Below are 46,752 nucleotides of genomic sequence, written 5' to 3'. Positions count from 1 at the left end.
TTCCGTTTCCACAGACAGGTTATCTGTTTTCAGACTTATTGTATTACTGTTTTTCATAGTTTTTCTCCTTTACGCCCTACACTAAACTATATGGGGTAAAGTGTCCAACTATTATTGACACAGAGGGATACAGGTTCTTCCTTTTCTTCCATGTGCGATAATAGATAGATCAGACCAACGGAAGTTTTACCGGCACCAGTACTGACCTTGAGGATATGGTCTCGCACTATTCGACATTCTGTAAGTGCGCAAAGAGCTTGCTCTTGAGCAGGGCGTAATTCGATGTGAGAAGTGTGACGATCCAGCGAGTTGAATAAGTCCAATAAATTTGTAACATCAATGGTACGCTTCTTTTTTACTAAGTTCTTGAAATTCACCATAATTTTGACTCAAATCGTAGAGTAATAGGGGTCACCCATTAGAAAGCTTTTAAAATGACAAATGATTTCAAAATGACGTGTATTAGTTTACTTTAGAATGCTGCTCCAGCCGATCACCCAGTTTATCTGTAGCAACGTCCATATCATATTGCGACTGCAGGCCAAGCCAAAACTCAGCCGAAGTGCCAAAAAACGGGCTAAACGAATTGTAGTGTCTGCTGTAATCCGGCATTTTTCTAATTCTTTTTTCATGCGTTTACTCTTTCGCTTTGAGAGCCTTCCCGCAAGTAAGGAATCAATTCTGCTTTTTGACTCCAGAGTTTTACCCTTGAGACTTGATTGAGAATGTATATGTCAGGTTCTTCCCATTGAAAATCGACGTCATTTAATAGGCTTACTTTTTTGAGTTCGCTATCAAAATCAACCCACATCCTAACGGTAGCATCTACCTTTGGTTTAATTCCTGAAATGCTTCTGGCAGATAAAGTATGAAGATATATTTTCCTGCCATTTAAAATTTCAAAATCTAACGTATACGATTTGCTTGATGTGCCTTTAATTTTAACTTTCGATTCATGTTTGAATTGATTTTCCACAAGGAAATCTTTTACTTCTTTAAAGAAAGTGCCAGGCTCGTAGGTTCTTGATGTATAAATCAAATCCGAAATTCCACGTATTGCAGTAATAATATCAAACATAGCCTCAGATACATCATCAATAGTAGCGGTCTTCGTTAATTTCCCGCCCGATATTTCAATATTTACCCTGCTTGCTATCGTATCGGCAATGAATTTTTTCTCAGGAGATGAGTTGACGTCCAATCCCTGAGAATGCAAATGCCTGAATACTTCCCCAAGGTCTGTGACTTTAATACGGCCACTTCCGAGATCTTCAATAAATACTTCAATGAGATCATTGTCGGGGTAAAGATAAGGAGTGATGACCCGTAGTCTTTTATCACCCGGAACGCAGTGAAACCCCTTTCTCAAACCTGATAGGTATTTATCAATAATTTCCCAACATTCCATCATTTTCATCTCTTAAAACATTGTTTTTTGTTTGGGTGGAAGAGGCAAAAAGTTCCCTGTATGGGTAATATTACATTCTTTACAAAATAATGTAAATACTTCTTTAATATCGCTAGATATTATGTCTTCTGGAGTATAGGCCCAAGAATCCCTGCACCTTTCCGTCCATCGATGCTTGTGAGTCTTTGAATTCCAAAAATTACCATCTTTATGCCTATTTCTATGACTGCCATTATAGTCGAGACCTGCGATTCTATAAGCATTATTCAAGATAAGAGAAAAGGAAAATAATGATCGCTCTTCATAATTACAGTTCAGATTTAGTTTCAAATTGGTTTTTATTTCATTTTCGACTTCTAATTCACATTTTGCCCAGTTTTGCATAGAGTCTATGCGCCATTTTACGTCCGCTTGTACTTTTTTAGGTACTTGAAGTAACCACTCAATTTCCGCATCGGTAAGTGGTGCTTTTGCCATTGGAATTTACCTAATGAATTCACATGTATACTTAACAATGAATCTAAAATATTACCTTAATTACATTTTTTACTTGAACTAATTTTTGCGGCTATTTATAAAATTCACGTTGTAGATATATAGAAGTAAATGTATTATGTCAACATAAAAATATGAAAGAATAAATTACTGAAAGTGGGTTACTCCATGGAATTACTGGATCAGGTTCGTGAGGTGATTCGAAAAAAGCATTATTCGATTCAAAAGGAAGCAAAGGGAAGGAAGCAAAGGGTCAAGGAAGCAAAGAAGGAAGCAAAGGGTCAAACCTTCAAAATTCATTTTAAAAGAAAATGCCCGCAGCGGCAGATAGCAAAGTGCTTGATTAGTGAGTTAATTTCTTCTGATTGTTTATTCCATTCCTCAAAATTCCTTGACTAATAAAATTGTAGGTATTACAATTTTCGTAAGGACAAATATTTTAGTAAGGAGAATGATAATTATGATACTGACATCAAAAATCACCTCGAAAGGTCAAATTACTTTACCAAAGGAAGTAAGGAAACTTTTAAATGTACAGGAAGGAAATGTTGTCCTCTTTGAAAAGGAAAACGATAAAATTGTAATCAAACCAGCCAGAACCCTTCGTGATTTTAAAGGTTTATTAAAAAATATAAATACGGAAGAGAACTACGACGAGATAAGAAAAAAAACTAAAAAGTATGTGGGAAAGAGGGTTACTCAGGGTGGAAAGCAGTAAAAAGGTTGTTATAGATACCAATTTGCTTGTTCGCTATCTGATCAACGATGATCAGAAAAAAGCGGAAGCTGTTGATAACCTTTTGGACAGGGCTGCTAAAGGTGATGTGAGGATTATTGTTCCGTCTGTGGTGATCGCTGAACTTGTGTGGGTGTTAGAGAGTTTTTATCAACTGAAGGCGGATGCTATCCTTGAACTTGTCGAGGCTATAACAAACACATCAGGACTTGATGTCACGGATAAATCAACGATAATTTCTGCTTTAAGACTTTACAAGAGTAAAAATATAGATTTTATAGATGCATGGATTATAGAATTTGCAAAAGAACGAGGTGTTAAGACCATATGCACCTTTGATAAAAAACACTTCAGGGATATAGAGGGAATCGAGGTAATTATTTTATAGGATTTCGAAGCCCATGCAAACCGCAGGAAAGCAAAGCGCTGAGCGGATTATGGGGGTCACACCTTGATTGGTGTTTTATAATAATTACAAATCAAGGTGTGTTCCCAATGTTCCCCAACTTGATCAGGTGCGTGAGATGGTTCGAAAAAAGCATTAATCGATTCGTGCTGAACAGGCATAGATAGACTGGATTAGAAGATATATTTATTTCATAAAAACGTCATCCAAAAGACATGTTCGGTTTTAAACGGCAACGGCGTGATCGTTTGCGCGCTATTCCATTACCCCAATCATGGCTCAAAATCATCGGGCGGAATGTACCCTTCTATCGTTGCTTGCCTGAAGCTGATCAGCGGGAGCTTCAAGGCCACGTTCAGGTCTTCCTTGACGAGAAGCATTTTGAAGGCTGCCGGGGTTTGCAGGTGACTGATGAGATCAGGGTTACCATTGCTGCGCAAGCGTGCCTGCTCCTGCTCCACCGTGACACAGACTACTACCCGACAATGAAATCAATATTGGTCTACCCCAGCATATATATAGCACATGTGCGCAAGTCGATGGGCAATGGAATTGTGATCGAGGGTGATTCGGTTCGGCTCGGCGAGTCGTGGCATCACGGAGCGGTTGTATTATCATGGGATGATGTGCTGCGCGGAGCATCCGATATCCATGACGGCCACAACGTTGTACTTCACGAGTTTGCCCATCAGCTGGACCAGGAGGGTGGCGAAGCCCACGGTTCACCTATTTTGCCGCGACGTTCGATGTATATTGCGTGGGCGCGTGTGCTTGGCACGGAGTATGTGCATTTACAACAAGATGCCGCACACGGTCGGCGGACTGTATTAGATAAGTATGGTGCCACAAATCCCGCGGAGTTTTTCGCTGTGGCGACGGAATGTTTCTTCGAGAAGGCTGTACAACTTAAGCGAAGGCACCCGGAGCTTTATGGGGAATTGAAGCTCTATTATCAGCAGGACCCTGCAGAACTTCCCCGTTGCTAACATTGGGGTCATTTAGGGTAGAGTAGGAAACTGGCGTAGTGGTTTAGATTTGGCCTATCTGTTTCCTGTCCCTTCTTACATACAGGCAATTCATTGCCTGCCTGCTATCAATAGCCCTCTTGATAGAGGGGAGTATAGCAATCGCAACTTTGCTATAGTCAAGCGCTAGTAGTTCATGCAAAGAATTGCTTAAAAACTTTCCAAAAAAGAAGTTTTTAGAGAGTAATACTATAAGATAAAAAAGCCATGAGATTTTTCCAATCTCATGGCTTTTTTGTTCCTATAGGGATTTGACCCCATGGGGATTTGAACCCCAGTTCACAGATCGAAAATCTGTTGTCCTAGACCAGGCTAGACGATGGGGCCATTTTATAGTCTAAAATGGTGAGGGCAGATGGATTCGAACCATCGACGCCCGCCTTAAAAGGGCGGTGCTCTACCTACTGAGCTATGCCCCCTATTATATTCACTTTTCTACTAATTGCACGTAAAAAGTTGTCTATAGAAAACTTTCTGTGGCCACAACTAAAACTCACTTTTAGATTTTTGATTGTGGAATGCAGATTTCGGATTTGTTATTGATTTTATTAATTAATCTACAATCTGCAATCCGAAATCAAAAATTAGAACACCCACAACATATATCTCGTAGTGCTATATCGTGTCAAATAAAGAACAATTACATTTTATACCTTGAGTATCTCTTCAATCTTTTTCTTGACCAAATCGTTAAGCTTGCCCTCAAATTCATGGATGATCTTTTGTATATCATCCTTGGCGCGCTTGGCATCATCTTCGGTCAGTATATCGTCTTTCTCTTCTTTGTCTACCTGTTTATTCGCCTCGTGCCGTATATTTCGCAAAGATATCTTTGCGGTTTCTCCGAATTCTTTTGCGTGTGTGGAAAGTTTCTTTCTCCGCTCCTCGTTGAGCGGCGGAATTACAATGCGCAGGGTTTTCCCCTCGACTGAAGGTGTTAAACCGAGATCGGATTGTAATATAGCCTTCTCAACACTTGAAATTATAGAAGTATCGTAGGGTTTAATCAGTATAGACTGTGCATCTGGAGTCGAAAGGACTGCAATCTGTTTTAAAGGTGATAAATCTCCATAGCACTCCACCTTTATATTTTCCACCAATCCCGTGCTTGCCCTGCCTGTTCTCAAACCCTTCAATTCCTCTTGCAAATGTGCAACGACCTTTTCCATCTTCGTTCTTGCATCTTTGCATATCGATTCTTTTGACATTGTCCGTTATTCCCCGATATATGTTCCAACAGGTTTCCCAGAAATCGCCTTTTCAATGTTTTTACGGTTATTTATGTTAAAAACAATAATCGGTAATTTATTTTCCATACTCAAGGAAATAGCTGTTAGATCCATCACCCCCAACCGTTTGCTCAGCACGTCCATATACGTTAGTTTTTTATATAATTTTGCAGATGCATTTTTCATAGGATCATCCGTATATACGCCATCGACCTGTGTTGCCTTTAGCATGATGTCTGCGTTAATTTCAATCGCGCGAAGGGCAGCCGCTGTATCCGTTGTAAAGTAAGGATTTCCTGTCCCCCCGGCAAAGATAACAACATTTTTTTCTTTTAAATATCGTAAGCAATTTCGCAATATAAAGGGTTCTGTTATATTTTTAATTTCGATAGCGCTAACAACATGCGCCTTAACAGACAATCCTTCTAACATGTCTTGCAGGAGCAATGCATTAATCACCGTCGCAATCATACCAACCTGATCGGCCTGTACACGCGACTTACCCGTATTGCCAAGTTTGGCGCCACGAAGAATATTGCCACCCCCAACAACAATCGCTAGTTCTACTCCCTCCTTGCAAATTTTTTGAATCTCTTTGGCTAAGGCAATAAACCGTTCCGACTCGAGGCCACGCCCTCCCTCATCACCAAAACCTTCGCCACTTACTTTCAACAATACTCGCTTATACTTTCTATTGCTTTTCATGGAGGTGGAGACAATACAACATTTTGCAGTCGGTTAACATTCTCCTACTTCGAATCGAATAAAGCGATTGACTTTAATATTTTCCCCTATTTTTGCAATATTTGCAACTAATAAATCCTGAATTGTCTGGGTATTATCCTTTATGAATGGTTGCTCCAGGAGGCATTTTTCTTTGTAAAAGCTATCTAGTTTTCCCGCGATAATCTTTTCTATGATATTTGCAGGTTTTCCTTTAGTCTCTTCCATAAATATCTTTTTCTGCTCTTCTACAATATGGCCGGGAACATCCTCTCTTCTTATTGCTATTGGTTTTGTGGCAGCCACCTGCATGCAGATATCCTTTAATAATTGCTGGAAAACCTCATTCTTTGCCACAAAATCAGTCTCACAATTCAGTTCAACCATTACCCCTAATTTCCCATTTGTATGAATATAGGTACCAATTCTGCCTTCAGCCGTTATTCGCTGCTCTTTTTTTGCTGCCTTAGCAATGCCCTTCTTTTTGATGATTTCCAGGGCTTTTTCGAAGTCACCTTTCACATCATCCAGGGCGTTTCTGCATTCCAATATTCCCGCCCCTGTTTGTTCTCTCAATTTCATGATACTCGCTGTATCAGCCATTAACACCCTCCGTACGATATACCGATAGAAAAACGTATTCTATACCAAAGATAACTTCATTTGTATGAAAACATCCAGAAACAGAGCCCTTGCGAAATGTTCTTCGAAGGCAGCATGCCAGGCATGCAATGTATTGGGCAAAAGTGTTGTCTTCTACAGAAATGGAAGGAACTTCTCTTACATCCTCAATATTCACATCAGACCTTTGACATGGTAGCCGCAAGTTCTTTTCCGGCTAAAATAGCATCCGCTGTTTTCGTTAAAAAAAGATCAATGGATCGTATGGCATCGTCGTTTCCCGGGACGCAAATATCTATCTTATCAGGGTCACAATCCGTATCTGCAAGGCATACCGTTGGAATTCCAAGTTTTTTTGCTTCACTTACGGCATTATGCTCGTGCCTTGGATCTACTATTACAAGCGCCCCCGGAAGCGTCGTCATCTTACGAATACCTTCAAGGTTTGCAAGTATCTTTTTTCGTTCACGATTGAGAGAAGAAATGACCTTTTTGCTGAACTGATTAATCTCTCCTGTTTTTTCCAGGTTTTCTAATTCTTCCAAACGTTCTAATCGTTTCCGTATGGTATCGAAATTTGTTAACGTGCCACCCAGCCATCGTTCACTCGCATAGTGCATTCCGCAACGCTGGGCCTCACGTACGGTTATATCCCGAGCCTGCCATTTGGTGCCTACAAATAATACATCTTTTTTTGTCCGGGCAAGATTAGTCAAAAACTTACATGCTATTACAAGGCCCTTTACCGTTTCACGCAAATTAATAATATGGATTAAATTTCTCTTGCCGAAGATAAAAGGCTTCATTTTGGGATTCCATTTACTTGTCCTATGACCGAAATGAAATCCTGCATCGACCAACTCCTGAATACTCACAGTAGACAAATAATCTCCTCTCCTTTTAAAATAAACGAAAATGGATAAATGTTTAGAAAGTTTAACATTATATTAATTGTTGATAAAATGTCAAGTTTATTTTACACACGCATCAGGTTAAGCAAAACACCTGCTAGCTTTTCTTTTTTGATCTTTTCCTGAACCGTCCAATTTTTAAGTATATGCCAATATTCGCTGTACTATCAAGATACGGAACGATTTTGCCCTCGGCAGAGGTAAGTAATGTCGTTACACCGGGACCGTGCCCTGCCGTTACACAATTGCTGTGTACAACAACCCCAATACTTACAGCTCCGGTTCTATATATCCTTCCATAGGTATGGTCTGCATCCATGATTGCCACGATGTCGCCAAAACGCAATGTTTGCAAATGATACTTCTCTGCATTTTGTCTGTCAAAAAGCTGTATATCGTAATCTCCACGGTAGCATTGCTGAGATCCCAAGCCTGAACCCATAATAGCCGCAGGAACAACATGTGTCACAGGAATATTTAAAACATCTTTCGTTTCGTCCTCGCGAATTGGTAATACCCTTAAAAGATCCGGGGATACGTTGATTGGTTTTATGTGTGGATACTTCGGAAAAGACAAACCCACACCAATACCCCGGATAAGTATTTTATCTCCGATGGCGAGCCTTTCTAATGTCTTATCATCAAAATCAACCAGCACATTTTCAATACCACCATGTTTTCCTGTTACAACACCAGTGCTACCTTTTGCATCACCTGTTATAACCCTGGCAATATTTCCAATGCAGGATAATAAATTTAATGCTCCGTTCTCGTCTCTGTCCTTGTTTTTAACAGACACACAGGGCTCTACATGGTCAGCCTCCCATTGGATGGCATTATCACCCACTTTAACGTTATAAGTAATTCCCCCGATGCCTGGTAATATTTTGGGCTTTCCATCAGGAGTTATGCTGTAAGGTGACGGTCCGCTTTGTGGACTTGAAACCTCACCGATAACCGACATTTCTACAAGATTTTTTTCGTTAGTTTCCATTGGCTTTACCTTAAAAAAAACACCCTCAGTTACACCTCAAATTTGCACTTTCGATTTTGCTCGGGATGACGTCATTCAGAAAGGAATAAGAAATCTAATTTATATGATTAAATTTTCAAATCAATCGGGTAGTGGTAAGGGGGACCTTGCCACTACATGGGAATAAGTTACCGAAGGCCTGGTTTAAATTTCGCAAAAACGGTCATACTTTACCATAGAAAGCATTCTGTTGGCAACAGAAAAAGGCGGAACATCAGGTAAAATCAAGTGGCAATTACAGGTATTTATTTTAATGAAAACGCCTTGAATTTTCGTGTGGTATCAGAGTTTTACATTGTAAAAAAACCATATTTTGTCTTTAATACTTAACGTCTTTTAAAATACTTCGGAAAGAAATCATCGTGGATACCGTTTTGTTTCCACAAGACTCTACGAAAATTTTATGAAGAAAGCATATCAAAGCAACCTCTATTTGCAGAGTATTACAATCTCTATAATCGTTGTACTAACGACAATCACTTATCTCAATTGCCTGCCGAACCAGTTTGTTTACGATGATACGTCTACCATCGTAGAGAACCGGCTCATCAAGAATTGGGGAAATTTTTATGACCTAATTACCCGCGACTATTTCAAATATTCAGGTGAACTTACCTACCGCCCCCTTGTTACACTCTCCTACTTCATCGATTATTTCTTTTGGCACCTGAACCCTATGGGATATCACGTGGTAAATGTAGTATTGCATACCCTGAATGTGATACTTATGTATTTTCTCGTGCTTCTCTTATTCCGCCATTATGACACACGCAAACCGCAATACCACTTCAACAAACTTCCCTCCCCTTCGCAAGGAGATAATACAGAGAAGGGGAAACTTGCCCATAAAACCCGGCTGCATATTGACCAAATTTCCAATACTTGCCTCGCATTGCTTACGTGCATGCTTTTTGCAGTACATCCCCTGGTAAGTGAGGTTGTCAATGTGATCAGTTATCGGGAAGACCTGATTGCAACGGCATTTTTGACAGCTTCATTTTTAGTCTATTTGCTTTATAAGGAGAGGGGAGGCACACAGGTATCCCTTTGTGATCCATTCCCCAAGAGAGATTCAGGGGGATTTTCATTACCCGGGCCTTCCTACACAAGCACCGTTTCCCTCTATGCGGGTGCCATGATAGCCTATTTCTTTGCCTTGCTTTCCAAGGAATCCGCTATTGTATTGCCGGCTTTGATTTTTTTCTTCGATCTGCTATGTAATGCAAACGCAGGGGCGAACGACCGTTCGCTCCCGTGTTTTGCTGTTTACAAAAACGTTTTAAAAATAATACGTTTTCCTTTTTTCCTGGGATATGTAGGAATAAGTATACTATACCTCATCGTCAGGTTCCTTGTTTTCCATAATCCCCAGGAAAAGATTGTCTATCCGGAAGGCAGCTTTTTTGTCAATATGCTTACCATGACAAAGGTCCTGGGGAGGTACATAGCTAACATTTTCCTGCCATTAAGCCTGAATGCAGACTACCATGTTCTGTATCTTAAAACGCCTTTGACATTATCCTTTGTTATTCCGCTTTTTGTACTCATCTCCTTTGTCATTATTGCGATTCGACTAAGAAAAAAAAGGTGTTTTTACCGTATAATGATACTTGCCACACTGTGGTTTTTTATCTCTGCCATTCCTGTCCTGAACATTATCCCACTTGCAAATATCATGGCAGACCGTTATCTCTATTTACCCATTTTCGGGTTCTGCCTATTTCTTTCAACTACATTGCTGCATCTAAAGTTGTCGATAATAAAGTACCCTGTAATCGTTTCTTTGATGATGTTCTATATTTTTATTACGGTTACCAGAAACAACGTTTGGCGGAATGAATTTACGCTCTGGTACAATTCTTCCCAAAGCCCATTGTGCAGTTTTACAACGTATAACAATCTGGGAACACAATACAACAAGAAGGGTTATCCGGACACAGCATTAATCTGCTATCAAAAAGCCATACAAAAGGCAACGGAGGTAGGTTTTACTCACTATGCAACAGTATACTACAACATGGGAAACGCATACGAAAAGAAAAATCTGCCTCAGCAGGCTGTCTCAGCCTATAAAAAGGCGATTCAGTTGAAACCAGATTACCAACAGGCACACAACAACCTGGGAAAGGTTTATTTTGTTTTGAATCGATATGATGATGCAATTGCCGAATATAACACTGCCATTGCCATCGATCCCAATTTCGCCTATGCATACAACAATCTTGGTGTCTTATATAATAACCTCGGCAGACAGGAAGATGCTGTGGTTGCATATAAAAAGGCCCTGGCATTAGACCCGCAATACAGCGATGCGTATTATAACCTGGGTAATGTTTACGAGGCAAGAAAACAATATGACCTTGCCTTAGAGGTGTATCAGATTGCACTGAAGATAGATCCAACACAAGTTTATGTCCATAATAACCTGGGTACTATTTATGACAAAAAAGGCCTTTTGGAAGATGCAATAGCAGAATATAAACATGCAATAAGGCTCGATTCAGCATACCCCTATTCGTATAACAATCTCGGCGCCTCACTGATAAAAAAAGGAGATAAGGAAGACGCCCTGGCTGCATTTCAAAAGGCTGTGGATTTACTCCCAGACCAACCCGATTTTCATTTTAATATTGGGTATACCCTTTTACAAAAAGGAGATTTGAAAAATGCCCTGAAGGAATTCAAAACAACTTTGAAATTAGCCCCGACCCATACAGAGGCCCTTTTTTGTTCAGGAATTATTTATTACAAGATGGGAGAAAAAGAAAAGGCCATAAAATCGTGGCAGGGGGTATTAAAACTAAATCCGAATCATGAAAAGGCAAAAAAATATTTAGATGATTTTCGGTAAGCCCTTCCACCCAAGCAAGACGGCGCAAAAAGCAGGTATGGTTTTCGGCGCGGGATCACTGTAATCCTTATCAAGCAGATAGAACACCGTCCCCTGCACCTCCATGGTTTTAAAGAATTCTTTTGCAATGATAGAAAGGTTTAACAATGCATAGGCAGACATGTCGTCCCTGTCTTCCATAGGATCATCCTCCCTGGAACGACTCCCGCTGACGAAGGTGCTCAGGTTGGTATTGATATACTTCCAGTAGTAGACGTTTACACCAAAATTGCCTGTGTGTTGAGCAACCCCGCCAAGATTATTTCCATCGGGACTGTAACAATGCCCGGCGCCTTGCTGATGGGAGTTTCGTGTCTTATAGCGATGGTTGCTTCTTCACCCAATCCAAACCAGATGGCCCCTGTAGTGAGTGCTTCTGCAACAGCAACCAATTCATTTTGCGAATATTCTTCTTCAGCATGAGAACGAACTTCCCCCCGAATACATTGTTTCCCCCATAACAGCCGAAGACGTATCGGTACCCTCAGAAAAAACTACTGTCAAATCGAAAGCAATGATGTTCAAACAAACACCCAAATACAGGAAAAAAACAAGAATGAGCCTTTACGCAGTTCCCTCATGGATTTTCCCCTATGCATCATAAAACATTATACACGTCAACCGGTTTATGAATCCCTTTCAGCTTCACCTGTTTAATTTCCTCTGTTTCTACCATATCCTTTATTTCCGACAGTGTACGTGCGGTGACCAGGATCTGGCCTGGCATGGCTTCCATTAGCAATCTGTAAGCAATGTTGACCTGATGCCCGATAACGGTATAGTTCATTTGGATTTCTGAGCCGATGTTTCCGACGGTAACATATCCGGTGTTTATACCGAAATAGATATCGATATTACACCCCATTTTGAGCCAGTGGTTGCGCAGACTGCGTACTTTTTCACGCATATCAATGGCCATCCGGACCGCCCTTTCGGCGTGGTTTTCATACATAATTGGGTCACCAAAAAATACAAGGATACCATCCCCAATGAATTTGTCAAGCGTACCGCCATATTGAAAGATAATCTTCGTCATTTCCGCGAAATATTCATTTAATAAGTTTATCGTGTCCTCTGGCTCCATACTCTCAGATGCCTCGGTAAAACCTCTCAGATCGGAAAAGCATATGGTCAACAATTTTCTGGCATTCATCAGGTACTTATCGCTGCCACTCGAGACAATGCTTTCGGCAATTTGCGGTGAGACGTACCTTTTTAACCGCGACGTCCTCTGGATTTCTTCAACCTGTCTTTTTACCTTGTCTTCTAACGACCGATTGAATTCCTCGATCAATGTATTTCGTTCCCGGAGGGTCTCATTCAGTTTGACGTTTTCCCGGATATTCCTGCAAGATTCCACTGCACCGGCAACGGTATCAAGCAGTTGTTCCGGGTCACTGCCTTTAACCACATACGCATGCGGTCGAAAATGCCTGCGAATGTCTATCCTTTTCTCTCTTTCATCATACCCTGTATGAAAGATGATAGGAACATAGGGATTTCTGGATTTGATAATTTCAAAGACCTCCAGTCCGGAAATATCTGGCATATTGATATCCAGTACGATTGCAAAAACGGCATCATGAAATTTGTCAATAGCCTCCTTCCCACCACTGCAGGCCAAGACCTCATATCCCTCTTCTTCCAGTACTGCGGCGGTGGTTTGAAGCATAGAAAGATCATCATCGACTAACATGATGCAGGTTTTATCAGATAATACATTTGTCATTTTTGTAAGGTGTTGATTGTTTGATTGCGGCTTCGCTGCGCTAGGTAGTTACAATAGGTAATTTGACAATAAAAACGGCGCCTTTCCCTTCCTTGCTTTTTACATCAATATATCCTCCATGTCTTTGTATGATGCTGGAGCTGACTGCCAATCCCAACCCAAGCCCTTTGGGCTTTGTGGTAAACAGCGGGTCAAATATCAGGTTTTTAATACTGTCGGGGACGCCACACCCCGTATCTGCAAAGGTGATGGCTAAAACAGAGTTGTCTTCTCTTTGAGCTCGAATCGTTAAGAGTCCACCCATTGGCATTGCGTCACAGGCATTTTGGATCAGATTGATAAATACTTGTTCGATCTGGCTTGCGTCGACAAGTACTAAAGGTACTGGGTCTTCCACCTGTACAACCCGTTTAATTTTTTCTGATATCTTGAGTCTTGAAAGAGAAGATTCAATGATAGAATGAATTTTTGTGGGAGATACGGTAGGTTTTGCCGCCCTTGAGAATCCCAGGAGATCATTAACGATCTTTATACTCCTTTCTGTTTCTCTCTCGATGATTTCCAGCAATTGATTTACCTTTTGAGTATCTGTTGGCACACCCGTACCTGGTATCTTCTTTTTTATAATGAAAAGGGAGTTTCTGATGGCACCCAGCGGATTCCGCAATTCATGTCCAACACCCGACGCCAATTTCCCGACGGCAGCTAATTTTTCCGAGCGTACCAAACGTTCCTGCGCCTCTTGTAGTTCTTTATTTGCATGACACAGGCTATGAACATGCTCGCGTAACTGGTTCATAATCTTTTCTTTTTCATCACAAAGCCCCCTGAGCGACCGGGTCATCTGGTTAAAGTTCGTGGATAATTGTCCAATCTCATCTTGTGAATGGATATCCACCGTGCGGGTGAAGTCCCCCTTGGCAATATCAAGGGTAATACTCGCCATGTGTCGTAATGGAGAAACAATGTATCTGGTGAGAAAGAACGTGACGCAGATCCCCCCGAAAACAATAAATACCCCCAGAGGAATAATGCTCTGCCAGATGATTTTCTGAATCCTTTCGACTAATTTACGATGAGATAAACCGATCTGCACGAAACCCAAAATCTGTTGCCCCTTCTCTTTAGTGACCCCTTCTTCACCTAAAATCTGTGCGGCAAATTCCTCCTCTGAAAAGGTTTGTTTCTCGAAGATAGGCGCTGCAAAATCGCAAAACACCTCCCCTGAATCCATTGTAATGCAACTGAAGAGCAGCGCTTCCGAAGTTTGGGAAGGTTCATCCACAATCCGAAGACCTCCTCTTGTCCACACAGTACGGGAAAATGTAGTAACTGGATTTTGATAATCTTTTCTGAAGGGAATTTTTTTCATATCAACGTTAACCCAGGGTGCCTTTTCTTCAAACATAACAGTCTGACTGTTTGATATGCGCAAATAACCAATTTCATCTTCACTGTCAAGTTCCCGAACCCTGTGGATGGGGGCATCCAGAAATGCAGGTTGTATCGAGCGCAAGGCATGTTTGACCTCGTTGTCTTGAACAAGCAACATAACAAGAGATGTGCCCAACCTCTTCAGCGCATCTTTTTGTTGTCTTTTTGCATGGCTGAGAAAGAACAGGCAACTGAGTGCTCCGATAATGATCACCAGCATACTTGTAAAAAGGATAAGTTTTATACGGATGCTAATCATGGGATCCGAAAAACAAGAAACTATTGTGGATATAAAACTACATCTGGAAAAGAACGTATGGTAGAGAGATTTATCCCAATGATCTCTGCCGTTTGGGTATTTAAAGTTAATTTTAATTTATCTGGCTGTTTGATGCCCAGCGAAGTTATCGCCGAATCGTTTAACAATCTTTGCGCCAATTGCGCTGCCTGCAGACCTGTGTATTTATAATTTGGCGAGACGGAAACAAGCGCTCCTGCTTTTACAATGGCGTCGGAAGTGCAAAATATAGGCAGGCGATGCTTCAGGGTTATTGTGGAGATCATACTGAGTGTGTTTTTTGTAATTACTGTACTGTCAGGTATCATCCACAAGACATCAATCTTATTGACAATATTTTTTAGCGCCGATGCGACCTCTTTTTCAGATAAGACCTCTGTCTTGACAAGATTGAATTCAAATTCTTTTGATGCAATATCTGCTTCCGTGATAATTTTCCCGGTTTTTGCCGGGTCGTAAATGACACCGACACTCTTCCTCGCACCAAGAAGTTCTTTCAGGATAGCAAATTGATCTGCCAGGGATGCCTCTGAAGAAATACCTGTAATATTAGCACCCTGTAAATTAAAGCGCTCGTGATTGATAACCATACAGAATATAATAGGAACATCAGGAAATTGCTCTTTTACGAGCGTTGCGGCAAGTACCCCTATAGCAAGGATGGCCCTGGGCTTGAGACCTTTATCCTTAATATTCTGAATAACCCCCTTACCCTCTTCTGTATCCCCATTGAGATCGTAAATCGCCTTTATGGAGATATTTTCCTTTTTACATCCTTCCTCGAAACCCTTAATCGCCTCGTTATAGGCTGAGATTTGCTGACTTCGGATGATAATGACTGAATTCTCTGCAGTAATTGCATGAGGAATGAGGAATGCGGTCTGGAAAAGAAATACAAAGACAAACCAAAATACCACGGTAAAATTTCGATACCTGTATGATTTTGGAGATTTTTGTTCCATACTACTATTTATCTTCTCCTTTTGTAAACTATATCGAATTGCCGCTGGGCCTGATCCGGAACTGTGGAAAAATGAAAAGATCGGATTGTTGCCAAACTGGATTACTTTTTTATCATCAGGGCAAACCTTTTATCCTTTCTAAGCAACACTCATTTCATAAAATCGTTTTTGCAGTAGGCACTTGTATCCTGGAGCAAAATGTATATCCTAAAAATATTCCTAAGCCATATCATCACAAAAACTTACAACAACAATATTCCTGACACTTGATTTTCGATAAGATTAATTATAGGTATAATAGCACATCTTTTGCTCACTTTCAAGCAAGCCCAAGACTCAATGTATAAATTGGAAAGCGTCTGAAGTCAAGAATTTATGGATACATCCATCTGCAATTTAATTTGTTAATTGACAACAAAAACACTTATGATATACTCCCACAAACTGGACAGTGTCTTCCAAAAATAATTTTGACATTTTTAGCAAAAATTCAAAGAAAAAGTAGCAAAGGCGTGGTCATCCCACCCTTGCGTTACAATGTGCATTTTTCACTTTCCATTTTACACTTCCTGCTCGTTCGGGTTATGATATGTTTGATACATCAGGTAGGTATAATTCTTATTTTCAGGAGATAAAACATGCGATTTAAGGGAAAAATTTATATTTGCCTGGCTTTTCTTGCCATTATTTATTTATCTGGTTGCTATACCCCACCTACTTTCAAACCAATAACGACAACAACCATGAAACCCCCAAAAAAGGAAGTACCCTATATTAATAGTCAGTTGGATCGCTATTTTGTACGCGACTGGAAATACATTGTTATCCATCACAGCGCCTCGGTGTCGGGCTGTGCCGCTGAATTTGACAAGTATCACAGGGAGAAAAGGGGCTGGGAAAATGGCTTGGGATACCATTTTGTAATAGGCAATGGAAATGGTTCCAGTGACGGAAAGATTGAGATCGGTAACAGATGGGTAACCCAGATAGATGGCGCACATGCAGGCGTACAGGAATACAATCATTACGGTATCGGGATATGCCTGGTCGGAAACTTCAACGAATCCTATCCAACGGGATCACAGATGGCCTCACTTTCGGCACTGGTAGCGTATCTCCAAGAGCGATGCCACATCCCTTCCGAAAACATTATCATGCATAGACATTTCAGGGAAACAGAGTGTCCCGGAAGAAATTTCCCCTATTATAAATTACTTGCAAAAACCACCCGATGGTAATTCCCTGCTTCACTCACAAAACTGTGATAAATGAATATCGCGGATTTACACGAAGGTTAACAATTTCTAATCCGGTCTTTTTGTTTCAATCCGTTTTATCCTTGTTTTACTAAATTTGGCGTAATAATTACATGATACCTATCCGCGATCGAAATCCTTCAGGAACCTTTCCACTTGTTACGATTAGTATTATTTTCACAAATGTTGTGGTCTTTCTCATTGAACTTTCAGCAGGCCCCAGGCTGGACTCACTCCTGTTCCAATTCGGTATTGTCCCCATCAAAGTATCCTATTCGGCTGAAATCCCGGATTCCACTTTTGTAAATACCTATTTCCCTTTCCTGAGTTACATGTTTTTTCACGGAGGGTTTGTTCACCTTATCGGAAATATGTGGTATTTATGGATCTTTGGGGACAACATTGAGGATACGCTCGGGCGCTTCAAATTCATCCTTTTTTATTTTCTTTGTGGGATTGGGTCTGCCATGGTACACGTTTATGCCAACAGTCAGTCAGGAATTCCATGCGTGGGGGCAAGCGGGGCAATCGCTGGTGTGCTTGGCGCTTATATGGTTACCTTTCCAAGGGCAAGGGTATTAGTGATTATACCCCTGTTTATCATCTGGGAGATGTTGGAGTTACCCGCCATCTTTGTATTGGGCTTTTGGTTCCTTATCCAGTTTTTTAGTGGCGCAGCTGCTATTTCCGCAGTCCAGGAGGGAGGTGGTGTGGCATGGTGGGCACATATCGGTGGGTTTGTTTTAGGCATAATTCTCATAAAAATATTTCCCAAATTACGTTATCGTCATGATAAAACCAGATAAATCCGGCTGTTCCTAATCCGTTTTGTTTTCATTCACTGCCAGCATTGTCCGGTTAAGTAATTGCGAATGAGAACCATTGTTGTTCTTTGAGATTATAGAGAGCAGTCTGCTGAGAGGTAGGAGTCGGTCAATCATTTTCGAGATTGCGGGCTTCATTTTGTATTTTGATACGCAACACTTTGACTCAGGTCTGGCCAGGCAAGAGTATTTGGGTAACAAAGGGACGTTCATCAGCCAATCCACCCGTCAAAACTATTTTCACTGATGGCAAAGCCAGGATGCACTTTGGCTTTTTTACAGTCATCGCGATAGTCTGCCCAGTACATGGAAAGAACCGCATCGATCAATGAACCGTCAATCGATACAAGATTTCCCGGTTCTGCGTGCTCCCTGGGCAGGATTTTGGCCGCATTAGCTTGAAGTTGTTGGAATATGTAGGTTAACCTGTTCTAGGCCGCGGGAATTTATGGCCTCGAAGAAGCTGCTCTTTTTATGCCGTCTGGTAGTGCTATCACTTCACGAGCGAAGTCGTCTTCTTCGGGAACTTGCAGGAGATGTCTCCCTGAGATATGCTCCTTAAGGTGATAAAAAACTAATAACTTAAGCTGATGTTCAAAATTCATTTGCAAGGGTTTATTTCCTCGTGCCTCAAGCGGAGGCATACAGATAAAAACATCTTCACCAGGTTGCAACAATTCGTGAAATGATGGTACATTTTGTTCTGTATCTTGAGGGTGAAAGCTGCGCGGTATTTCTTCACCTTGCTTTTCTTCAAAATTTCTCTTTGGATTCTTTTTTCACCTTTTGACATGGCACCCCTTTCTTTGTATAACCGTAAAGGCGAACAACTGTTCGTTCTTACGGAAACTACGTTTGTCCCTGTTTTCCCACATCGCAGGGATAATTTTTTACCTTTTTCACCTTCACTTTCACAGTATCTTTCAAACTGTCTGTCTCGAATTTGACCCTTGCATTACCGGTCTTCTTCATGATTGCAATGGTAAACACTGCCTGACCGCCATAAATTAAATGTAGAGGGCAATAAAAACAGGTATAATTTAAGAAAACCCCAAGATGTTAGCTATTATGTTACATATTTTGTTTTCATACAGAAACAAGATAATTTTCTGATTGTTTTATTCTTTAGTTTCACCATATAACTTTAATTCCTTTAGCGTGTATTTCTCTGTCGTTGCTAACAAGTGGACTACCTGTTACTATCGCCGTTGCGAGTATTAATCTGCCGTGTACTTCTAATCCTTGTATGGTCTCAGCTATTCAACCTTATATCAAAGGGGCATCGATTCCCACGTTTAGCGATGTGGTATGTAGAATTACCACACAAGCGATCCCAGAGATTGCTGAATCTTACCCATTTTTCACATAAAACTGACAATGAAGTATGACGTCTCAGGAATTAACAACCGCACAGAAATAATGAAGCAAAAGATCTATTGAAGGCAGGATCAATAAGAAGAGGCATTACCCGAAACAGAAATCGCCTGTTTCAGTTTAGATTATGGAGGTCTGAATATTTTGGGATTAAAGGACGTGTAATTTACTGACTTTGCGGAAGTGGTATCCATAAACTGCAAGGGTAATAGACAGTGGTAATAATTCGCGACGGTGAAAGTACGTCCATAACAAGAGTTTCCAAAATTGGACACGTTCATTGCCAAGGATGCCGAGATGGTAGATGGCACGAAATAACGCCAGGATATGATTGAATGTAAATCGAGCTTTGATCTTTGGCGCTTTATATTCCCGAAAGAAGGTTTTTATGCGCTGATAATAGTTTTCTGGGGAATAAATGTATTTCAATATATTTTTATATCCTTCCCGGAATGTATCAATGTCCATGGTAGGAATAATGTTTGTTGTACCGTCTACATTATCCCCCGACATCTGTCCAAGCAAACGTCCCTCTCGCTTTAGACGCTCATATAGCTTTGTCCCAGCCGGAGCCTGAAGCAGGCCAATCATCGCCGACACAATCCCACTCTTCTGAATAAAATCAATTTGTCGCTGGAAGATGGATGGCGTGTCATTGTCAAAGCCCACGATAAAGCCTGCTTGTACTTGCAATCCGGCCCGCTGAATACGCCGCACGTCTTCGATCAGATTACGGTTTTTGTTCTGTTTTTTGTTGCATTCAGCAAGGCTATCAGTATCCGGCGTCTCAATCCCCACAAAAACCGCGTCGAATCCTGCTTCAGACATCATTTGCATCAGGGATTCATCATCGGCCAGGTTGATGGAAACTTCGGTGTGAAACGGTATTGACACATGTTCTCTTTGCCATTTGATTAAAGCAGGCAGCAATTCGTTCTTGAGGTCTTTTTTGTTCCCGATGAGATTATCATCTACAAAGAATACGGGGCCGCGCCACCCCAAACGATAGAAACTGTCCAGCTCGGCAACAATTTGTTCGGCAGTTTTAGTCCGTGGATTTCGTCCAAACAATGAAGTCACATTGCAGAACTCGCAGTGGTATGGACAACCACGGGAGTACTGTATGCTCATCGAGGCGTATTGCCTCAGATCGGCTAATTCCCAAAGAGGTGCTGGAGTTTTTTGAATGTCTGCAAAATGAGATGTGCTATAGACGCGCCTTGCGCAATTATTCTTCAGGTCTTCCAAAAAAGATGGCAGGGTCATCTCTGCTTCATTGAGTACGAAATGATCGGCATCCTCAAATTGTTCATGCTCGCTCGTGAACAAAGGACCTCCGGCAACCACTTTGACATCAGCTCCCTTACAACGCCTGATAATATACCGGGCAGATGTTCTTTGTACAACCATACTGCTGATAAACGCATAATCCGCCCATGCCAGATCTTCATCCGTGAGCCTTGTCACATTGACGTCGACCAAGCGTTTTGACCACTCTGATGGTAGCATGGCGGCAACTGTCAGGAGTCCTAGTGGTGGAAAGGATGCCTTTTTGCGTATGAACTTAAGTGCGTGTTTGAAACTCCAAAATGTATCGGGGAACTCAGGGTATATCAATAGTATATTCATTATGCTTCCATATATTTTCGGTCAGGTATAAGAAGTAAGAAAAAATTTATTTGCTTAATTTACCAAAATTTGTATCCGCTAAACGGAAAATGTTAAAAAATATATATTATGCCGTTAACCATTCTTTTTTTTTATGAAAACTATAATTTTTAATTATAACATAAAAAGACGCGATATAAAATGGAAAAGATACGTTTGAGATTTTAGGCTATTCAATGTACGTTAATTTCCATATTTGCAATTATCATCGGAGGTTTTTTCTATCAAGTTCATTTTCCAAATGAGCAAAATAACGGCCAGCTACCTCATTGTTCGGAGCAAGCTCAAGAGCCCTTTGATACCAATACATAGCCGGTTTTTTTTTGCCAATTTGGCGATAGATATGGCCAAGGTTCAAACGAACCCGGACTTTTAGAAGGTCATTTCCTCTCGCTAAAAGATCTGCTTTTCGATAGTTTTCGATTACAAAATCGTAAAGATCTGCCCGATAATATTTCGCTAGCGGCCATATCGTATCCGCTGACTCTTTATAAAAAAGTGCAGATTTGGGGTTCCACTGTTTTCCCCAATTCAGAAGTTCGACAGCTTCATCAGCCTTTCCCTCACCATCAGGCATTCCATCTGGCTTTTTGGTCCAACACACCCATTTAGACCACAAAAGCCAGGCCACAGTCGTATACGTGTCAATATCCCTACGATCAATGTTGACGATTTGATAACCAAGACGAATAGCCTTATTGTAGCTTCCCTGTGGACTATCATACTGTTGGTTATCCAGATAAAACCCCATACACTCTCTCAATAGACCTGTATCATACTGATGATTTAGATCCTGAAGCACCCTTTCACCATATTCATAAATAACCATATCAGAATCTTTCTGCTCTTTCCCAATCGCAAAAGGAGAACCGGAGGTCAGAAAAACAATAAACAAGACACCTGCTATGGAAAATAGTAAACGCATGGGCAAAACTCCTTAAAAAAAAGCCTTACTGCCAGGATGTTTTGTAAACACATCTTCGGCAGTAAGGCTATCTTTTCTTTCCTTACTTCCCTGTAAGTTTAAGACCCTTTTACTTTGCGCCCCCTGATCACCCAGAGTTTGCCCTTATCGAAGTATACGTATAAATAGACACAAATGATATTTTTGTCAAGCAAAAAATACAATATTGTATGCAGGCCAAATAGAAAAACTGTTTTAATCTGTTATGAAAATTTCTTATAATGCACCGTCATGATGTTACGGTGTATCCCCCACCGAAACCCATGAACGCTATCATCCTACTTTGGTTTAAAATCGAACTTCTGTCCTCCCACCGTCGCCTCAAACATTAAACCAGTTTCGGACAAGGTGAAGATTGCCACACCATGATCATAATCAGCATCTGTTGAAACACCGGCTGTTGAAGCAATAGCAGAGGCCTGTGCACCGGGCTTGAAGTTTCCCTTTTTGAAATCATCAAGAGTTTCTTTGTCTTTAAAAAATACAATTTCACTATATTTTTGCCCGCCAAACTGGACACCGACAGTCACCTGTGTCATGCTTGCAGTACCGATAAATTCGCCCTTCTCGTACACTTCACCAGTACCATGGGCTGCCCCAATACCAAAGCCACCTTTTGTAATAGTGGGGAATACCGCGTAACCATAAGCTTTTTCAAAATAGATCGTCAAATGTGGGTAGTGAGATTTAAAATTCCTGATAACTTTTTCTGTCGGAGTATTCACCGACAATTGGCCTTTTACCGGTTCATCTTCTGCTGATGGTTTCCAGCCCGAGTAAACAGGTGTAACAAGCAGTAAAGTAATGCTCATAATAAAAAAAGTTATGATAATTTGTTTTTTCATAAATTGTATCTCCTGCTTTTATGATGATTGAATGATGTATTCCTTAAAACCCAAGGCATGTCGATTCCATTGTTGGACTGACATCTTTTGTCTCGTTCGCTCACTATCTGTCTTCTTCCTACTTTATTCCTTTTCTCCCTCCTGCAAAAGCCTTTTCAGCTTTTCAGGCATAGGGATTGGCTTACGGTTGGCATTGAGGCAGGCGAGCCTTGAAAAACCCTCAACGACGAGTTTGTTATCACCCTCGCAAATTACTTTATGGTTAAATTCTACTGTGGCATGCTTCAGTTCAGAAATCCAGGTCTGAATAATGAGAATATCATCATAGTGAGCGGGAGAACGAAACCGGCAGTGGGCCTCGGTAACGGGAAAGTAGATATGCTCTTTCTCCAATTCTGAATACGGCAATCCAAGATTTCGCAAATATTCCGTCCGGCCCATCTCAAAATAGATGAAAAAATTGCCGTAATAGACAATACCCATCTGGTCGGTTTCCTGATAACGAACGCGGATTTTAATTTCGTGAATTTTCATAGCGAGTTCTTGGATTACTTTGTATGAGACCTCTCACTTATTCATTTTCTCCTTGACTAAAACATGATAAAAACTAAACTGATTTTATGCGAAACTCTGCAAAATTCAAGTATTTATTATAATGTTTATAAAAGGATTGTGAGTAAACGATGAAATACAGGATCATTATCAGGCCTGATGCTGATAACAAATTATTTCAAATGGAATCGACAGTACCGCTGACATTAGCAGTTAACTTGAACAAAAGAGAACGATTTCATTGGCAACCTCGCTGTTGAGACAAGAACAATCGAACCATACGACTTGCTTACTGTTCAGCTCGTTATGACACCCGGCTATCAGACGGTTACGCTTAATGTGTACAAGGGAAGAAAACCGGACTTATCAGTGTGGAATGGGAATCACGTGTAGAGAGAAAAGGCACGATAGCAAATCGTGCCTTTTTGGAAAAATCACTGAAGTAGTAACGAAAAATATTTACAAAAATGGATTCATTCTTTTGCAAGAACGACAAATAAGGAATTTTATCCTATGTTATCCGATTACTTCCTGCATGCCGTGAGATAAGAATCGCTGTACACATGCTGATTCATGATGATCTCGGCAGTTATTGCAGCGTCCATTAAATCCTTGTCAAGCACATCCATCACTGCGGCATCCAATCCGTAAGAAATCCCCATCGTCAGGAATATCCTCGCTAAAAGCCTTTTTTCCTTCGTCCCCTGTGAAAAGTTGCTCAGCCCTACATTTCTGTGCGGTGGCGGATCGGAAATCATTTTAATCTGGTTGAAGATGTCAAACATAAGTGCCGGTTGCTTCTGGTCAACATTAATAGGAAAGAGCACAGGATCAATATATATCTTTGACAATTCAAACTCATGCTCAACTGCCTTTTCTACGATCTTCATGGCAATCTCCATACGTCTTTCAACATCCTGAGGAATACCACATTTGTCCATTGTCAGACATATCAATGAAGCATTGTATTGCTTGGCCAGGGACATAAATTTATCCAATTCTTCAGGATCGCCCTTGGAAGAATTAATCAAGACCTCGTTCTTTATCACCGATAAACCCGCCTTTACGACATCAAATTTCTGGCTATCAATGGCGATTGGGGTCTTTACCGTATCTTGAATTACCTCAACCAGCCATTTCATTGCCTCAGCGGGGTCAGCCGCTGCCGTCCCCACATTCACATCCAGAAAACTCGCTCCGGCCTCCGTCTGTTTTATCGCAAGCTCTCTTATAGCCTTCGGATCCTTATTCTTTATCGCTTCCCGTACGTCTTTAAACATACCGTTGATGCGTTCAGCTATGGAAATCATCGTATGTTTACCCTTTCTCTTTAAAAATATAAACGATCAATGCATTTTTTTACAGCTGCTACTGCCTTAGGATGGTTCATGCGAATAATATCTGCACCTGACTGCAAAAGGCAGACTGCCGTGATGACCTCCCATATCGGACCTCTTTCATCGCGTGGCCCCCACTGCGGAACCTCACTATCGTCTGATTTTGCCTCTTTGGATCTCCATGCCTCATGTCCAACATCGCAGATTACCGGCATAGACATCATCTTATCTCCGGTAAGTGCGGCTAACCGTTCACGTTCCTGGATAGAATAGGTATACTCCATACCGTAACCCAGCGCACCGGTTGACTGGAACATTACTATTCGATTCAGCGGAAAGTCCATTTCAGAAACAAGAATGTTAACCTGTTTTGCAATATTAATATCTACAGGTGCCAAAGTAATGAGACTGTGTCCATCCGCAAGACATGTGGCTGTAAGAGTCTTATAGTTATCCTGCGTAACAACCCCCATCAAACAATTTTCTCCTTTCGCTGCCTGGCTTACCTTGGGCATTACCTCATTATCTTTTTCATCATGTTCGCATCCCCAAATAAGTAAGGGTACACCCACTGCAGCGAGTATAGATTTTACGACCTTCACCGCATGCTCTGCACCTTTATCACCTTTATCGGGGTGAATTCCTTCCAGCTTCAGGCAAATCAAATCCGCCCCATACTGTTCTACACATTTTTTTGCCCATTGTGCAGGGTCGTTGAGAACATCTGCAAAAGGTTTGGCCAGGGTTTCAGGCCAGTCCTCCGGTGGTGTATCATAGACATCCATTGCAACTACGGGTTTATGGCCGGGGTTCCCCTCGAAGTCCATAAAAGGGACGTTTTTTGCGCCACCAATAGTAATTGTCTTCTGCCGGCTACCCCCCTTATCTTTTGTTGCGCCGAGGGTGATTTCATTAACACCGCCCGACCACTTGTCTGCCACATTTGGTATTTCCATTCATTTATCTCCTACTATCCATCAAAAAAACTGAACCACAGAGAACACAGAGAAAAACCTTTTAAAAATCCTTCGGATCCCTTTCGGGCAAAGCTTGAGCACTCATTTCTTTTTCTACTACTACAAACGGCCAGCCGCGCTTTTTTCGAGCATGCCTGCCGGCAAATGCTTTTGTAAGAACTTACCCAGTTTTTGATATAACTCATTTTCACGTGAAATTTCAAATACAGATGCCCCACATGCGGCGGTATCGTATATCTCCTGATCAAAGGGGAATATCGCAGATATCTCGATTCCCACACTATCTAACTTTTGTTGAAGATTCTCGTGGATACCGCTCCTGGGCACCCGGTTTAACACACAGAACTTTTGCTTAATCGTGACTGGGAGCGAATCGGCCAGCGCAAGGATACGCTGCAGGGTCAATGCTCCTACAATCGTAGGTTCACTAACAATCATCAAGAGATCCACATTATTGGTCGTTCTGCGGGAAAGGTGCTCCATCCCTGCCTCATTATCTGTAACAACAAACGGGTAGGTTGTTCCTACTTTATCCAGATATTTGCGAAGAAGATTATTTACATAGCAATAGCACTTCGGACCCTCTGGCCTGCCCATCGTTAAAAGATCGAATTTCTCTTTTTCAATGATTGATTCCTCGATGGCGTACTCAATGTATCTGTCTTTTGACATCCCGGAAAAGTCTACCTTTTTTTCAACAATATCTTCGCGTATATCAGCAATGGTACTTTGTACATGCAATCCAAGCAATGCACCTAAAGAGGCATTGGGATCGGCGTCTACCGCCGATACCGGTTTACCAATCTCTTCGGTAATATATCGGATAATAAGTGCAGAAAGGGTTGATTTTCCTGTTCCACCCTTTCCCGCTACTGCAATATTAAAAGCCATAAAAAATCCTTTGTTATGAAACCATCAACTCTTCTGCAACTGATGGAAATTTTTCAATAGCTGTATGAGGTAAAAAATTTGCCGATATGTATTCTTCCATATACTTATTGTTACTCATAAGGTCGAAATAGGTCATCTTTGATGCAATTGTCTGTGCCACTTCGTAGGCATCCTTGTAAAACATGGACATCTTTGCGCCAATTACAGAGGTATTCCCTACAAATTGTACCTTTGAAACAGAGATATCAGGGAGCATCCCAATCGTAATGGCGCTCCGTATATCCAGATAATTACCAAAACCGCCCGCCAGGTATACCTGTTCAATATCGTTGGCACTCATGCCCATGGATTCAATTAAGGTAGAAATTGCCGAGTATATGGCTGCCTTTGAACGGATTAGGTTTTGGATGTCAGCCTGTGTAATAACGATGTCCTTTTTTGTAGCAGTTTCATCCTTGTCCACCAGAATGAATTCATACCCGTCATCCGTTTTTCTTAAACGTTCTGTATCTATTCCTTTTTGAAAATTTCCCGTCCTGTCAATAACCCCGCTTCTGACCAGATTAGCCAGGCAATCCAATAATCCTGAACCACATATTCCGCTCGGGGGGGTATTTCCAATTGTTTTACAAATAACATCAAAATTTTTTGTGATAGTTACCTTTTCTATAGCGCCCTTTGCAGCACGCGTCCCGCAGGAAATGCCACTGCCCTCAAAAGCCGGGCCGGCTGATGCGGAACAACATACCATCCAATCCTTGTTGCCAAGCACAATCTCACCATTTGTGCCAATATCAATGAGAAGAGACAAAGCATCGACCTTGTCCAGTCGAATAGCTAATACGCCGGACGATATATCCCCTCCAACGTATGCCCCTACGCAGGGCAACGTATACAGAAAACCATTGCTATTAATCTTTATGCCTACATCATCAGCCTTGACTGGAGGCACAAAACTAGCGGAAGGAAGATACGGCTCTCTTCGGATATTTGTGGGATCGAGGCCAAGTAAAAAATGGGTCATCACGGTATTTCCTGCGCAAACAACAGCATTAATATCATGGATACTTAACTTGTTCCTTTTGACAAGAATCGAAATCAGATGATTTACATCTTCGACCAATACCTCTTGCATAATTTCCATCGCATTGTTTTGCACGGCATAGATAATCCGCTGAATATAGTCATCTCCGTATTTTATCTGGGAATTATACGTTGCTTCAACATCTATGGTCTCAGCATGAGAAAGGTTCAGAAGATGCGCAACTACGGTGGTCGTACCCACATCCACGGCAATCCCATAATTCTGCGCACTCACGTCCCCTGCCTGTACTTCCATAATCTCCACCGAAGATCCCCTGTATCCCAGTGTTGCTGTAACCTTCCAGTGAGCGTCTCTCAAAAGTGTGGGTAAGCGTTTTAAAACAGTTAACTTTGTTGTCAAAACTCCCCACGGAACATTAGCATGAACCATAACACCCTGGCAGAGTCGTTCATAATCAGCCATGCAATCGTCCAAACTCGGTGGTGATAATTCAAGGTATATTTTTCTTATTAATGATTTTTTTTCAAATTGTTCCACCCCTAAAGTCGCCGCAGCCAATGATCCCGAAAACTGCGGGTAATCACTAACAAGGATCTGACTCTTATCAAGCTTTGATTCCTCAGGGATCAAGACTTCCAGGTCTCCCATCACCTTCGTCCTGCAGGCAAGAACGTATCCTTGTTTAGCTTCCGCTTCAGAAATATGGGTAGTAGGCATACTATCCACTTTTCCCGAACTCAGGACAACCTTACATTTTCCGCAGGTACCGTCTCCACCACACAAAGCATTGATAAACAAATCGCCCTTGTATGATGCATCTAAAACGGTCTTTCCCTTTTCAATTTCAACGGTTACATCGCCGGGAAGAAAGCGTACTTTATAGTAAGAGTTTATAGACATGCGATTTTACGATTTTTTGAGCTTATTCATAATTCTTATTTTACTTATGGAAAATATCGCTTCGTTCTAAGCACGCCACACGGTTTTCAGATAAGAAGGAAGCCCGGACGCCTCTCTGGGGCCAACCAGTATCTCCCATCCAAGGGTCTCCTGCAGTTTTCCAGACATCACGGCTACAAGGCCGGGGATAATTAATTTTTTGTGCTTTACTTTCGTTTCCACTTGCGCATCAGCCATGGCCTTAGCTACAACTTTATCATTGAGTTTATCTCCGGAATATGCAGTCAATACTGAAGTTCCACCGGTATCCACTGACAATATAAATGCAGGAATACGACTCGCCTCAACTTCGCCTTGGACAGTATAATAGGTAAGCGAAAAGTTTGTTGTGAATAAGACCGGGGCATCCTCTTTAGCATCACCCACAGCATATAATTTCGGTTCAACCTGGATTGGTTTTTGCGGATCGGTAAAAATATTTGTCCTGGCAGTAAGCAACGGCATAATTGCCCAGGGGTCACACGCATTAACAGCGACTATGCCGGCATACTTAAGCAGGTATGTACTTGCCAGTGAAATTTCCTGGAATGGATCTTCTTCGCAAGCGAAGACGATCATGGGAAATCCCAGTGCACGGAAATTTTTCTTCAATGCTGCCCGCCTTACCTTGGTCAGTTTCTGAAGTACCTCTTTCGGGTTATTTCCGCTCACATCCAACACGATCTCTTCAACACCTGCCTTTTTTGCACGGTCGGCAAGGTCGGCAAGCTCCTCAAGCGTTTGAGCCGTCACGGTCATCGGACAGGCCTTTTCCTTTGCTAATGCGGCCATAGACTCACAGTTCCCGGCGTTTGCGCCATGGATTAAGGGTCTCTTTTCAGCACAGGCAGATAAGGCAGCCTTCATATTTTCAACTGACGCACTACTCAAAATAATGCTCAGATGAGAACCTGTGCTAACTTTTTTTGTCGCTTCAGCAAATTTCTCAGCATTATTGCTCTTATTGATAATTGCCACCAGATCAATCTCGATTTCTGTACCAACGCGTGCAAGCTTCAAGTTGTTAATCTTTTTCAATCGATCGCTAAAGTCAGCATCATTCAAATCGTCATTGATAGTAACGGCCACACCTGTAGGATGATAAAATTTCTCCTCATGTCTGAACAAGACATTTTCCTCACCAACCAGCACTTGTTTGGCACCCGTTCCGATAGTTACCAGTTTAATCGGAGGTTCGGCTGCTGCGCCCAAAACCCTCTTAGCTTCTTCGCTTACATCGGGACAATCAGACAGGTTTGCTTTTTTTTGTGCCAGTTGCATAGCAAATGCCAGGCATGTTGGCCTCCCGCATTTTTTACAATTTGTTTTGGGCAGTAGTTTGTAAATGTCTAATCCAGTTAGTGCCATTCTTTACTATCCTTTCACATAAATAAATTTGCACAACATCAAATGAATAACCACCCATTCACCCTCGTTCACAAAAAAAAATAAAATGGTGGTTATAAAACGCAAAAAACTCTCATTTGATATCAGGCAATTACCATAAAATTATACTTTAAGATCATCACTCGTTTGTATGATTTTACTGACTAATCCATACTTGAGCGCCTCTTCAGCTGACATCCAGAAATTTCTTTTGGTATCTGATTCTACTTTTTCTATTGTCTGCCCTGTTTCCACAGAAATTAATCGATTGATCTTTTCCCGGCATTTGAGTATTTCTCCGGCTTCAATTTGAATATCAGCGGCAGTCCCATGAATACCCGTTGAAGGTTGATGAATAAGAACGCGCGCATTGGGCAAGCTGAACCGATTTTCCTTTTTTGCACCAAGCAAAATAATTACAGCTGCGCTGGCCGCAACTCCCGCACAGATGGCTTTTATTTTTGGCTTTACAAATCGCATCATATCGTAGATCGCAAAACCGGCATCGGCGTCTCCTCCAGGGGAATTAATAAACATTTTAATATCCTCATTGTTTTCCCCTTCAAGAAGTATGAGTTGCGTCATGATCTGTTGTGCCATTTTTTTACTCACCTCATCCGAGATCATAACCGTACGGGTTTTCAATAACCGCGAAATCAGATCGCCTCCGTAACGCTTTTCCTTCTCTTCGCTAGCACCCTCATCCTGATTACTTACAACTTGTCCCTTTCTCAGGAAAGGGATTGGCATATCAACGATCATGAATGGACTCCAGAATAAAAAATATACGTGTAATAAATAAGTATTAAGTCGTCTTCGCAGGTTCAAGTTTGTAACTTGAACCTGAAATATTTATACCTTCAAAAGCTTCCCATGGCAGCATATGGGCTATTGTTCGGCCAAATTTAAGGGTTCAGGTTACAAACCTGAACCCGCTGGAGTATCTTTTTTGTTGGGTGCACTCCGCATCACCCAACCTACAGTCCCTATGGAACTCACAATATCTCTCGTTTAAAAATCAGAACATCGGCGCTAAGGCAAGCGCTGGGTGATTGACCTTCTGCATGTATGTCAAGACATCTTCCTCGGTCTGCGCAACCGTTTCATCAGCTATCTTGTTGAGAAAATCTTCAAGACCCAACTCTTCAGCTGTTTTGGAAAGAGTTTCTGCCAGCTCCTCCTTTAGTGCCTTGGGCATCCACACAACACGGGCAAGGCCACCATCTGCGGAAATAAATTTTCTGCTGCCTAAATAAAACTTGCTATGCCCCATAAACCCCGGTGTTTGCAATCCACCGCCAACCGTTCCGGCAAGCGTGGAAAACTTCATACCACAAGGTGTCATCTCAGTAAAGTCACGGTCTACCACCATTATCCCGTTGGTCATGGGCAACATGGCTGAAATGCACTCAAAGCAACCACAACTCGTCATAGGGTCTGTCATGATGCTGTACAAACTCACCTTCTCAAGGGATCTGTTTGAGCCGTTGTAAATGAATGAATTCGTACCTTCCCACTGTCCCAATCTCCCGTCAATCACCTTCCCACGTTCGATCGGCTGATTCGGACCTGTGGGATTAATTTCATACCCAGCCTTTCCATCCAGCCAGCTCACAGAACCACACAATCCTGACCGTTCCGGAGTTACAACACAAATATGTGTGGGCGCAAAACTTTGACAGAGCGTGCAACTATAAAACATGCCCACAGAGTCATCGGTCATACCTTTCAACCGCGCGTCACGCTCCGCATATGCGGCACGTATGTCCTTTAATAATCGTTCCACATCTTCTCTTTTTGTATATAAGGTCACCTGAACCTTATCAACGATAGCTCCAAAATCACTATGAAATTTGGCGTGTATAATGTTTCCTATGTGCTTAATCCTGAAACCAGCCTTGAAGGCCTCCTTGCTGATACGATGCCGGATAATATCCCTCTGTCCCATATGGAACAATCCCTGAGCCTCACCCAGGAAACGATGCATCTGCCGCTCAAAGATAGGTTCAAAGTCTGGCTGCATCTTTCGACCATATACTTCAACCATAATACCAAGAGACACACCAGGACCAGGCTTAATTTCGTCCAGATCAGGTCCTATAACCTGTATTTTACCATCTTCTACCTCATGGCTTTCCTTTGCACATACATATTCAAAGGCAGGTGTACCGGGACCGCCAACTTCAATTTGCATATCCTCTTTTCTTATGCGTTCACCCTCGAAAGCCGGACCGTACGCTACTGGAATTTCAATCTTGTGGATAGAAATCTTTAATCCGCGCACCTCGATGCATTTATCAACAATCTTATCAACAGGTACCCTTGAAACCACATGCTCATAAGTACAGACACCTGTGGGTAATATTTCAGGAATATCGATATTGGTTATCGTTGGAAATCCGTAGTTAATAGCGCCAGCGGCATTTGCATATTGCTCATCGGTAACTTCTGTACCCAATGCAAGGACAAATGCAAAGATACGATTCTTATTGTACAGGAGATTTCTCCTGAAATCACCCGCCGGAACATTTCCAAAGGAAAGGGCAGCCCTGTTTGCAAAACCAAGAGAATATACTGCTGCTGAGGTTTCTTTTCCAAAGGGTACCAATCGGGTATCCCATCCCATCTGGACACCTTTTTCAGCCAACTGTTCAGCAAAAGATACGCCCAGGTTATTGGATTGTATAAATACATAAAGATTCTTTTGCTGGAGTTCTCTGGCAATCTTGACGGCTGTGTCTGCATCAGGTGCACATCCAACAATAGCTGCAAAACCAGGAGCCGTACCATCCACGAATTCAATACCGCGTTCGCGCATGATAACATCATCGGCAGCCCCTAGCCATATCCCATCCACCGGGTGAGGTCCAATTAAATATTTACAGGCCTCGTACACCTCCTCGGCAAAAAGAGTAGCCATACCTGCATCCAGGGTGTGACCCAAATATGGAACCCAGTTATGTTCAGCAGGTAATGGAGGCAACATGCTTCGAGCCATGCCTAACACATGGACACAATCCTCCAAAGTTTTTACGGCAATACCCGTCATTGAATAAATGATTGGCAAATAATAGGCTGTATTGGGGAATTCTACTTTACAATCACGCCCTTTCTGCGCGATTGCTTCAGCAAGCTTTTGATCAGCCTTGTCTACAATTTGATACGCGCCGCGGATGGCGGCAGAACAGATGATCTTCGACATAAAAATACCCCTTTAAATCTTTTTATTAATGATGCCCCTCTGGAACAGGTTTACATTCCCTTTCCAGCGCCCTTCTTTCGGCCATATCAAAGAGCTTTCTTTCCTTTTTCACGTTTATACCAAGTGCGTCTCTCTTCTTTTCTATGTGATCCATCACCATCCTGGCTATTTTCTTGAAATCCTTTTCGAAATCCCACCTGGCACCAACTAACTCCTCCATCTCTTTTGTTAACAGTCTTTGCATATCGGGCGCCCCTGTCACCGGAGAATTCATACCAAAGATCGTGTAAACTCCCGATGCGACAAAATACTGACCAATGGCAATTGCCTTTTCACTCATCCATTCGAGACATACCCCTGCAACTGGCAAATCGCTAATATCATTTCCCAAACCGCCTTCCTTTGCCATCTCAGACACTGCTATAAGAATACGGCTGTTATCGACACAGGCACCGGAATGTAATACGGGCGGTATGCCCACTGCCTCACAAACCTCCCTGAGCCCCGCACCGCACGCATCCTTCATTTCAGGGATCATCACCCCCCCGTCAGCACATTGTCCCGCAGCACAACCTGTTGCCACGACCAATATATCATTAGCAATCAACTCCCTTACCAGATTTACATATGATAGTTCACCTGCTCCAACCCTTGGACTCGTACAGCCAGCGATCCCGGCCACCCCCCGAATCCTTCCATTTATGATATTATCATTTAAAGGCCGGTAACTCGCCCTGAATCTTCCACCTAGCATGTATTTAATAGTTTCGTGACTAAAACCGGCAACAAGGTTAGGTTCTGCACTGCTGGGAATAAATACCTTTTTAGGGTCGCGGTTTTTATAATTCTCGATTGCCATAAGCAGAATCTTCTTTGCTGCCTCGAGCGCATGGTCATCGGTAAATTCTACATGCTCGGCGCCAGATATTTTCGCCTTTGACAGTGTGGTAACTATCTTTGTGTGGAAGTGTTTTGCCGTCTCTACAATTGCTTGCATTACGCATTGTATATCCACAACCATTAATTCAACCGCGCCCGTGGAAATCGCAGGCTCCTGCATAGTCATATGCCCGGCCATAGGAATTCCATGTCTGACAAGGAGTTCATTTGCCGTACAGCACAGGCCCGCAATCACTATCCCCTTTGCCCCTGCTGCATGAATCGCCCTGGTAACCTCAGGGTCGCTGGAGGCCATAACCACCGCCTCTGCAAGCTGTGGTTCGTGTCCATGAACAATCACATTCACAGAATCTTTTTTGAGAACCCCCATACTTGACCTCCCCTGAACAGGTTTGGGAGTGCCAAACAAGATATCCTGTAATTCTGTCGCTATCATACTGCCACCCCAACCATCCGCCAACGCAACACGCATGGCCTGCTTCGTCAGGTTTCTATAGTCCTGATCGCCGCCTATCCCTGTCCTATGTAAACTCTCGCACACTTCCCTGTCTATAGCCCTTGACGCAATACCGACTTTTTCCCATATTTTTTGGCGGGCCTCAGGCGCCCTTTTCAGAAACAACAGAGTACCGTATGGTTTTCCGAACTCCATCAGCGCCATCTCACCCACTTCTTCGGCAATTTCATTAATCTTACGGTCCTTCGTCTTTATCCCAAACAACTCGGCGACCATCATAAGCTTATCGACATCCTTAATCCTGTATCCCGGCGCCTCGCCTCTTGCTGTGGCGACCAGGAGATGTGCTACCGCACGCCCATGGTCCGAATGGCAGGCAGTTCCCGCACCGCTCATTCTCAGGAAGTGTCTTGCAGCAAAGGTATTGGCATCGGCACCACAAACACCCCTCTTCGGCCCTTTGCCAAACGGGTCGATGTTACATGGCCCATAGTTACAATGACGGCAACATAACGCAAGACTACCAAATCCGCATTGTGGAAGCTGTGCCTGGTATCTGTCATACATAGTCTCCACTTTCATTTCTTTCATTCTATCAAGCATCACTTGATCGACTGTCTTTTGTTTTTCTTCCATAATTACAACCCTCCTTATACCATGCCCACGAATACCAGGCCGACTAACACAATTAATAATTTATGAAGCCAGACCGCATATCCACCACACTTGCATGTGGCAATATAGAACAACATATTACAAAAATAAATACATCGAAATCAAGGGAAAATACAAACTTTTACTTGCCTTTTGTACAATCTTCCAGGCTGTTCTTTATCTGCCTTACTTCCGACAGTAACTGGCTATTTTCTGCAAAGACCGATCTTCCCATAATGTCTGATTCAAGGATCTTGTCATTGTAGGAAATAAACCCTAAAACAGGAATACCCTGTAACCCATGCTCGATCAACGACCGGTGTCCATCAGATGCCACTTTGTTCCCTACGGCATAAACCGACTTCAGGCCTATATCGTCAGCGAGTTTTTTGACCTGAAAAGCTGTTTGGATACTCTTGGAACCAGGCTCTACGATTACAATCAGCGCATTTACCGACCGCACGGTAGCACGGCCAAGATGTTCAACGCCCGCCTCCATATCTACAATTACGACCTCATCCCTTTGTACAATAAGGTGGCTCAGCAATGCCCTCAAAAAAGCGCTTTCGGGACAAGCACACCCACCGCCACCTCGCTTTATAGCCCCCAGCACCATAAGCTTAACCCCTTCATGTTCCAAAGAAAGTTTTTCAGGCAAATCTGAAACCGTTGGATTTAATGAGAAAAACTTTCCATATTCATCAGAGGCTCCTGTGCGTTCCTTTATCAAATCTTTCATCTGGCTAATCGGGACTATCTCTGATAGATTTTTAATACCTAAAGTTGCCGCTAAATTCGAAACAGGATCCGCATCTATTGCTATGACCTTTTTCCCGCTTTCTGCAAAAACCTTTGCCAGCGTAGCGACAAACGTCGTCTTCCCAACGCCTCCCTTGCCAGAGACTGCAATCTTCATACATTATTACCCTCAAATCCAAATTGATTTATGTAATGATTACTATTTACGAATCATATTATATCAAGATTTCATATATTTTTACATGACAAAAATTTTTCATTTTTATTTATGCGGTTTGTAGAGCGAAGAGTCTCTTCGCTCTACATCGAAAAGTCGCTGATGGCCTGATTTCATGACAAGGAATGTTTAAAAAGGAAAGGCGATTGGCTGAAATGCGATTCAGGATCTACTTCTCGATTCCTTCGAGATTCAGAAGGAACATCTTCTTATCTACACATCTTTTATTAAAATTTGTCTGACACAGCAGGCGCTTCATATTCAACCTTAATATATGCTGTAGTTGGTGTTTGATCGTTCTCAATAATTCGTGCAGAAAGTTGATGATACCCTTCTCGGTCGGCACTAAACTCCAAATAGAGAGAATTGTTGTCTGAAGCGTTCCCATTCTCCAGGTATTGACCTTGATCTTTACTCTTTGCACCTTTCGTATTGGGTTTATCCACTCGAAGTTCGATATCCCTTTTCCCTTCAGTATAAACCCATATCTTGACCACTGAATTGGCAGCAACCCAGACAGAACCTCCCGTCCGATATTCGCCATACCTGATCTTGCCACCGTACCCAAGAGAGGACGTCCGTGAATCTCCAAGGTCATCAGCCAGCCGAAACTCCTGCGTCGTCCTCAGGGAATGAGGGGAAAATTCACCCTGCATTCCAGCAGGACCCCAGACTGAATAGCCCATCGGTGGCACAGAAACTTTGACCCATCCATTGTCATCTGTGGTAAGGTCATTGGTGTTAGAGCCACTGTAATCGTGGAGTTTAATATGAGTTCCAAAATCAGTCTGGACCCAGGCCTCTAACCATTGCGAGCCGTGATCATTCATCCCAATCAATGCCTTCCCGCTGCGTTCGATAATAAGGAGGTCTGGCGATCCCTGATAGCGGACTTTGTAAGCACCATCTTTAAAATTAAGCTTTTGATGAGCCCATATGAGATTTATAAGATAATTGCGAGCCGTCAGTGTCTTAGGATCGGCTTTAAAACGTTTATGACCGTAGTTTACAAAAAGATCCTCATAGTAAACCACGGGACTCCCGTCCACAGCAAAAACGGCAGCATAGACAACGTCGGTCCTTTCATTATCCGGATCAATGGTAGGGGCAAGTTCGTCTCCATTCTTGCGCCAATCGTCCGATCGGTCGTCATGTTTATCGGAGCCGGGATTGGAATCCCAGAAATAACCCCGCCACGTATCATGGTTATTTACGAAAGGGACTGTCTTTATTCGATTTTTTTGCTGGTAATTAGGCAGGCTGCCCATATCGAAAAAACCACTGGCTTCAACGATATTTGCAAAGGCGTCCCTTAAAGAGAAGTCAAAGGTACCTGATCGATTCCGGGTTAAACCGACCCATTCATCCAGTTGATGCTGGCTTCCCACAAACTCCCCGACCGCAAAAAAATCAATCCGGTTGCCCATAGCATTATACAGAATATCTTCAACTACATGCGCAGGAAAATGTTTTACGGCATCGAAGCGAAATCCATCCGCACCTGTCTGCTTTTTAAACCACACGAACCATTCCCTGGCACTGTCCCTCATGTATTTCCCGCTTCCCCCGCCACCATGTTCAGGATCCAGGTAACAAATATCCGGACCAAAGAGCTGCTCACACCAGTCGCCGGTTGTACACCAATGGTCAGGATTTGGATGAAAATTCCAATGATCCTTTGCCCAGCGACCGTTCTGCAACCCAGAAAATCCAGCGTAACGAAATTTTTTGGCCTTATCACCCGGGGCATTTGAATCTTCCTCCCCTCCAATGACATGATTGAGGACAATGTCAGGGTAGACCTCAAGACCATTGGCATGCGCCACCGCAATCAATCGCAGAAAACTATCTTTATCTCCGAATCGGGTGGCAACCGTACCCTTCTGATCCTTATCCCCCAGGTCATAATGATCAAAAAGATCGTATCCCATACCATTTATACCACTATTTCCTTTACAGGGTGGAGGGGTCCAGATGCCATCAAACCCCATATCACGCAAGCGCGGGATAAGTTTGGCCAAATAGGTGTACCAGTCCCGGGGATAATTTTCATTCCAGCAATCCCAGAAGAATCCTTGAAGAACCACCTTACCATTCCATAGATTACTCCATACCATCCTGGACGTAAAAAAACTGAGGCTGACACAGATGAGAAGAGAGCCAAAGATCGTTTTTTTCATAATGCTTGATAATCTTAGATAATCCATGTCTTTCTCCTTTACTTTTAGAATGCTCATTACTTGCATAAAAATTCCCTCACGCCGAAATTCGCTGCCAATGACTCCTGATTCGTTTTCGGTACTGAGTATTCATTCTTGTTTCGGTAAGAGGATCCACCGAAACATCCAACATTATCAAGTAATTCAGAGGATTATTCATCTGATAATGATTGATTTCCCCCCCAGGGTGATATATTTGATGCATTTTTGTGAATCATTGTGGCTCGTGAAGTTTACTCTAATATTCAATCGTGTTCCTGCTCGTATTTTACTTCCCGATCTATCCTTACCAGCACATCAAAATCCCCATGATCGTTATTACAGAACCATCGATCGGCTGAAGTGTCCCACTCTTTGCACTATTGATAATCCAGATTATAAGCACACCTACTGCCCATAGCAGAAACGCTAACCGGGTAGATGAAAAACCACCATTCTCTTCCTGCAAAAATTCTTCAATCTTCATTCTTCCCCCTCCTTATCTTTATAAAACTCACGACTGCCTTCGGCCAGATACAACCTGTTTTGTGCACGCCTGCTCAAAAGGCGTTTATTTTACAAGAACTTACATTATCAAACATCATCCCTGATCCCTTATAGCATAGTCCAGCAAATCCTCTACAGCCAGACCGATATCTCCATTCGTATGCTTATTTGCATACTCTTCGATGATTTTAAACTCTTTTTTTCTAAGGTTGATACTCAACGTATGAGGCATAGCAACCATTACTTTTTCTGCAGATATTTTCTCGTATTTTTCATTATAATATTTTTTGAAGGAAGATTTGTCTTCAGGGTTCTCCAGGTAACTCATTACATCTCTGGCAGCCTCTATCCCACTGATATAAGCCCCGTGTACGGATAAGGGCTGGTATTGATTATTGTATGCCGGAGCGGTAGCTTCTCCCGCCCAGAAAACAGGGAGTGTTTCGAGTGGATTCTTCAAAGTTTCACGGGCATTTTTAATCTCCTCAATACTCATTCCTTCATTGTAACTAACATAGGAATTTCCACCCCTTGACCACTTATCTGCCCCCCAGTCCTTGCGGTGAACGTTTGGTTCATCATTACTTTTCCAAACCAGTTTTTTCTTCCAGTTCCACTTGCCTTTCATGTTGTATATTTCTTCTATTCGCTTGAATATATACTCAGCAGCCGTTTTGTTATCGTCGATGTTCTTTATAATTAAGTAATCAATGCCCATCATTAAGGCGGTAAGAACATAAGGGCCGTTTTCCAGATAAGGGAAGGACGTGAAGAATGTCCGCGGCTGAGGATTTTCTTTTTGTTTATGCCCGGTTGGATTGACTAAAAGTGCCATATGATTGTCATTTGTTATATGGTCATACCCCCACACACATTCCTTGAATTGTATGGTAAATTTGGCAATTGGCCCCGGTTTTATGATGCCAAAGACTTTCTTTTTTTCTTCGGGGAAGAACTGCCCAAAAATATGCGATCCTTTATGCAGGAGCATCCCAACAGAAAAGGTGCAAATCACAGCATCTGCGGTAAATTCCATCCCGTTTCTTGTTTTTACCTTGATCCCTTTTCCGAATTTTTCCACCATGGTAACTTCGTGTTCATAAAGAATCTTCCCTTTTTTTTTCCCAGATACTTCTCGTTTAAACTCTTTCAGTATAGTCTTCGGGAGTTGGTCGAAACCACATCTTTGTTTATCAGGACCGAGCATTTTGAATTCATAAAGCTCTTCACGGAGCTGATCGGATACTTTATCAAAGGTCAGTCCTGCAACGCTGATGTTGTCTTCAACAGATTTACAGTGAGGGTCACCCGTGTGATTCGGTGGACAAAGTTTGGCAGGCAAGCCGTCTAGTGCCAATATCCCTGGTGTATGGGATGAGATAGCATACAATGCCATATCATGCCCTTTTCCCTGATACTTTATCGACTCGACAAATTTTTTTGCCGATTGATCACCATTAGTGATGTCGAAATTTTTAATCTTTCCGAAGAGCCCAGAATTTTTAAGTCCCATTTTAAACAAATTCTGGTCATACGTATGTGCCCACGTAGCTGGTTGGGGTAAATTCCAATTTGGATCGGGATCTCCGGGAAAAGCGACCCGAACATGATTGAATTTGGAGTACTTTTCATAACCGAATTTCTGGCGTTCTATCTCTGCCCAGAACTCTTTATATGGATCTTCATCAACGTGGATGAAATGAGCCCCCTCTTCAATTGGGAATCCTTCTTTTACGGCACCTCCGTCATCGGTGAGCACAAAATCATTCCGGGAACTCATTCGCCCGCCAACACGATTTGCTGCCTCAAGTATTAAGATGCTCTTTCCGGCATTTTTCAGTTCTCTGGCGGCTGTAACACCGGCAATACCTGCTCCTAAGACAACACAATCAAAATGGTCTGGCATAAGCGATCTCCTTAAAAATGAGTATATGAAACAATGTTTCATCCCTCAAACACTAAATCTTCGGGTAATTTTGTCATTTTTACCCTATTTCCCTTAACTTCTACTATGTTATCGAAATGTGTAAAGTGTGTCTCTGAGATTACTACAACGCCCTCTGCTCTCCTTTCTAAGAATTCCTTAAAACCTTCGACAGGACCGCCAGCCTCTAAATATTCAGCAAGGCGACGAAATAGTTTTGGAAACAAAATATGCTGCTCTGAAATTGATTCCAACCCATCTATTTCAAACCCAGTATTGGTACGATCCTTAGCCCAGATTTCGATATTTGCCTGGCGTGCCTGTGTAACTGCTTGAGTCAATGCATAGCGGAGATCTGGGAATAATCCTTTATAGTACGTTGGATAGGCCAACCCTGCCTTAATCAATTGATAATTTAAGCTTTTACATATCCAATCTCTATCAAAGAAAACCTTAGAACCATCAGGCTCGGGTGGCGATCCTGAGAAAACAAAAGCTACAGGACGTCTATTCGGCTCCACATTCCGGCTGATGATATATCCATCGGTACCATCATTTGCCTCAGTTATTCTAGTCCGTAATACATCCCATTGAACACATGTGATGTTAAGCTGGTGCAACAAAAAATCTAAAGCCCTTGTAGCTAGTTCAAATGGTTGGTGTGTATTTCGATAGTGAGTTTCTAAAGTATCAATTGCTTCAAGGCGCAACTGCGCGTGCTGCTGTGCATTCAGATTAACAGGTGGACCAAATAATTTAGCCCAATTTACCTTGTTATCGGCCTTGAATCGAATAGAATCTCCATCTGGAGAGTAACCTAAAACGTGGAAAGTGCCTTTAATTACATAGAATGGCATAAATTGAATTTCCTTTCATGGTGAATGGATAGGTAATGCTAACTTCTTTTCGTTGCGTGATTATAAACAAGATATCTTCTGTCATAATCGTATCTGTTTTTTTGCAAAAATTTAAACTTTTTCCAAGCCTTGAGGGCATCTGCTAAGCCGAATCCCGTTGCACCGTCAGCCCCTTGATCTGCTATTAAGGGGGATGTTCCAATTTCCCATTTACCTGTAGTCTTTATAGTTTGAAAAAAGGTTGCCAATCGAAGTCATTTCTACTTTTTTATCATCAAAACATCCTCAGTACATGAAATAATATTTATTGTATACGACGCATTTTCTTTATCTTCAAAATAGATATTTATTTTATCTTTTCCTTCTGCTTTCCAATACCCGGAAATCTTAGCTGGGAGATCTGTCGGGCCTATACCATATTGAACAAATTCTCCATTTTCTTTTATCTCAAATCCAAATCTGCCTCTGGCCCTGGGAAAATTATAATTGCCTGGTCTGAAAACCTTTGCCTCTTTTGTATCTTCTTCGTAAGAATGTATCCAATGCCCGAAAATTTCCTTAGGAAGATCGTTATTACTTCCCATAGTTTGGACATTAAAGAATAGCAATGAAAAAAAGAGTAATGATTTTGTAATTTTCATAGTTCGATTCATTCCTTATAAAGGGGCATGCAGAGGGTTGTCTTCCGCATGCCCCGCCCAAAAATTATTATGCAACTATTTTGTTTCTATGGATTTTTTACGTATTTTTCTTATACCATACAAGATTAGGATGCACGCCATGGCTGTTATCGATCCCTGGCCACAATTACCACCACTTGGCGGACACTTTAATCCGTCTCAACTCATGATGGCCGATCTCGGTCCGGTTATTGCAGCATCCATCCGTGCAGATTGCCCGTTAGTGAACATAACCATGCAAGCGTCATCCGTATAATCCATATAGTCCATGAATATGTCCCCATTCGGGTCATTGTTACAGCTGACATTCGGAAAGGTGGGGCAACCATAATTCATGCACTCCTGGTTAGGGGTGTCATCAACAAGATCGGAACCACCGCATTGGTCTCCACCAGGACAATCATCACCCCAGATGTGGCGCAAGTTTAGCCAGTGTCCAATTTCATGGGTAGCCGTCCTCCCCTTGTCAAAGGGCGGAGCTGCCGTTCCGGTATCACCAAATGCAGTATAGGTAATTACTACCCCGTCCGTATCAGCCGGGCCTCCGGGGAATTGAGCATATCCCAGGAGACCATTTGCCAGGTTACATACCCATATGTTTAAGTATTTGTCTCTTGGCCAGGCATCACTTCCGCCGCTGCTGGAAAATTTCACCGTATCGTCAGAACCAAATCCCGTTGCAGTTGTTGATTTTCTTATAATACCGTTTGTAGAGCCACCGCCGGGGGACCTGCAAGCAAGGGCGAATTCTATCCGCGTATCCGCTATCAGGGATTGAAATACTGACGGAACCGAGGACACATCAGCATTTAACTTTCTGTAATCTTCGTTGAGGATACGGATTTGACTCTTAATTTGCTCATCCGAAAAACCTCCTTTCAAGAGGTAGAAGTCATCAATTCCGGAAAGACAGGTAAATCCCCATCTTCAAGTTTTTAACGACGACATCCGTTTGCCTTGCTTTTTTTATCGTTAACCTATCTCATGGAATTCCTTGACGTTATTATCTTCATTACATTCTGAAAGCTCGTTTTTATAATCTGCTTTTACCTCCAGATCGGCATCGGGATTATAAACCCAGTATGGCAAAAAGAAGGTAACCGTTGCGGTATCTCCTGGTCCAAGCGCCGGAGTAGGAGCATCGGCAGTAGTAATTGGTTCCCACGCCGAGCTTGTATCGGTTAACCGGGCTACAGTAGATCCGGCAGGGGCATCACCAATATTCTTAATGGTGGCGCGGATTACTGAACGTTTATTTTGGGCGTCCCACTCCGGCCTTTCGATCTTCTCGACGATCAGATCAGGGCAGCCTTTCGTTCCAAGACACCGTGGTAAAATGTGTTCAACGTCGAGCGTTTCAACCTGCTCATTCTTACCACCTGCAGTATATACTGCAATTACTTCCAGTTCAACCTCACTCTCGATGACTACAAATCCCTTGATAAAATCTGCATTCGTACGGGTGTGCTCAAAGATATCCCTGTTATCGATTTCAAATGCCTGATAGGGGCCGAGTTTGGCCTTAAATAAATCAGAAACGGGACCCGGCTTCTCACCCGGCAAGGCAATAGAAAACCTTTTCTTCAGGATGATATTTTTGTCTGTGGGGTTACCAACATTAATGGCAGTCCAATATGACCCGGGAGCCACAACCTTACCATCGGACTTTCCGCAGATGAATTTTATTTCGTACTGGAACTTTGCCTTCACATCATCCGGACAGATTAATCCGTCTGAGCTTTGAATGGCCAATCTTGGCCCTGCCAAAGCAGCATCCATTCTTGCTGATTGCCCATTCGTGAACATCACCATACATGCGTCATCCGTATAATCCATATAGTTCATGAACAGATCCCCATTCGGGCCATTACTGCAGCTTACGTGCGGAAAAGACGGACAACCGTAATTGGAACACTCCTGATTTGGCGTGTCACCAACAGAATCAGAACCACCGCACTGGTCACTTCCAGGACAGTCATCACCCCAGATGTGAAACAGGTTTAACCAGTGTCCGACTTCATGGGTTGTTGTCCTTCCCTTATTAAACGGAGGAGCCGCCGTTCCGATATCGCCAAATGCCGTATAGGTGATAACCACCCCATCCGTGTCTGCAGGACCTCCGGGAAATTGAGCATAGCCAAGGAGACCTCCCCCCAGGTTACATACCCATATGTTTAAATACTTATCCCTTGGCCAGGCATCCCTTCCCCCCTTTGCCGTAAATTTAACAGCATCATCATAGGTAAATGACGCTGTATCTGTTTTTGTTCTTGTAATACCAGAGGTAAGTTTGCCCTCAGGATCTTTACAAGCAAGGGCAAATTCAATTTTTGCATCTGTTACCAAAGTTTGAAATACCGATGGTACTGTGGATACATCACCATTTAACTTTCTATAATCTTCATTGAGAATACGGATTTGACTCTTGATTTGGTCATCTGAGATATTCTGCTCAGGAGTATTATATACCACATGAACAACTACGGGGATCTTCACTATTTCTGTTCGCAATACCTCCCTGAGTAAGTAACTTCTTGTAAGATTCTCAATTGCTAGCCTGCTGTCTCTGTAAGCTGGAACAGTTTTCAGGAGTCTTTCATGAACCTCCATGGTTCCACAGATCCTTTTCTTTTCCTGTGCGTAAATTCCAGGGGAATACACGAAAAGCGGTATTACAAAAAGAGAAAAAAATGCCATGACTAGAATAAGAGCAGACCTTTTCATGTGAAAAATCCTCCTTCAGAAAAAATATCGTTACAAAAATTTTTTTCAGTTTTAAGAAAAGACTTTTGTTTTGAGTGAGTAAATTGTGAAAAAAACTTACTCAATTTGAACTTTAATTGTATATGCGCCCACACCGGTCGATGAATAATGCCTGATTTCTACAAAATAGTTACCGGGTGTGAGAGTTTTACTGATCCGTGAATTTAAATTGTTTCCTCCAATATCATCATTTTCTGCAATCAGGGTTGTTCTGTTGTCAGGGCCGAATAGAGACATACGGGTATCTGTTTTTCCTCCTGTCTCTATCGTGTATTGCCCATTGGTAACTACCGTAAACCCGAAGACATCTTTTTCACCTGGACTATCAATGGAAGCATTTGTGGGAGGGGGAGGAGCTATAATTACCTCAAGCTTTGTAATAACCTCTTCAACGTTCGGATCGCCAATTCCAACGGCAGCCCAGGCATTCTGAACTGTAATGTATTTTTGTGTATCTCCCGGAAAAATAACCGCCACTGCATCTAAAGTAGCCTCTCGCGCATCTATAAAGTCAGAATTTGAAGTCAACCAGTTAATTTGTGCTTCATAAAAAATTCTACCCATATTGAAAAGTCCCATACCTTGAACTGTAATCCCATGATGTGTTCCTCCTTCGGACATAAGGTAAGCAGCTTTGTTTGGTATACCGCTATTGAAATGCACACACCCATTGTGCCTGTCGTTTGAATCATAACATCTTTTATCCAAATTACTTCCATTAGAATCAGGCACAACAAAATCATCCATATGATCAGGTTGATTACCACGTGGAGGATTATCCATATACCGAAGGGCATCTCCGGGAGTGCCAGGAGTAAAAATGTCTTCGCCAAGCATCCAGTCTGACGGATCAATCAAAACCCCAAAAATATCTGAGAGAGATTCATTTAATGCCCCTGATTGATTTTCATATATAAGCCCTGCTTCACTTCCTGTAACTGCGTGCGTTAACTCATGAGCCACCACATCCAAAGCTTGGGATAATGGAGAAAAAACGGTTCCATCACCATCTCCATAAACCATTTGTTGTTCAAAAGGACTCCAGTATGCATTATTAAACTTCTCTTTATGATGCACTGTTGATCTAAGGGTTGCGCCTGAGTTATCATAGCTATCACGACCATGATTATTATGGTAATAGTTGTAAACGGTACCGGCATTATCGTGGGCTGCATCAAGTGCTGCATCCCCCATAGAAACTTCTCCTTCCGATCGCTTTAAAGTTCCCGGAAGAATTGCTCCGTTCTTACCATCGTACGTTTTACGACTTAATACGAACTGGAGATCATTATAGAAATGAATGACATCACCCGTGTGGGCATCCACATAGTAGACAAATTCCCCGAGAGGATCCTCAGATTTCAGGCGCGCCTTCCATGCCAAATGTGTTTTATCTTCATAATTGTATACAATTAATTCAGCTTTCAGTTCCTGCGCAGGTTCCATTCGTAGGTTTAAATCCCGTTTGGCCGCATTAAATATAGCAGTAATAGCATCAGAACGCTGGATCGCAGGCGAAGCGTTTAAATCAATATTGGGTAAATAATGCCCATTCACAACCTGAACTTCTTTGTTATTGTTGATATGAACTACGATTTGTTTTCCCTCAACAGGAAGCGACTTATAAATCTGTTGAAGCTTCACATGTTCCCAGCCGCGCTCGTCTTTATTCACAT

The 46,752-nt window shown here is 42.2% G+C and carries 37 protein-coding genes, 2 tRNA genes, 2 pseudogenes and 1 riboswitch (1 of these 42 cut by a window edge); of the genes and pseudogenes, 6 read left to right on the top strand and 35 right to left on the bottom strand.

Annotated elements, in window-relative coordinates; translation table 11 throughout:
• Positions 1 to 628: 628 nt before the first annotated feature.
• Both E3K36_12090 and E3K36_12085 read right to left on the bottom strand, forming a co-directional pair.
• Positions 629 to 1,417, bottom strand: a complete 789-nt coding sequence (locus tag E3K36_12090; protein MCF6155963.1) for a DUF1828 domain-containing protein — start codon at positions 1,415 to 1,417, stop codon at positions 629 to 631.
• Positions 1,418 to 1,420: 3 nt separating this feature from the next.
• Positions 1,421 to 1,885, bottom strand: coding sequence for a hypothetical protein (locus E3K36_12085; GenBank protein ID MCF6155962.1), 465 nt, complete (start codon positions 1,883 to 1,885; stop codon positions 1,421 to 1,423).
• Between the two features lie 409 nt (positions 1,886 to 2,294).
• Between E3K36_12085 and E3K36_12080 the strand changes: the two genes are divergently transcribed.
• The 3 genes from E3K36_12080 (at position 2,295) to E3K36_12070 (ending at position 4,031) form a co-directional block, all read left to right on the top strand.
• Positions 2,295 to 2,621, top strand: coding sequence for an AbrB/MazE/SpoVT family DNA-binding domain-containing protein (locus E3K36_12080; protein ID MCF6155961.1), 327 nt, complete (start codon positions 2,295 to 2,297; stop codon positions 2,619 to 2,621).
• Positions 2,584 to 3,027 carry a PIN domain-containing protein gene (locus E3K36_12075; protein MCF6155960.1) on the top strand — a complete coding sequence of 148 codons (444 nt, stop codon included), beginning with the start codon at positions 2,584 to 2,586 and terminating at the stop codon, positions 3,025 to 3,027. Before E3K36_12080 ends, E3K36_12075 begins: the two co-directional genes overlap by 38 nt.
• 233 nt (positions 3,028 to 3,260) lie before the next feature.
• Positions 3,261 to 4,031, top strand: a complete 771-nt coding sequence (locus E3K36_12070; GenBank protein MCF6155959.1) for a zinc-dependent peptidase — start codon at positions 3,261 to 3,263, stop codon at positions 4,029 to 4,031.
• A gap of 291 nt (positions 4,032 to 4,322) precedes the next feature.
• Here the strand turns inward: E3K36_12070 and E3K36_12065 are convergent.
• The 7 genes from E3K36_12065 to E3K36_12035 form a co-directional block, all read right to left on the bottom strand.
• Positions 4,323 to 4,397, bottom strand: a tRNA-Glu gene (locus E3K36_12065).
• A gap of 16 nt (positions 4,398 to 4,413) precedes the next feature.
• Positions 4,414 to 4,489: transfer RNA gene (locus tag E3K36_12060), tRNA-Lys, on the bottom strand.
• 228 nt (positions 4,490 to 4,717) lie between these two features.
• Entirely contained in the window at positions 4,718 to 5,278 is a 561-nt protein-coding gene (locus E3K36_12055) for a ribosome recycling factor (GenBank protein MCF6155958.1), read from the bottom strand.
• A 6-nt stretch (positions 5,279 to 5,284) separates the two neighbouring features.
• Complete coding sequence (locus tag E3K36_12050) at positions 5,285 to 6,004, bottom strand: UMP kinase (GenBank protein ID MCF6155957.1); 720 nt, start codon at positions 6,002 to 6,004, stop codon at positions 5,285 to 5,287.
• Positions 6,005 to 6,037: 33 nt separating this feature from the next.
• Positions 6,038 to 6,625, bottom strand: coding sequence for an elongation factor Ts (locus E3K36_12045; protein ID MCF6155956.1), 588 nt, complete (start codon positions 6,623 to 6,625; stop codon positions 6,038 to 6,040).
• A 197-nt stretch (positions 6,626 to 6,822) separates the two neighbouring features.
• A complete protein-coding gene (gene rpsB, locus E3K36_12040) occupies positions 6,823 to 7,518 on the bottom strand; it encodes a 30S ribosomal protein S2 (GenBank protein MCF6155955.1) in 696 nt (231 codons plus the stop codon).
• A 133-nt stretch (positions 7,519 to 7,651) separates the two neighbouring features.
• On the bottom strand, positions 7,652 to 8,548 hold the full coding sequence (locus E3K36_12035; protein MCF6155954.1) for a DUF4438 domain-containing protein: 897 nt from the start codon (positions 8,546 to 8,548) through the stop codon (positions 7,652 to 7,654).
• Positions 8,549 to 8,990: 442 nt separating this feature from the next.
• Here E3K36_12035 and E3K36_12030 point away from each other — a divergent pair, with 442 nt between their 5' ends.
• Positions 8,991 to 11,438 carry a tetratricopeptide repeat protein gene (locus tag E3K36_12030; protein MCF6155953.1) on the top strand — a complete coding sequence of 816 codons (2,448 nt, stop codon included), beginning with the start codon at positions 8,991 to 8,993 and terminating at the stop codon, positions 11,436 to 11,438.
• Here the strand turns inward: E3K36_12030 and E3K36_12025 are convergent.
• The 5 genes and pseudogenes from E3K36_12025 to E3K36_12005 form a co-directional block, all read right to left on the bottom strand.
• Complete coding sequence (locus E3K36_12025; GenBank protein ID MCF6155952.1) at positions 11,421 to 11,618, bottom strand: hypothetical protein; 198 nt, start codon at positions 11,616 to 11,618, stop codon at positions 11,421 to 11,423. The two genes, E3K36_12030 and E3K36_12025, sit on opposite strands and share 18 nt — an antisense overlap.
• A gap of 457 nt (positions 11,619 to 12,075) precedes the next feature.
• Positions 12,076 to 13,206: a response regulator gene (locus E3K36_12020; protein MCF6155951.1), complete on the bottom strand. Its 1,131-nt coding sequence runs from the start codon at positions 13,204 to 13,206 to the stop codon at positions 12,076 to 12,078.
• Positions 13,207 to 13,246: 40 nt separating this feature from the next.
• Positions 13,247 to 14,899, bottom strand: a complete 1,653-nt coding sequence (locus E3K36_12015; protein ID MCF6155950.1) for a HAMP domain-containing protein — start codon at positions 14,897 to 14,899, stop codon at positions 13,247 to 13,249.
• Between the two features lie 20 nt (positions 14,900 to 14,919).
• Positions 14,920 to 15,900, bottom strand: a complete 981-nt coding sequence (locus E3K36_12010; GenBank protein MCF6155949.1) for a hypothetical protein — start codon at positions 15,898 to 15,900, stop codon at positions 14,920 to 14,922.
• 404 nt (positions 15,901 to 16,304) lie between these two features.
• Positions 16,305 to 16,376 (bottom strand): annotated as a pseudogene (locus E3K36_12005) (hypothetical protein).
• Positions 16,377 to 16,538: 162 nt separating this feature from the next.
• On the opposite strand from E3K36_12005, the gene E3K36_12000 reads away from it, so the two are divergent.
• Together E3K36_12000 and E3K36_11995 are read left to right on the top strand one after the other, a co-directional pair.
• Entirely contained in the window at positions 16,539 to 17,138 is a 600-nt protein-coding gene (locus E3K36_12000; protein MCF6155948.1) for an N-acetylmuramoyl-L-alanine amidase, read from the top strand.
• Between the two features lie 131 nt (positions 17,139 to 17,269).
• The gene (locus E3K36_11995; protein MCF6155947.1) at positions 17,270 to 17,962 is read left to right on the top strand and encodes a rhomboid family intramembrane serine protease; all 693 of its coding nucleotides are present in this window, start codon (positions 17,270 to 17,272) and stop codon (positions 17,960 to 17,962) included.
• Positions 17,963 to 19,504: 1,542 nt separating this feature from the next.
• Here the strand turns inward: E3K36_11995 and E3K36_11990 are convergent.
• The 21 genes and pseudogenes from E3K36_11990 to E3K36_11890 form a co-directional block, all read right to left on the bottom strand.
• Positions 19,505 to 20,983 carry a DUF4070 domain-containing protein gene (locus E3K36_11990; GenBank protein ID MCF6155946.1) on the bottom strand — a complete coding sequence of 493 codons (1,479 nt, stop codon included), beginning with the start codon at positions 20,981 to 20,983 and terminating at the stop codon, positions 19,505 to 19,507.
• Positions 20,984 to 21,227: 244 nt separating this feature from the next.
• Positions 21,228 to 21,947 carry a hypothetical protein gene (locus E3K36_11985; GenBank protein MCF6155945.1) on the bottom strand — a complete coding sequence of 240 codons (720 nt, stop codon included), beginning with the start codon at positions 21,945 to 21,947 and terminating at the stop codon, positions 21,228 to 21,230.
• Positions 21,948 to 22,001: 54 nt separating this feature from the next.
• Positions 22,002 to 22,100: riboswitch (cyclic di-GMP riboswitch) on the bottom strand.
• 164 nt (positions 22,101 to 22,264) lie between these two features.
• On the bottom strand, positions 22,265 to 22,831 hold the full coding sequence (locus E3K36_11980; GenBank protein ID MCF6155944.1) for a hypothetical protein: 567 nt from the start codon (positions 22,829 to 22,831) through the stop codon (positions 22,265 to 22,267).
• Between the two features lie 123 nt (positions 22,832 to 22,954).
• The gene (locus tag E3K36_11975; protein ID MCF6155943.1) at positions 22,955 to 23,365 is read right to left on the bottom strand and encodes an acyl-CoA thioesterase; all 411 of its coding nucleotides are present in this window, start codon (positions 23,363 to 23,365) and stop codon (positions 22,955 to 22,957) included.
• A gap of 542 nt (positions 23,366 to 23,907) precedes the next feature.
• Positions 23,908 to 24,693, bottom strand: coding sequence for a methyltetrahydrofolate--corrinoid methyltransferase (locus tag E3K36_11970; GenBank protein ID MCF6155942.1), 786 nt, complete (start codon positions 24,691 to 24,693; stop codon positions 23,908 to 23,910).
• 20 nt (positions 24,694 to 24,713) lie between these two features.
• Positions 24,714 to 25,676: an acetyl-CoA decarbonylase/synthase complex subunit delta gene (locus tag E3K36_11965; protein ID MCF6155941.1), complete on the bottom strand. Its 963-nt coding sequence runs from the start codon at positions 25,674 to 25,676 to the stop codon at positions 24,714 to 24,716.
• Positions 25,677 to 25,796: 120 nt separating this feature from the next.
• On the bottom strand, positions 25,797 to 26,588 hold the full coding sequence (locus tag E3K36_11960; GenBank protein ID MCF6155940.1) for a carbon monoxide dehydrogenase: 792 nt from the start codon (positions 26,586 to 26,588) through the stop codon (positions 25,797 to 25,799).
• Between the two features lie 13 nt (positions 26,589 to 26,601).
• Positions 26,602 to 28,533: a DUF4445 domain-containing protein gene (locus E3K36_11955; protein ID MCF6155939.1), complete on the bottom strand. Its 1,932-nt coding sequence runs from the start codon at positions 28,531 to 28,533 to the stop codon at positions 26,602 to 26,604.
• Positions 28,534 to 28,599: 66 nt separating this feature from the next.
• Positions 28,600 to 29,940 carry an acetyl-CoA decarbonylase/synthase complex subunit gamma gene (locus tag E3K36_11950; GenBank protein MCF6155938.1) on the bottom strand — a complete coding sequence of 447 codons (1,341 nt, stop codon included), beginning with the start codon at positions 29,938 to 29,940 and terminating at the stop codon, positions 28,600 to 28,602.
• A gap of 141 nt (positions 29,941 to 30,081) precedes the next feature.
• Positions 30,082 to 30,708, bottom strand: coding sequence for an ATP-dependent Clp protease proteolytic subunit (locus E3K36_11945; protein ID MCF6155937.1), 627 nt, complete (start codon positions 30,706 to 30,708; stop codon positions 30,082 to 30,084).
• A gap of 268 nt (positions 30,709 to 30,976) precedes the next feature.
• Entirely contained in the window at positions 30,977 to 33,160 is a 2,184-nt protein-coding gene (gene cdhC / locus E3K36_11940; protein MCF6155936.1) for a CO dehydrogenase/CO-methylating acetyl-CoA synthase complex subunit beta, read from the bottom strand.
• Between the two features lie 25 nt (positions 33,161 to 33,185).
• Positions 33,186 to 35,153: an anaerobic carbon-monoxide dehydrogenase catalytic subunit gene (gene cooS / locus E3K36_11935; GenBank protein ID MCF6155935.1), complete on the bottom strand. Its 1,968-nt coding sequence runs from the start codon at positions 35,151 to 35,153 to the stop codon at positions 33,186 to 33,188.
• A gap of 160 nt (positions 35,154 to 35,313) precedes the next feature.
• Positions 35,314 to 36,087 (bottom strand): carbon monoxide dehydrogenase, encoded by a 774-nt coding sequence (locus E3K36_11930; GenBank protein ID MCF6155934.1) that lies wholly within the window; start codon positions 36,085 to 36,087, stop codon positions 35,314 to 35,316.
• 287 nt (positions 36,088 to 36,374) lie between these two features.
• Positions 36,375 to 38,393 carry a DUF1939 domain-containing protein gene (locus tag E3K36_11925; protein ID MCF6155933.1) on the bottom strand — a complete coding sequence of 673 codons (2,019 nt, stop codon included), beginning with the start codon at positions 38,391 to 38,393 and terminating at the stop codon, positions 36,375 to 36,377.
• Between the two features lie 259 nt (positions 38,394 to 38,652).
• Entirely contained in the window at positions 38,653 to 38,832 is a 180-nt protein-coding gene (locus E3K36_11920; protein ID MCF6155932.1) for a hypothetical protein, read from the bottom strand.
• 114 nt (positions 38,833 to 38,946) lie between these two features.
• Positions 38,947 to 40,800 (bottom strand): FAD-dependent oxidoreductase, encoded by a 1,854-nt coding sequence (locus E3K36_11915; protein ID MCF6155931.1) that lies wholly within the window; start codon positions 40,798 to 40,800, stop codon positions 38,947 to 38,949.
• Positions 40,797 to 41,633 carry a hypothetical protein gene (locus tag E3K36_11910; protein MCF6155930.1) on the bottom strand — a complete coding sequence of 279 codons (837 nt, stop codon included), beginning with the start codon at positions 41,631 to 41,633 and terminating at the stop codon, positions 40,797 to 40,799. Before E3K36_11910 ends, E3K36_11915 begins: the two co-directional genes overlap by 4 nt.
• 260 nt (positions 41,634 to 41,893) lie before the next feature.
• Positions 41,894 to 42,274: a hypothetical protein gene (locus E3K36_11905; GenBank protein ID MCF6155929.1), complete on the bottom strand. Its 381-nt coding sequence runs from the start codon at positions 42,272 to 42,274 to the stop codon at positions 41,894 to 41,896.
• A gap of 198 nt (positions 42,275 to 42,472) precedes the next feature.
• Positions 42,473 to 43,213 carry a zinc metalloprotease gene (locus tag E3K36_11900; protein ID MCF6155928.1) on the bottom strand — a complete coding sequence of 247 codons (741 nt, stop codon included), beginning with the start codon at positions 43,211 to 43,213 and terminating at the stop codon, positions 42,473 to 42,475.
• An 852-nt stretch (positions 43,214 to 44,065) separates the two neighbouring features.
• Positions 44,066 to 44,923: pseudogene (locus E3K36_11895) on the bottom strand (zinc metalloprotease).
• 210 nt (positions 44,924 to 45,133) lie between these two features.
• Positions 45,134 to 46,752, bottom strand: the 3' portion of a protein-coding gene (locus tag E3K36_11890; protein MCF6155927.1) for a hypothetical protein. 307 nt of this gene lie beyond the right edge of the window; the window shows 1,619 of its 1,926 coding nt (coding positions 308-1,926); the start codon falls outside the window, past its right edge; it ends in the stop codon at positions 45,134 to 45,136.

Source organism: Candidatus Brocadia sp., from assembly GCA_021646415.1.
GTDB lineage: Bacteria > Planctomycetota > Brocadiia > Brocadiales > Brocadiaceae > Brocadia.
This window is presented reverse-complemented; position numbering and strand designations above follow the sequence as displayed.

Coding starts and splice junctions, on each gene's coding strand:
- E3K36_11955 (MCF6155939.1), bottom strand. CDS start 28,533: ATGTCTATAAACTCTTACTATAAAGTACGCTTTCTTCCCGGCGATGTA.
- E3K36_12010 (MCF6155949.1), bottom strand. CDS start 15,900: ATGGAACAAAAATCTCCAAAATCATACAGGTATCGAAATTTTACCGTG.
- E3K36_11945 (MCF6155937.1), bottom strand. CDS start 30,708: ATGCCAATCCCTTTCCTGAGAAAGGGACAAGTTGTAAGTAATCAGGAT.
- E3K36_12020 (MCF6155951.1), bottom strand. CDS start 13,206: ATGACAAATGTATTATCTGATAAAACCTGCATCATGTTAGTCGATGAT.
- E3K36_12055 (MCF6155958.1), bottom strand. CDS start 5,278: ATGTCAAAAGAATCGATATGCAAAGATGCAAGAACGAAGATGGAAAAG.
- E3K36_11905 (MCF6155929.1), bottom strand. CDS start 42,274: ATGAAAATTACAAAATCATTACTCTTTTTTTCATTGCTATTCTTTAAT.
- E3K36_11995 (MCF6155947.1), top strand. CDS start 17,270: ATGATACCTATCCGCGATCGAAATCCTTCAGGAACCTTTCCACTTGTT.
- E3K36_11960 (MCF6155940.1), bottom strand. CDS start 26,588: ATGGCTTTTAATATTGCAGTAGCGGGAAAGGGTGGAACAGGAAAATCA.
- E3K36_12035 (MCF6155954.1), bottom strand. CDS start 8,548: ATGGAAACTAACGAAAAAAATCTTGTAGAAATGTCGGTTATCGGTGAG.
- E3K36_12075 (MCF6155960.1), top strand. CDS start 2,584: ATGTGGGAAAGAGGGTTACTCAGGGTGGAAAGCAGTAAAAAGGTTGTT.
- E3K36_12090 (MCF6155963.1), bottom strand. CDS start 1,417: ATGAAAATGATGGAATGTTGGGAAATTATTGATAAATACCTATCAGGT.
- E3K36_11965 (MCF6155941.1), bottom strand. CDS start 25,676: ATGGAAATACCAAATGTGGCAGACAAGTGGTCGGGCGGTGTTAATGAA.
- E3K36_12015 (MCF6155950.1), bottom strand. CDS start 14,899: ATGATTAGCATCCGTATAAAACTTATCCTTTTTACAAGTATGCTGGTG.
- E3K36_11980 (MCF6155944.1), bottom strand. CDS start 22,831: ATGAAAAAACAAATTATCATAACTTTTTTTATTATGAGCATTACTTTA.
- E3K36_11950 (MCF6155938.1), bottom strand. CDS start 29,940: ATGGCACTAACTGGATTAGACATTTACAAACTACTGCCCAAAACAAAT.
- E3K36_12070 (MCF6155959.1), top strand. CDS start 3,261: ATGTTCGGTTTTAAACGGCAACGGCGTGATCGTTTGCGCGCTATTCCA.
- E3K36_11920 (MCF6155932.1), bottom strand. CDS start 38,832: ATGAAGATTGAAGAATTTTTGCAGGAAGAGAATGGTGGTTTTTCATCT.
- E3K36_12000 (MCF6155948.1), top strand. CDS start 16,539: ATGCGATTTAAGGGAAAAATTTATATTTGCCTGGCTTTTCTTGCCATT.
- E3K36_11990 (MCF6155946.1), bottom strand. CDS start 20,983: ATGAATATACTATTGATATACCCTGAGTTCCCCGATACATTTTGGAGT.
- E3K36_11915 (MCF6155931.1), bottom strand. CDS start 40,800: ATGAAACATTGTTTCATATACTCATTTTTAAGGAGATCGCTTATGCCA.
- E3K36_11970 (MCF6155942.1), bottom strand. CDS start 24,693: ATGATTTCCATAGCTGAACGCATCAACGGTATGTTTAAAGACGTACGG.
- E3K36_12025 (MCF6155952.1), bottom strand. CDS start 11,618: ATGGAAGACAGGGACGACATGTCTGCCTATGCATTGTTAAACCTTTCT.
- cooS (MCF6155935.1), bottom strand. CDS start 35,153: ATGGAAGAAAAACAAAAGACAGTCGATCAAGTGATGCTTGATAGAATG.
- E3K36_12030 (MCF6155953.1), top strand. CDS start 8,991: ATGAAGAAAGCATATCAAAGCAACCTCTATTTGCAGAGTATTACAATC.
- E3K36_12050 (MCF6155957.1), bottom strand. CDS start 6,004: ATGAAAAGCAATAGAAAGTATAAGCGAGTATTGTTGAAAGTAAGTGGC.
- E3K36_12085 (MCF6155962.1), bottom strand. CDS start 1,885: ATGGCAAAAGCACCACTTACCGATGCGGAAATTGAGTGGTTACTTCAA.
- E3K36_12045 (MCF6155956.1), bottom strand. CDS start 6,625: ATGGCTGATACAGCGAGTATCATGAAATTGAGAGAACAAACAGGGGCG.
- E3K36_11925 (MCF6155933.1), bottom strand. CDS start 38,393: ATGCAAGTAATGAGCATTCTAAAAGTAAAGGAGAAAGACATGGATTAT.
- E3K36_11930 (MCF6155934.1), bottom strand. CDS start 36,087: ATGAAGATTGCAGTCTCTGGCAAGGGAGGCGTTGGGAAGACGACGTTT.
- E3K36_11985 (MCF6155945.1), bottom strand. CDS start 21,947: ATGCGTTTACTATTTTCCATAGCAGGTGTCTTGTTTATTGTTTTTCTG.
- cdhC (MCF6155936.1), bottom strand. CDS start 33,160: ATGTCGAAGATCATCTGTTCTGCCGCCATCCGCGGCGCGTATCAAATT.
- E3K36_11975 (MCF6155943.1), bottom strand. CDS start 23,365: ATGAAAATTCACGAAATTAAAATCCGCGTTCGTTATCAGGAAACCGAC.
- E3K36_11910 (MCF6155930.1), bottom strand. CDS start 41,633: ATGCCATTCTATGTAATTAAAGGCACTTTCCACGTTTTAGGTTACTCT.